This is a genomic window from Microbulbifer sp. (assembly GCF_051659245.1).
Classification (GTDB): domain Bacteria; phylum Pseudomonadota; class Gammaproteobacteria; order Pseudomonadales; family Cellvibrionaceae; genus Microbulbifer.
Window position 1 is genome coordinate 1 of record NZ_JBOFOC010000093.1, and the last position, 43,760, is coordinate 43,760.

Here is a 43,760-nt window from a genome sequence, read left to right on the forward strand (position 1 = left end):
CGGCCCATGGCCGCGATCGGACTGCGCTTCGTAGCTCAGATCGATCGCGGCCATGGGCCGCTCCTACAGGGTGCCGGTTCCTATTTCAGTGCTAAAATCACGGCGTATAGCGGTATTTCAATACATAGCCATCGGCCAACTGCACCCGCTGCATCGCAGGGCTGCCCCTCTCCAGTTCAATTTCCACCAGTGACTTCACCTGCTGCGGTTCGGTATCGATGCGGTGCACGCTCATTGCGGCGATGGCCCGGTCCTCGCTGATTACCGAGTGTTCATTCTGTCCCTGTTATTTTCCGGACTTGCAGGTCACCGCAGCTTCCTGCATGGCCGCTTGCTGGCCATCGGTCGATTGGATACCATCGACGCGCTGGCAGTCACTAATTTTTTCGCAATTTAATTGGTACAAACGTACTTGTTTGGAGGCCGTCTCAGAAACGTAGCGAGCGGGTGCCTGGCGGAGCGCAAGAAGCGGCGTGTACAAGTAGTACATGAACATTCCGACCGGGCTGGCGCACCGGCGCCGCCGGACGCCGCCAGGCGCACGCGCAGTAGTTTATGAGGTGGCTTGCACTGCCGGATGGAACAACTCGAATAATTAGCAAGGAAACTATCATGAAAACCGCAGCTTATATCGGTGTGGCCCTGGCGACCGTGCTGGCCGCAGCCTGTTCCAGGGACGCGGACACTCCGAAAACCGAAGAGTCACAACCGTCGGCCTCCGCCGATTTCCAGAAACAGTTGCTCAAGCAGCTGATTTCCGCGCAGCCGGGGGATTTGATCGAAATTCCCGCCGGCCGTTTCCAGCTCAATCGCAGTTTGTCACTGAACGTGGACGGTGTGACCATCCGCGGCGCGGGCATGAATGAGAGCGTTCTCTCCTTCAAAGACCAGATTCAGGGGGCGGAGGGCCTGTTGGTGAATGCCAGCGATTTCACCATCGAGGATCTGGCCATAGAGGACGCCATCGGCGATGGGCTCAAGGTCAACGAGGGTGAGAATATTATTATTCGCAACGTCCGGGTGGAGTGGACCAACGGTCCCTCCACCGATAACGGGGCCTACGGCATTTACCCGGTGCAGACGAAGAACACCCTGGTGGAGGGCTCGGTGGCCATCGGCGCTTCCGATGCGGGTATCTATGTGGGCCAGTCGCGCAACGTGATCGTGCGCAACAACCGCGCCGAGTACAACGTGGCCGGTATTGAAATCGAAAATACCATCGGTGCCGACGTCTACCGCAATTTGGCCACCAACAACACCGGCGGCATCCTGGTGTTCAATATGCCCAACCTGCCCCAGCCGGGCCACAGTACCCGCGTTTACAACAACCGGGTGTTCGAAAACAACACCGATAATTTCGGCCACAAGGGCACACCGGTGGCCGCGGTCCCCGCCGGCTCGGGTGTGGTGATCAATTCCAACGACCTGGTGGAAATCTTCGACAACGAAATTTCCGATAACGACACCGCCAATATAATCGTCAGCAGTTATTACACCTCCGGTTACTACAGCGACAAATCCACCCAGGATGATTTCGACCCCTACCCCGAGGGCATCTATATTTACGGCAACCAATTCAGTGGCGGCGGCCAGTCCCCGGATCACCTGAAACTGAAGGCGCTGAAACTGGCCGAGTTCGGACTGGGCGGCAGCCTGCCGGATATTTTGTGGGACGGCGTGGTGAATCCGGAAAAGTTGGTGGACGGCGAATTGCCCGAGAAACTCCGGGTGTGCGTCGACAACGGAGACGCCGGTATCGTCAATGTGGACGCCGCCAACGACTTCAAAAATATCTCCACCGATATAGCCCCGCACCGCTGCAGCCTGAAAAAACTGCCGCGGATAGTGCTGGATTTCGACAGCCCGGCCGGCGAGGGGGATGAAATCGCACAAGCCGAGGCCGCCGATGCGTAAGCTGTTTGGAGGTGCGATGCTGGCCCTGGCGCTCGCAGGGTGCGAAGCGCCCCGCGAGCAGGTGACCATCCACGGCCGCGATGCGGTGCCGGAGCGGCTGGGCGACTGGCATATCGTGGAAGTGATCGACGGCGAGCTGTCCCTCAACGCCGGCGTCACTCCCTACGACCTGAACACCCAGCTGTTTACCGACTACGCCCACAAGCTGCGCACCGTATGGATGCCCGCGGGCAGCTCCGCCCGCTACGCCGAGGAGGCCTTCGATTACCCGGTGGGCACGGTGCTGAGCAAAACCTTTTATTACCCGAAAGCCGGGGGCGGAGGGATGTTGCGCACCGCGGACCAGAGCGCGGACTTTTCCCGTTCGGGGCTGGACCTGGACAATGTGCAGCTGGTGGAAACCCGCCTGCTGGTGAAACGCGAGGACGGCTGGCAGGCACTGCCCTACGTGTGGAATGCGGAGCAGACGCAAGCCACACTGGAAATCGCCGGCGACGCCATCCCCATGCAACTGGTCGACGGGGAAGGCGGCAGCAATGCCTTTACCTATGTGGTGCCGGATGCCAATCAGTGCGCCGGCTGCCACGCGGACAATCACACCAACAAGGCGATCCGCCCGCTGGGCCCGCGCGCTCGCCACCTGAACAAGGAGTACACCCACAAACTGGGCAGTTACGCCGAGGGTGCGCAGAACCAGTTGTTGCACTGGCAGCAGATCGGCTATCTCAGCGGCCTGCCGGAGTTCGCCGCCATACCGCGCAATGCCAGTTACTCGGATAGCGGGTTCCCGCTCGAGGAGCGCGCCCGCGCCTACCTGGACATCAACTGTGGCCACTGCCACAACCCGGCGGGTCCGGCGGACACCTCCGGGCTGATGCTGCACAGGGCCGAACAGGACCTGCGCCGCCTGGGGCTGTGCAAGCCCCCGGTGGCCGCCGGCACCGGCAGCGGCAACCGCCGCTTTGCCGTAGTGCCCGGCCACCCGGAAGAATCGATCCTGAGTTTCCGCGTGGAGTCCACCGACCCGGGGGCGATGATGCCGGAGTTGGGGCGCAGTCTGGTGCACGAGGAGGGTGTGGCGCTGCTGCGCGAGTGGATTGCGGGTATGCCGGGGGACTGCCTGTAGGAGCGGGCCATGCCCGCGATCGATCTGTGGATTCGACCACCGCCGCTGATTCGCGCCGTCCATGGCGCCACCCTTCGGGCGCCCGCGGCGTCCAAATCGGCTATCCTGCCGATTTGTCGCGGGCATGGCCCGCTCCTACAAGTGCGCTTCCCGGGTTCTGGGTGGGCATCCGGCAAGTTCGTTGGATGGGCAAAGCGCAGCGTGCCCATCAATGCCTGCTCACCCCAACAGTCCCCTCTCCCCCTTGGGGGAGAGGGGAGCCGGTCAGTGCCCCCTCCCCCGCAAGCGAGAGAGGGGAGAGTAGTTACGTTAATTGTTAATTGGTCATTGGCCCTGCGATGGGCATCCAACAGCGCCGCGTAGAAGTGAAAGCGGGCCTCGATCCTGCGCACGTAGTCCACCGGCTCCCGGCCGCGGGCGTAGCCGTAGCGGGCTTTTCGGTAGTATTTGCGCTGCGATAGCAGCAGCATGGCTTTTTCCACATTGCCGAACCACACCTTGCGGTCCCAGCCCATCTCCTCCGCCAGGTCTTTGGCGTCGTACACATGGCCGGGCCCGGCGCTGTAGGCGGCGAGGGTGAACCACATGGTATTTTCCGGGCCGGTGGCATCCCGGCCTTTGAATTTGTCGTGCAGCCATTTCAGGTATTTCAAACCCGCGCGCACCCCGGTCTCCGGATCGTACAGGTTTTCCCCCACCTGCCTGCCGGGGGGCGGCATTACCTGCAACAGCCCGCGGGTGCCAACCCAGGATTTGGCCCTGGGGTTGAAACCGCTCTCCTGGAATATCTGCGCCACCACCAGCCGCCAGTCGAAGCCGTAGTCCCCGGCATATTTCCGCACCAACCGGTCGTAGGGGGAAATATGTCCCTCTGCGGTCAGCTCGGTAATTTCCGGGCGCGTGTGTCTGGGGGAATCGAAATATTTTTTGCTCAGCTCTTTAGCGGCCGCGGTTTCTCTGTGGCCAAAAAATTCGTTTACCGCGGCCAGCAGTTCGGGATTCTTCCCGCGCATCAGCCAGGCGTAGTCGTCGGTCGCCAGTTTCAGGGCGAAGTGAATGTCGTCGCGCCAGCGGCGCTCCAGTTTCACTGTGACCTCGTCGACCAGGGCCAGGTCGTAGTCGCCCTTGGCCACCTTGTCGATAATCTGCCGGCTGCTCATGGTTTCCGGTGCCAGTTCCATTTCGATTCCGGGGACCTTTCGTCGCAGCTTCTTCAAAGCGTCATGCTGGCTACTGGACTGACGCACATACACGGTGCGGCCAGAGAGAGCTTCCGGGCTTTTGATACCGTCGCCCTTGCGCGCCACGATGCCGCTCCCGCCGCTCAGGTAGGAATCGGAAAAAGCGATTCCCTTTTGTTTCCCGCGACCGGCCACCGGGAACAGGCCGGCGGCGACGTCCGCCCTGCCGGTATTGAGATATTCGATGAAGTCGTCGCGCTCCGCTGCGACGATAATCTCCAGCCGCAGGCCCAGGCTCCCGGTGAACTCTTTCAACATTTCATATTCGTAGCCGAGCAGCCGGCCCTTCCACATAAAATAAGAGCCGGGTGAGTTGCGGGTTACCGCGCGCAGGACCCCGCGCTCCCGGATCTTATCCAGGTCGCCGGTTTCCCGGTCGCGCTCGCAGCCGGTGGCGATGCATAGCAGGGCGGTGAGCAGGGTGCAGAGGATTCGCGGGGCGGGGGACATTGAGAGACCCGTACGGCTTTCGCTAATGACCCCGTAAGCGTAGTAGGAGCGGGCCATGTCCGCGATCGGTTGTGGATTCAACCACCGTGGATCGCGGGCATGGCCCGCTCCTACAAGGGGGGGAGGCTCAGGCCCGGACGGCCTCCGCCACCGGGAGGGTGGCGGGGATCAGGCCGCGGATCATCATGGTGACCGAGCGTTCCAGCAGCGGCGAGTCGATGGTGATGGCGCCGCTGAGGATCTGGTATTCCAGGTTGAGGATGGTCCCGTGTACGATCTGCGCCGCCGCCAGGGGATCGGCGAGTTCGAACAGCTCGAAAAAATCCTGGATCAGCGCCTCATTGGCCGAGTTGGCCATGCGGATGACGCGGGTCAGTTGCTCGTTGCGCAGGGCCTCGTTGCGAAATGCCAGTTCGATCAGGCGGTAGTCGCGGTTGCCGGCCTGGGCGCGGATATGGGAGAGAATAAAGCGGGTCAGCTGCTGGGTAAGCAGCTTGCGCCCGGCGCTCGTGGCGCGCTCTTCCGGAGTGAGGCGGCGGGCGGCGGTGAAGCTGCTTTCCTGCAACTGGCGGGTGTGCTCCAGCCCCTGTTCCACAAAGTAAGTGAAGGCGTCGCTGATCAGGTCGTTCAGGTCTTTGAAATAGTAGGTGGTGGCAGCCAGTGGTACCGATGCCTCGCGGGCCACGGCGCGGTGGCGGATACCGCGAATGCCCTCCCTGACGATCAGCCGCAGGGCAGCCTCGAGGATGGCTTTGCGGCGTTGGCGGCTGTCCGAGCGCTGGGCCCGGCGTCCATGATAAACCAGTTCAGACTTTCCATTGTCCACTCTCATAGCGTTATTCCCTGCTTTTATTTTCGGTCGCCGATCAAACTTCGGAACGGAAGCCCCATTCTAGCGAAATAGTTGTAAATGGCCACCGCTGCGGCAAGGAACGCTGTGCCAAAAAGTTTTTACAGCGGAGGAGTTCGGCACGGACCTTGTAGGAGCGGCGGGGCGGCCGTCCGCCCATGGCCGCGATCGATCTCTCTACGTAGCCGATACCGATCGCGGGCATGGCCCGCTCCTACAGGGAACGGTGCGCGCGGCGCACCTTACCAGTCCGGGTCCAGGGATCAGGTGATCTTGCCGGTGGTGCGCACCCGCTTGGCGCCGGGCACGATTCTGACCTGCTGGCTGCGGCGGCGTTCGATGTGGTTGTCGATGGCGTTTTTGGCCGCGATCAACAGGCCCGCCACCAGGAAGGCGCCGGGGGGCAGCACCGCGGCCAGGAAGCCCGGGTAGTCGGCGCCCAGCACCGGGATCACCCACTCCTTGGCGGAGGGCCAGAGCAGCAGGTCCATATCCGCAAACAGCGTGCCCTGGCCGAGCACCTCGCGGATGGCGCCGATCACAATCAGCACCGCGGTAAATCCCACGCCCATCATAAAACCGTCCACCAGCGAGGGCAGCACCGGGTTTTTGCTGGCGAAGGCGTCCGCGCGGCCGAGGATGGCGCAGTTGGTGACGATCAGCGGAATAAAAATTCCCAGCACCAGGTAGAGCTCATAGGTAAAGGCCTTCATCAGCAGCTCGGCGCAGGTGACGAAGGTGGCGATAATCATCACCGAGGCGGGCAGGCGCACCGCTTCCGGCATCTGCCGGCGCACCAGCGACACCGCCAGGTTGGAACAGGTGAGCACGCCGGTGGTGGCCAGGCCCAGGCCGATGGCGTTCACCACCGAGCCGGTCACCGCCAGCAGCGGGCACAGGCCCAGCAACTGCACCAGCGCCGGATTGTTGCTCCACAGGCCGTTGCGGGTGATCTCTCCGTATTCGGGGTTTGCCATTATTATTCGCCCTCCGTCCCGGGCTCCGTTGCCTGCGATTCCACTTCCACCGCCTGTCCGGACGGCGGCACGCTGAAAATTTCCTCGCGGTGTTCGGCGACAAAGTCCAGCACTGTGCGCACCTGGTTTACCACCGCGCGCGGGGTGATGGTGGCACCGGTAAACTGGTCGAAGGCGCCGCCGTCTTTCTGTACTTTCCACTGGTCCCGCGGCGGGTTCTGCAGCGACTGGCCGTTGAACGACAGTATCCAGTCGCTCTTCTTCAGGTCCACCTTGTCCCCCAGCCCCGGGGTTTCGCTGTGACTGGTGACGCGCACCCCGGCGACGGTGCCGTCGCGGTTTACCCCCACCAGCAGCGCGATGGGGCCGGAGTAGCCGTCCGGCGCCACCGAGGGAATGATCACCGCGAAGACGCCGCCGTCCTCCTCCCGCGCCAGATTGATAGTGCCGCCGTTGGGCAGGTTCAGCATCTCCCAGTAGCGCTTGGGGATCGTATAGGTATCCAGCAGCAGGTCGTTGCTGTGGCGCTCGAGGGGAATAATTTCCAGCAGCGCCTTGGCAGCGGCCTGGCGGACCGCCCGTTCGATGGGCTCGCGGGTGACGATCTGGGTCACCGCCAGGGTGCCGGCGGTGATCAGCGCGAACAGCGTCAGGATCAGGCCGTTGCCGATTACCGATCGCTTCAGCATCACCGCTCCTCCAACTCAGTGGCCCGCCGCGGCGCCTTGTGGCCGTAGGTGCGCGGCACCGTGTAGTTGTCGATGGTGGGCGCGGCGAAATTCATCAGCAGCACCGCGAAAGCCACCGCATCCGGGTAGGTGCCCCAGGCGCGGATCACATAGGTGAGAAGCCCCACCCCGGCGCCGAAAATCAACCGCCCCCAATTACTGGTGGCACCGCTGATCGGGTCGGTAACGATAAAAAACGCCCCGAGCATGGTGGCCCCGGAAAACAGGTGCAGCATCGGCGAGCCCTCGGAGAGGGAACTGCCGCTGTCGTAGAACAGCAGCGACAGCAGCGCCAGAGTGGCGAGCATGGCCACCGGCGCGTGCCAGGTGATGATGCGTCGGAACAGCAGGAAAAGCCCGCCCAGCAGAAAGCCGAAATTCACCGTCTCCCAGCCCAGCCCGGCGATGGTCCCCATGTTGAAGACCGGCTCCATCTCGTACACCTGCGACAGCAGCACCGACTCGTTGAGTCGCACCACTTCCAACGGCGTGGCGCGGGTGAAGCCGTCCACGTTGTAGCCGCCGAAACCGAACACCAGGCCAAGAGCCTCGTCGATACCGGGCGCACCGTAGATGAGTTCCGCGGGCCCCACCCAGCGGGTCATGGCCACCGGGAAACTGATCAGCAGCACCACGTAGCCCACCATCGCCGGATTGAAGGGGTTGTAGCCCATACCGCCGTACAAATGCTTCGCCAGCACGATGGCCACGGCAGTGCCCACCACCGGCAGCCACCAGGCGCAATAGGGCGGCAGCGCAATGCCCAGCAGCAGCGCGGTGACAAAGGCACTGCCGTCCTTGAGATAGAAAGCCACCGGGCGGCTGCGCAGCTTCATCACCGCCGCCTCGCAGGCCAGCGCGGTGGCGGTGCACAGCAGGATATTGATCAGCACGCCGATGCCGAAATAGATCACCAGCGCCAGCACCCCGGGAACCGTGGCCGCGGCCACCTGCAGCATGACCTTGGTGGTGCTCTCGCCGGAGCGGGCATGGGGGGAGGTGGCGCGCATCAGTGCCATCGGCTCACCCCCGCAATCGGAGCTCTTTCCCTTGTAGGAGCCTGCTTGCAGGCGAACGCGAGCGCTTTAGCGCTCGCGAGGAAGTGCTCCCAAGTTGAGGGGGAGCACCATTCGCCTGCAAGCAGGCTCCTACAAAACAAGTGCATTAGTTCTGATCCCCTGCCGACTGCTGCTCGCGCATTTTCTCTTCCAGCTTCTTCTGCATTTTTTCCAGCGCGGTTTCAAAAGCGCCCACATTGCTGTCATCCTCCGCGCGGGCTTTTTCCAGCCGCGCTTCGGCCTTTTTCACACGCGCCTTGAGGGCGTCGATATCCGCCGCCAGTTTGTCCGCATCGCTCATACTGGCGCGGGCCGCGGCGGCGGCCTTGGCTTTTTCGATGGCGTTCTGCGCCTTGCTCTTTTCCGCGCTTTCCGCCGGCGCCGCGCCGGCTTTTTCTTCGGCCTGGGCCAGTTTCTGCCGCGCTTCCCGCAGGCGGATTTCCGCCTCCTTCAGTTGCGCCGCCAATTGGCCGCGCTGGCTCTCCTCCGCGGCCTCGAGTTTTTTCTGCATGCGCTCCACCCGCTGCTCGGCACTGCTGAGCGCGCGCTGGGCGCGGGCCAGCTGTTGTTCCGGAGAGGCCTGTTTGGCTTTCACCCGCGCCAGCGCGGCGGCCACCACATCGGCCTCCTGCTGTGCGGATTTGGCTTCCGGGGAGCCGGCGTTCTCTTCCCGCTGCTTGCGCGCCAGTTCCGCGGCTTTGCGGCGCTCCTCGCGCTTGGCTTCCTTTTCCTTCTCGGCTTTTTCCAGGCGCAGCTTGCGGAACTCGAAGCGCTCGCGGGCGCGATCGGATTTTTCCTTCTCCGCCTCGGCGATGCGGATATCGCCCTTGGCGGCGCGGTAATACTGCACCAGCGGAATGGTGCTGGGGCACACATAGGAACAGGCGCCGCACTCGATACAGTCGAACAGGTTGTAGGCCTGCAGTTTTTCCCGATCGTCCACCCGCGCATACCAGTACAGCTGTTGCGGCAGCAGAGACGCGGGGCACACCTCGGCGCAGAAGCCGCAGCGGATACACGCCTGGGCCGGCGGCGCCGGCGGCAGTTCCTCATCCGTGGGCACCAGGATGCAGTTGGTGGTCTTGATCACCGGCGTACTGTCGTCGTCGATGGTGTAGCCCATCATGGGGCCGCCGATCACGATGCGCTGCATCAGACCCCTGTGGGCGCCGTGGTGTTTGAGAATATGGCGGATGGGGGTGCCCAGGGGCACTTCGATATTGCGCTGCCGCTCCAGCGCCCGGCCCACCACCGTGGTCACCCGGCTGATCAGCGGTTCGCCGAAACGGATCGCCCGGTACACCGCGCGCGCGGTGCCCACGTTCTGGCAGATAACCCCGATATTGGCGGGCAGCCCCCGGTTGGGCACCTCGCGCCCGGTGAGTATCTGGATCAGCTGTTTCTCGCCGCCGGAGGGGTATTTGGTGGGCAGCACCACAATATCGATGCGGCTGTCTTCGGCGGCCGCGCGCATCGCCATGATGGCCTCGGGCTTGTTGTCCTCGATGCCGATCAGCACCCGCTCCGGCTCGTCGAGTATATAGGCGAGGATCTTCACCCCGGCGATGATTTCCTCCGCGCGCTCGCGCATCAGCATATCGTCGGCGGTGATGTAGGGCTCGCACTCGGCGCCGTTGATCAGCAGCGTATCGATCTCGGCGCCGCCGTGGGGGTCCAGCTTGACCTCGGTGGGGAAGCCGGAACCGCCCATACCGGCGATACCGCATTCGCGGATCTTTTCCAACAGATCCACCGGCTCCTCACCGCGGAAATCCTCGCAGGGGATCAGATCGCACCAGCGCTCCTCGCCATCGGTGCGGATCACGATACTGTCCGCCGGCATACCGGAGGGGTGGGGCACCGCGCAGGGCTCTATCGCCATTACCTTGCCGGAGCTGGGGGCGTGCACCGGGCAGCTGATCAGGCCGTCCGCCTCGGCGATCTTCTGGCCCTTCATCACGTATTCGCCCAGCTTCACCAGCGGCATCGCGGTGCCGCCCACATGCTGGTTCAGCGGTACAACTAAATCCTCCGCCAGCGGAATGCTGCCGATGGGCTCGCCGGTGGACTGGTGCTTGTTCTCCGGCGGGTGAACCCCGCCGGGAAAATCGTAAAGCTTCAGCGCGCGTGCCTTCTCCCGCGCCTGGTCGCTGGCGATCAACTGCGCCTCGCGGGCCGCGCGGCGCTCGCGGGCGGACTCTGTTTCCTGCTCCGGGCTCAAGCTGCGTCCCTCTTGTTTCCGGACTGCGGGCGGTCGCTGGCGATCAGGTCGATTCCCTCCTCGGGTTTCTCCGGGTGCCAGTCGGCGAGGGAAGCCTCCCGCGGCACCATATCGATACAGTCCACCGGGCAGGGGTCCACGCACAGGTCGCAGCCGGTGCACTCGTCCACAATCACCGTGTGCATATATTTGGCCGCGCCGGCAATGGCGTCCACCGGGCAGGCCTGGATGCACTTGGTGCAGCCGATGCACTCCGCCTCGCGGATAAACGCCACCATCTCCACGGCTTTTTCCGTGCCGTGCTCCGCGTCCAGGGGCACGGGCTCCATATCCAGCAGGTTGGCCAGATCGTTGATGGTGGCCTGGCCGCCGGGGGGGCATTTATTGATGGCATCGCCGTGCACTATCGCCTCGGCGTAGGGCCGGCAGCCGGGGTAGCCGCACTGGCCGCACTGGGTCTGCGGCAGCAACTCGTCCACCTGGTCCACCAGCGGGTCCCCCTCCACCTTGAAGCGCACCGCGGCAAAGCCCAGCAGTGCGCCGAAGGCCAGCGACATGCCGCCGAGCACCAGCAGGGGGGTGGAAATTTCAGAGAGCCACTGCCACATCAGACCAACCCGCTAAAGCCCATAAACGCCAGTGACATCAGCCCGGCGGTGACCATGCCGATGGCCGCGCCCTTGAACGGCAGCGGCACATCCGCGGCGGCCAGCCGCTCGCGCATGGAGGAAAACAGGATCAGCACCAGGGAAAAGCCCACCGCCGCGCCGAAGCCGTAGAGAGTGGACTGCACAAAGGTGTGCGCCTTGATGGTGTTCTGCAGCGCGACCCCGAGAACCGCGCAATTGGTGGTGATCAGCGGCAGGAAGACCCCCAGCACCCGATACATCAGCGGGCTGGTCTTCTCGATAAACATGCGTGCGAACTGCACCACCACCGCGATCACCAATATAAAGGAGATGGTGCGCAGGTATTCGATGCCGAAGGGCTCCAGCAGGTAGGTGTTCACCAGGTAGGAGCAGATGGACGCCAGCGTCAGCACAAAAGTGGTCGCCCCCGCCATCCCCACGGCCGTCTCCAGCTTGTTGGAGACCCCCATAAAAGGACACAGGCCCAGGAACTGCACCAACACATAGTTGTTGACCAGAATGGTACTGAGCAGGATGACGGCGAATTCGCTCATGGTTCTCCGGGGGTTGGGGCGGCACTGGCAAAGCCTAGCAGGCACCCCCTGCCCCCCTCCCCCGCTTGCGGGGGAGGGGGTGGGGGGAGGGGGCGCCGCGCAGGGTCGCTATTATGGGTGAGCCCTCTGGTGCCTTCAAGCTATCAACCTTGCAAATCTGGAATTTCATGCCAGAATCGCAAGGATGATACCTCGCCACAAACAACAGCTCCTTACCCAACGCCTGGACCAGTTTCCCGCCGTGGCCCTGCTCGGGCCTCGCCAGGCGGGCAAGACCACACTCGCGGAGCAGATCGCGGAAGGGCGCCCGAGCCTCTATCTCGACCTGGAGTCTCCCCGGGACCGGGACAAGCTGACCGACCCGGAACTCTACCTCTCCGCCCATGAAGACAAGCTGGTGATCCTGGACGAAGTCCAGCGGATGCCGGAACTGTTCCAGGCATTGCGCGGGCTGATCGACCGCGGGCGCCGGCGCGGCCTGCGCAGCGGCCGCTTCCTGCTGCTGGGCTCCGCCTCCATGAACCTGCTGCGTCAGTCCGGGGAAAGCCTGGCCGGCCGCATCGCCTATGTCGAACTGGAGCCCCTGAGCCTGCGGGAGGTGCCCGCCGAGTCCGTGGGAAAGCTGTGGCTGCGGGGCGGTTTCCCGGATAGCTTTCTCGCCCGGGATGACGACGCCAGCGCCATCTGGAGGGAGAATTTTATCCGCACTTACCTGGAGCGGGACATCCCCATGTTGGGGCCGCGCATTCCAGCGGAGACGCTGCGCCGTTTCTGGACCATGCTGGCGCACGGCCAGGGAGGGTTGTTCAATGCCGCACAGCTGGCGCGGGGGCTGGGGGTGGACGGCAAGACAGCGGCGCGCTACCTGGATTTACTGGTGGACCTGCTGCTGGTGCGCCGGCTTCAGCCGATGCATGCCAACGTAAGCAAACGCCTGATCAAATCCCCGAAAGTCTACGTGCGCGATAGCGGCCTGGTGCACGCCCTACTCGGGCTGGACAGCCGGGAAGCGGTGCTCGGGCACCCGGTTGCCGGCGGCAGTTGGGAGGGATTCGTGCTGGAGAACCTGCTGACAGCCGCTCCCGAACGCAGTGAAGCCTATTTCTACCGCACCGCGGCCGGTGCCGAGATAGACCTGTTGCTCAAACTACCGGGCGGGCATCTGTGGGCAGTGGAAATAAAACGCGGGCTCTCGCCCAGGCCGGAAAGAGGTTTTCACCAGGCGCGGGCGGACCTGCAACCCCAGCGCAGTTTCGTGGCCTACTCCGGAGAAGAGCGCTATCCGCTGGCCCCGGATGTGGAGGCAATAGGTGTGCGGGAACTGGCCGGATTGTTGGCCGGGCTTGAGAGTCATCCGCAAGAGATTTGATACTTGCGACCGTAGGGTGCGCCGTGCGCACCGGGATGCCTGAAACCTGCACGGGTCCTGATCGGTGTGCGCGCACCCTCCGAGGTTGATGCCCACGCTGATCGGGCGAGGAAGGAGCGTCGCTTCGAAGATCTGGCAGACATGCCTGTGGCCGTGCAGTGAGCACGCCTCCATTCAATGCATTGACTTATAGCTAAATAGCGATGTATTTTTGTCTGCATGACCGACCGACTTGAACAATCCAAAGCGCTGGCGAACGAAGCGCGGCTCTCGATCCTGGAATGGCTGTCTGATCCCGACGCACATTTTTCGGACCAGGTTACCGGCAAGCCGTCTGAAATAGGTGTCTGCGTCACTCTTCTGACGGACAAGCTGGGAATGGCGCAACCTACAGTGAGCCGGCATCTTGAGTTGCTGCGTCGCGCCGGTTTTTTGACCGTGAACAAGATCGGCCGCTGGTCCTTTTTCCAGCGCGACGAAGCAGCTGTTGTCGAATACAAGGAGTGGATCAATGAACATCTTTGAAGAAGCCGATGCGCAGCTGTTGCCGGGTTTCGAACGGAGGTTCATTGATGTTGACGGCAATCTTGTTCTTGCGCTGACCGCCGGCGACGGGCCGCCGCTGCTCTTACTGCACGGCGACCCACAAACCCATTTGTGTTGGCACCATCTGGCCCCAAAGCTGACCGACAGATTTACCGTTGTCCTGACCGACCTGCGAGGGCGCGGAGAGAGCCACAAACCCGGCCATAACAAACTCCGGAACGCCTATACCAATCGGGACATGGCACAGGAGCAACTCGCTGTCATGCGCGCCCTGGGCTATGACAGGTTCTCACTTGTCGCTCATGACAGGGGCGCGCGGGTCGCGCGACGATTGACGCTGGATTACCCCGACGCTGTTTCGCAGCTCGTGGTAATGGATATCATTCCAGCATTGGACTTCTACGAGAATTCCAATGCGGAGATTGCCCAGGACTACTTCTACTTTTCGTTCCTCACCCAGGATTATCCCGTGCCGGAACGGCTGATTGCCGGCGACCCCGACGGATTTCTGAGGCTTATTCTGATGGGGCTTTCGGATCGGGCCGTTCGCTATGACCAACTCGCCCTCAAAGCCTATTTGACGGCCAACACCACGCCGGAAGCCATTACCGCGATGTGTGAATCTTTTCGGGCCGGATACCACATCGACCGGGGGATCGACCGGGAAGATCGAACGAGCGGGAAGAAGATCACATGTCCCACACTTGTCATGTGGGGAGAGCGTGGAGTGGTGGGAAAACACTTTGACGTGCAGCGCATATGGCGAGCCTGGTGCTCGCAACCTCAATTCACGCCCATATCGAGCGGACACTTCATAGCGGAAGAGGCGCCGGACGACACCCTGTCTGCGTTGAACGCATTCTTGACTCTCGGGGGAGGTAGGGTGCGCCGTGCGCACCAGGGAGGCTGAAGCCCGCACCAGCTCCCATCCGGTGCGCATGGCGCACCCTACACCGGTATGCAGACAGTGTCCGAACTCCGAAACTTGAGTTGGCTATGCCTGAACGATGAGTCCGATGTGCCGAAAACTTTCATCACCTGTGCGATCACAGGGGCCGGAGGCGGCCACAAGCGCACGTGAAACAGCGCCTCCGCACTCGGGGGGCAGGGAACTGATGAGCGCGCGGTCGCGATGTGCCAGCCGGATGACCGGGAGGAAAAGACACCGGGCCGCCCGGGCGGGGGCACAAACCGCTAGCGCGGCTCCGGACCGGCGGCGTTCGGCTCGGTGGTGAGAATAGTCATGAGCGTCTGGGCGTGCTCGGCGGCGTCGTGGCCCAGACCGGTGAGATAGCCGCCGTCGGCCTGGGTGACCAGGCCCTTGTCGTGCAGGCGCCGGGTCGCCGCGATGGCACCGGACGCGGCGGTGGAATGCACCTTGATACCTTCCTGGGTGGTGTTGAGGTTGAACAAGGTAAGGACTTCCAGTTCTTCGATCAGCTCCGGGGTCAATTTCATGTTCGGAATCCTGCTGCGTGGCGGCGACCTATCGTTTGTACCGCCACTGTTCCCGGCTGTCCAGCCTTCTTGGCAGCTGAAGCGCTACAGCTAAGGGCTGTGGAGCCACGCGGCCAGTTCCCTCACACTTCTTCCTAATGTGCTACATCTGGCTCCCCTCTCCCCTCCGGGGAGAGGGGTTGGGGGAGAGGGGGTACCCGTTGAGCGCCGGGTGCCTTCAACACGGCTCGGTGTTGCGAATGCCGCTTTCAGATGCTTGCCCGCTCGATTCAAAGTCCATACGGCCTCTCGTTCGGCTGCCGGCAGACTATCAATTGCATCACGGGCAATGAAGCAAATTTTGACTTGACACTGGTTTGGTTGTGAGTAGATCATCAGTGCATCATTGATAATGAAGAGAATAAAGTTGCAGCTCAAGCAAGTCGCAACCATCAGCGCCGGCTACCCGTTTCGGGGCAGGATCTCCGAAGTGGCGGGCTCCGGCGTGGTTGCGGTACAGATGAAGGACGTATCCGAAGCCGGGGGGGTCAATTGGGTCGGCTGCACCGAAACCGAACTGGCCGGCAGGCGTGAGCCGGATTGGCTGCGCCCCGGCGATATCCTGTTCGCCGCCCGCGGCAGCCGCAACTATGCGGCACAGGTGTGCTGGCCTGTGGATATGCCGGAACCCCGTGCCGTTGCCGCTCCCCACTTCTTTGTAATTCGCACACAGGCAAACCGGGTGATGCCGGCCTACCTGGCCTGGCTGCTGAACCAGGCGCCCTGCCAGCGCTATTTCGAGCAGCAGGCCGAGGGCAGCCTTACCAAGAGCATCCGCCGCAGCCTTCTCGAGCAGACCCCTGTGGTTCTGCCTTCAATCGCCCGCCAGCGCGCCATTATCGGTCTGGCCGATGCCTTGCGGCGGGAGCGTCAACTGTTGGAGCAGCGGCTGCGCACCGGCGAGCGCCTTTCCCGCGCCATTGCCAGCGACTTGTTTCGCGACCAGGGAGATGAGCCATGAGCCCCAACGAACCGCTCAAGACTTCACAAGGAGGCTGAAATGTCAGAGATTAATGTGCTGGAGAGGAAAGTAAGAATCCAGAGCGTTGCACAGGAGGATTACCTGTCCCTGACCGACATTGCGAAGTACAAGAACGAGCAGCACACCGACGACCTGATTCGCAACTGGCTGCGCAACCGCAATACCCTGGAATTCCTCGGGATATGGGAGCAGCTCTACAACCCGGATTTCAATCCCGTGGAATTCGACGGGATTAAAATGCAGGCCGGGCTCAATAGCTTTACCCTGACCCCCAAACAGTGGATCGGCGCTACCGGGGCCATAGGCATTACCTCCAGGGCCGGCCGCTACGGCGGCACCTACGCACACAAGGATATCGCCTTCGAATTCGCCGCATGGATATCCGTTGAATTCAAGCTTTATCTCATCAAGGAGTTCCAGCGCCTCAAGGAGCAGGAGCGCGAAACCCTGGGCTGGGACATCCGCCGCAATCTGGCCAAGCTGAACTATCGCATCCACACCGATGCTATCAAGACCCACCTGGTCCCGAGCGTGCTCAGCAAGCAACAGATCTCGCGGGTGTACGCTTCCGAGGCCGACGTGCTGAACCTCGCTCTGTTCGGCCAGACCGCCGCCGAGTGGCGCGCCGCCAATCCGGGCGAAAAGGGCAACATCCGCGACCAGGCCAGTGCGCCGCAACTGCTCTGCCTGGCCAATTTGGAAAACCTCAACGCCCTGTTCATCAGCGAAGGGAAATCCCAAAGCGAGCGGCTGAAACAACTAAACGCCATCGCGATACAGCAAATGACCCTGCTGGCCGACCAGGCCGCACGGCTGGAAGGCAAGAGCCGGCTATCAAAAACAGAATCTTCCGGAGAAAAACAATGACCGAGAAAGTCAACCAGGACAGCGTCAATAAGGCTTTATGGGCCGCCTGCGACACCTTCCGCGGCACCATCAGCGCCGACACCTACAAGGATTTCATCCTCACCATGCTGTTCCTCAAATACATCTCCGATGTATGGCAGGACCACTACGAAACCTATGTGGAAGAGCACGGCGACGAGCCGGAACTCATCGAGGAGCTGATGAAGAACGAGCGCTTTGTGCTGCCCCGGGATGCCAGCTTCTACACACTGTGGGAGCACCGCCACGAACCCGGCAACGGCGAGCGCATCGACCAGGCGCTGCAAGCAATCGAAGAGGCCAACGGCAGCAAGCTCAGGGACGCCGGCAAAAGCGTATTCCAGGATATCTCTTTCAATACCGACCGCCTGGGCGAGGAAAAGCAGAAGAACACCATACTGCGCCACCTGCTGGAAGACTTCGCCAAGTCCGAAATGAATCTGCGCCCCAGCCGCGTGGGTTCACTGGACGTGATCGGCAACGCCTACGAATACCTGATCAAGAACTTCGCCGCCAGCGGCGGCCAGAAGGCCGGCGAATTCTACACCCCGCCCGAAGTGAGCGATCTGATCGCCGAACTGCTGGACCCACAACCGAACGACACCATCTGCGACCCCGCCTGCGGCTCCGCCTCGCTGTTGATGAAGTGCGGGGCCAAGGTGCGCAAGAATCACAATTCCAGGCAGTACGCCCTCTACGGCCAGGAAGCCATCGGCTCCACCTGGAGCCTGGCGAAAATGAATATGTTCCTGCACGGCGAGGACAACCACAAAATTGAGTGGGGCGACACCATCCGCAACCCCAAGCTGCTAGACAAACACGGCGACTTGATGCTGTTCGACATAGTGACCGCCAACCCGCCCTTCAGCCTGGACAAGTGGGGCCACGACGAAGCCGAGCACGACAAATACGGCCGCTTCCGCCGCGGCGTACCGCCAAAAACCAAGGGCGACTACGCCTTTATCCTGCATATGATCGAAACTCTGAAGCCGAAGACTGGGCGCATGGGCGTGGTGGTGCCCCACGGCGTACTCTTCCGCAGCTCCAGCGAGGGCAAGATTCGCCAGAAGCTGATCGAGGAAAATCTGCTGGACGCGGTGATCGGCCTGCCGGAAAAACTCTTCTACGGCACCGGCATCCCCGCGGCCATCCTGATCTTCAGCCGCAACAAGGCCGACGATTCGATCATGTTTATCGACGCCAGCCGCGAGTTTAAGGCCGGCAAGAACCAGAACCTGCTGACCGAGGAGAATATCCGCAAGATAGTCGCCACCTACGAGGCCGGCGCCGATGTGGACAAGTACGCCTATGTTGCCGATCTCGACGAAGTTCGCGAGAACGACTACAACCTCAACATCCCCCGCTATGTGGATACTTTCGAAGAGGAAGAGGAAATCGACCTGATGGCGGTGCGCAAAGAGCGGGAGCAGCTCAAGGCGCAACTGGCCGATCTGGAAGTGGAGATGGAAGGCTACCTCAAGGAGCTGGGATACACCTGACAGATGGCCGGCGAAGCGCGAGCGCCCGGTAGGAGCCTACTTGCGACTGCCACTGATGGCGGGAATGCAGATCAATCAACAAGGTTGAGAATTAATGGTTAAAAAATCAGCGTACCCGGCAACGGTTCAGTCGGGAAAACCACTATTAGGTGAGTTGCCTTCTGGGTGGCGAAGGATTCCACTCGGTGAGCACCTTGTCGAAATGAAGAGATCTGTAAAGCTTGAGGCGGATGTGGAATACGATCTTGTGACTGTAAAGCGTGCTCGTGGAGGCGTCGCCAGACGTGAGCATCTACTTGGCAAGAATATCGCTGTACAGAGTCAATTCAAGATCGAAGCCGGCGATTTCCTTATATCCAAACGACAGATCGTGCATGGAGCCTGTGGAATTGTCCCGCCTGAATTGGACGGATCAATAGTATCAAATGAATATTCAGTACTTTGCTCAGATGGGCATATTTGCTTAGAGTTTTTAAAATACCTCTCCCATTCTATTTACTTTCAACAAACATGCTTTCATTCAAGTATAGGCGTTCATGTTGAAAAAATGATCTTTAAGATCGATCAATGGTTAAAATTCCCGTTCAATATTCCTCCGCTGCCAGAACAAAAGAAAATCGCCCAAATCCTCTCCACCTGGGATAAGGCCATCACCACCACCGAACAACTGCTCGCCAATAGCCGGCAGCAGAAAAAGGCGCTGATGCAGCAGTTGCTTACCGGTAAGAATCGGTATCCTGGGTTTAGTGGTGAATGGAATGATCATTATCTAACAGATGTTGCCAAAGTAATTGTCAGCCCGGTAGACAAAAAGACTGTAGATGGCGAAATCTCAGTCAGGCTCTGTAACTACACCGATGTGTATTACAACACACATATCACCCGAAATCTTAAGTTCATGGAAGCAACCGCTAAGCAAGCGGAAATTGATAGGTTTGCACTGAAGATTGGTGATGTGGTTATTACTAAGGATTCGGAAACGCCAGGCGATATCGCGGTCCCTGCACTGATATCTGAGGACCTTGGAGGTGTCGTATGTGGCTATCATCTAGCGATTGTGCGCCCGAAAAGAAGCGTCTTAGATAGCGCTTTCTTGAACTATTTGTTCTCAATGCAGAAAACACGATACTACTTTTTCACTCTTGCTACCGGAGCTACTCGCTTCGGCCTATCAATTGGTGGGATAAACAAGGCGCACTTCAAATTACCACCGATCAAGGAGCAACGAAGAATTGCCTCGGCGCTGTCCATTTCAGACCAAGAAGTCGAAGTGTTGAAACAAAAGCTCGATTTCCTGAAGCGGGAGAAAAAATCCCTTATACAACAGTTGCTGACCGGCAAGCGCAGGGTTAATGTGGAACGTGAGGCGCGGAATGGCTGATATTTTGACATTTCAGGACGCAATCACAGACTCATCTAAATACTCAAAGCGGCATCTCTTGCTGGGAAATGGGTTCAGTATTGCCTGTCGAGCGGATATTTTTCATTATGAATCTCTGTTTGGGCAGGCTGATTTCTCCGCTATTCCGGAGGCAAGGAGGGTTTTCGAAGCGCTAGGTACCCAAGATTTTGAAGAAGCTATAAGGGCTTTAGAAAGTGGTGCTAAGATTTTACCGTGTTATATACCTGAATATTCTTCAGCTGTTGATCAAATGAGTACCCATGCTGAGACGTTAAAGGATTTGCTGGTGTCTACCATAGCTGGCAGTCACCCAGTAAACCCTAGTTCAGTGGATGAAGCAAGATTTTGGGCGTGCCGTAAATTTCTCAGTTATTTTATTGGCAACAATTTTAATAACGGCGGTCATGTCTTCACGCTGAACTATGACCTTCTTTTGTACTGGACGTTGATGAATGAGGGGAATCCATTTGCAGAAAATCCGGTTGATCTGAAGAAGAATGATAGCTTCGGAAACGATGAAGACAATCCATTTGCCGATTATGTCGTTTGGCAGGGAGAGACTGCCGCGCACAGTGCCAATATCTATTTTCTGCACGGAGCCTTGCATTTATTTGATTCTGGTTCAGAGCTGCAAAAATATACATGGGCTCGGAGTGGTGAGCGTCTGGTCGATCAGGCGCGCTCAGCTATAGAGCAAGGTAAGTTTCCGCTGTTCGTTGCAGAGGGAACAAGCACGCAAAAGAAGAATAAAATTCGCCACAATGCATATTTATACCAGGGATACAAGGTGCTCACTTCCAATGCTCAAACCGGCAGTCACTGCTTCTTTATATTTGGACATTCCTTAGCTCAGAACGATGATCACATTTTGACCAGGCTGGCTCGTGGCAAGTTCAAGAAGCTTTATGTGAGTATATACGGGAATCCAGATAGTGATACAAACAAAACGATAATACAGCGTGCCAATGAATTGGCCGGCCAACGTCATGAAAGGTATCCGCTTTCGATAGCCTTCTATGATGCTGCCACCGCAAAAGTATGGGGCGAAAATGACGGGCGATAATGGGCCAACCATGCCTGGAGCTTTGGAAGCTCTCAAGGCAATGGTAAAGGGACGATCAGGTGGCTAAAAGATCAGTGCTGACCGAACAAACATCGGTGAAAATCTATGTTCGATAAACTAGACCAACTAAAAACCAAGCTGGACGCCTATCGCCCCCTGCCGCCGGCCGCGGTCAGAAACCTGCACGACGATCTGGTGCTGCGCTGGACGTATCATTCCAATGCCATAGAGGGTAATACGCTCACTTTGATGGAAACCAAGGTGGTACTGGAAGGTGTCACCGTTGGCGGAAAATCCATGCGGGAGCATTTCGAGGCCATCAATCATCGCGATGCCATTTTGTATGTGGAAGATATTATCCAGAAAAACGAACCACTTTCCGAGTGGCAGATCCGCAATATTCACCAGCTAATCCTGAAAAATATCGACGACGAAAATGCCGGGCGCTACCGCAATATCAACGTCACCATCGCCGGTGCCAGCCATATTCCGCCGGACCACACATTGGTTCCGGAGCAGATGCGCGATTTCGTCAGATGGTATCAGGAGCAGGCCGCGTCTCTGCATCCGGTCGAGCGTGCTGCGTGGGTGCATGCGGATTTTGTCGGCATACATCCGTTCGTGGACGGCAACGGCAGGACATCGAGGTTACTAATGAACCTGGAACTGATGAAAGCGGGTTTTCCACCCTGCGTGATCACCGTTGAGCAACGGCTGCGCTACTATCAGGCGCTGGACAAGCTGCACACCACCGGAGATCGCGCGGATTTCACCGCGCTGATCGCGGAGGCGGTGGAAGCGAGTTTTGCTCCCTACTGGCATGCGCTCGGCATCCGGGATTGAGCGGAATGATGGTACAGACTGGAGTGATGCATTGAGTTCAGAGCAACCCCTCACCGTAGTGATTTCTGCAACCAAAGCCCTGGAGAAGTGGCTGGGCCGGGAAATTCCGCGTATGCCCAGCCCGGATGGCAAGCGTATCGGCACCCAGCCGCTGGTGACCGATAGCAGGACGGTAAGCTGGCAGTGCCATGTGATCGAAAACAAACCCGGCTCCGGTCTCTACACCGCCATCGCGGTGGAAGCCCACAGCCGCTATACGATTCTGCTGCCTTTTGAGGGGCGCGCCTCGCTAAAGGAGTTCTGGGCCGCACTGGAAAAGAATTGGTCGGAACAACTGGTACATCATATGCGCGAGGGCGGTTTTATCGAAAAGGCGCAGGCACGTAAGGTATTCGAGAAGTTTCTGCACAGCCCGCTGAAAGTGCACTGCTATCGGAATACGGATCTCAGTGTCAACGGCCATGTGACCGATGCGGAGCAGTGGGTGAAAGAGTCCTTTGAGGAGTACGGTATCGACCGGTTCGAACGGGAGGAGGCTTGTGGCGTGGGGATGCATATCAACCAGATGTTCAAGCGCGCGAAAAACCCCGAAGGCGTTCAGGAAACCTTTTATCCGGTTCCGCGCTTTCTGGCGGATGGCCTTTACCGCTTCACCCGCGGTCTGGCCACGGCGGACTTTCCCGGTACGCCCAGGGGCGATTACCCCAACCCCTACGGTGAAGTCGAGGGTGAAGCTGAGGGCGAAGCGGCCACGTTGAATCCCGCCCGAGAGCCCGCCGTCGCGGCATCCAAGGTGGGCCGCAATGATCCCTGCCCGTGCGGCAGTGGCAGGAAGTACAAAAAGTGCTGTTTACACTGAGCGGCGTTACGGGGAAGAACCAATGAATAAAATCAATAAGTTCCTACTTTTACTCAGCGCGGGCTTGCTCCCGATATTGGCACTTGGCTACAGTGCAGACAACACAACCGCCACGCTTAGTGCCCGCAAGGGTAACGCGCAACCTTGGCGGTTTTTCTATTTGTGGCACTGGGAGAGTGCGGTATTGGTGGTTGGGAGAAGATTGGGATCAAGAGAGCACAAATGACACAATTTGCCCCCAGATTTGAGGAAGAATATAGCGCCAAGCTTCCGGCCCTGACATTACTGACCAACCTGGGCTGGTCCTTCCTCTCTCCCGCCGAGGCCCTGGCCGCACGCGGCGGCAGGCAGGACGAGGTGGTGTTGCGCGCGGAGCTGCGCCGGCAGTTGCAGAAGCGCCGCTTTACCTTTGCCGGTCGCGAACATGCCTTGTCCGACAAGACCATCGACAACCTGGTCGCCGAACTGTGCAGCCCGGCGCTGAACGAGGGGCTGAATACCGCCAATGAGCGGCTGTACAACCATCTACTGTACGGCATTTCCGTCACCGAGTTTGTGGATGGCAAGAAGGCCAACCCCACTATTGCGCTGATCGACTGGCAGAATCCGGCCAATAACAGCTTTCTGTTTACCGAGGAGTTCAGCGTGACCCGCAGCGGCGGTGTGGAGAGCCGCCGGCCGGATATCGTGTGTTTTGTCAACGGCCTGCCGCTGGTGGTGATCGAGGCCAAGCGGCCGGATGGCCGCGCCAACAAGGGGCCGACCATCGACGAGGGCGTTTCCCAGTGCTTGCGCAACCAGCGCCACGATGAAATCCCGCTGCTGTTTGCCTACAGCCAGTTGCTGCTGTCCATCAACGGCGCCGAGGGCCGCTACGGCACCTGCGGCACCCCGGAGAAATTCTGGGCGGCCTGGCGCGAAGAGGATATCGGCCATGCCGAGATGTGCGGGATCAAGAACCACAAGTTAACGGATACACAGCTCGCCAATGTGTTCGGCCATCGCCCGGCGCGGGACCTGGACTGGTACCAGACCTTGATAGCCGGTGGCGAACTCGCCCTGACCGGGCAGGACCAGATTCTGATCAGCCTGCTCTCGCCGGCGCGCCTGCTGGAGATGACCCGCTACTTCACCCTGTTCGACAAGAAGGCGGGAAAAATTATCGCCCGCTATCAGCAGGTGTTCGGTATCAAGCGGCTGATCGAGCGTATCAATACCTTTGACTCTCCGCTTCCTACCCAATCCTCTCCCGGAGGGAGAGGGAGCAGAAAGGGCGGGGTGATCTGGCACACCACTGGTTCCGGCAAGTCGTTCACCATGGTGTTTTTGAGCAAGGCATTGATTCTGCACGATTCGTTGAAGCAGTGCCGCATTCTGGTGGTCACCGATCGGGTGGATTTGGAAACCCAGCTAAGCCGCACCTTCGCCTCCGGCGGCGAGCTGGCCGGCAGGAAGGACCGCGAGGCGGCCATGGCCACCTCCGGCACCCGCCTGGCGGAGCAGATTGGCAAGGGTTCAGAGCGGATTATCTTTTCACTGATCCAGAAATTTAATACCGCCACCAAACTGCCGGAGTGCGTGAACACCAGCGCTGACATTATTGTGCTGATCGACGAGGGCCACCGGAGCCAGGGCGGTGAGAACCATATCCGCATGAAACAGGCGCTGCCCAACGCCGCCTTTGTGGCCTTCACCGGCACTCCGCTGCTGAAGGACGACAAGACCACCAACAAGTTCGGCCCCATAGTGCACGCCTACACCATGCAGCGCGCCGTCGAAGATCGCGCGGTAACGCCGCTGTTGTACGAGGAGCGCATCCCCGACCTGGATGTGAATGAGCGCGCTATCGACAGCTGGTTCGAGCGTATTACCGAGGGGCTGAGCGACGAGCAGCGCACGGACCTGAAAAAGAAATTCGCCAGGAAAGGTCGGGTTTACGGCGCCGACGACCGCATCCGCTTGATCGCGCTGGATATCGCCAACCACTTCGTAAAGAGCATCGACGAGGGCCTGAAGGGCCAGCTGGCCTGCGAGAGCAAGCTGGCCGCCATCAAGTACAAGCAGTACCTGGACGAGGCGGGCCTGTTTGAATCCGCGGTGGTGATGAGCCCACCGGACAGCCGCGAGGGCAACAGCGAGGTGGACGAGTCCACCATGCCGGAAGTGCAGAAGTGGTGGAAGGAAAATGTGGGTTCCCGGGAGGAGCAGGCCTACACCAAAGACCTGATCGAGCGCTTTGAAAAAGACGAATCGCTCAAGCTACTGATCGTGGTGGACAAGCTGCTCACCGGTTTCGACGAGCCGAAAAACACCGTGCTCTATATCGACAAGCCGCTGAAGGAACACAACCTGATCCAGGCTATCGCGCGGGTCAACCGCCTGCACCCGCAGAAAAGGTTCGGCCTGCTGATCGACTACCGCGGCATTCTCTCCGAGCTGGACACCACCATCGCCAAATACCAGGATCTCGCCTCCCGTACCCAGGGCGGCTACGACATCAACGATATCGCCAGTCTCTACAATCAGATGAGCACCGAGTACAAGCGATTGCCGCAGTTGTACAAAACCCTGTGGGCCATCTTCAGCGAGGTGAAGAACAAGAATGATATCGAGCAGTTGCGCCAGGTGCTGGTGCCTAAAGTTGAAGAGCGCAACGGTGAGCTGGTGGATGTGCACCTGAAGGTGCGCGAGGATTTCTATGAGGCCCTGACCGAATTTGCCAGCTGCCTGAAAGTCGCATTGCAATCGGCCACCTTCTTTGAAGACAAGAGCTTCAGCGATGAAGACCGCCGCCACTACAAGGAGACGGTGAAACAGTTCTCCAGTCTACGTCAGCTGGTAAAACAGGATGCCGGCGAGACCGTCAGCTACGACCAGTACGTCGAGCAGGTGAAGAAGCTGCTGGACAAGCATGTGGTGGGTGTGGAGGTGAAGGAGCCCGGTGGCGCCTACGAAGTGGGCAGGATGGGCCAGCAGCAGAAGCCGGAGGACTGGTCCGACGACAAGACTCGCAACGAAACCGATATCATCAAGACCCGCGTAGCCAAAACCATAGAGCAGGAACTGCGCGACGATCCCTACGCTCAGGAAGCCTTCTCGAAACTGCTGCGCCAGGCCATCGAGGAGGCGGCCAGCCTGTTCGACCACCCGCTGAAACAGTACCTGTTGTTCTGCGAGTTCGAGCAGCAGGTGCAGGAGCGCCGCCTGGATGATATCCCGGACGCCTTCGCCGGCAACCGCCACGCCCAGTCCTACTTCGGTGTGTTCAAAAAGACCCTGCCGGAAGTCTTCGCGGTGTCCGATCCCCAGGTGCAGGACAAGTGGATCAAGCTGGCGTTTGAGATTGACCAGAATGTTGAGACCTCGGTTGCCGAGCACTCCATCAACCCGCAGAACATCGAGGCGGATATCCGCAAAAAACTGCTGCCGATGCTGTTTAGGGAATGCAAGGCCGTCGGCGGCGGCATGAACCAGGCCAAGGCGATTGTGGAGTGGGTGGTGCAGATCACCCGTGTTGGGCTTTCCGGGGCTTAGCGATGATAACGTTTCGGATGTCAGGAGGCCGGCTCCTACAGGGGCAATATGCAGGATGGGCAAAGCGCTGTGTGCCCATCAAAACCCGGTTGATGGGCACACAGCGCTTTGCCCATCCTACGGCGCTGCCCGACTGCAGGCAGGCTATTCACTCCGAATTCAGTGCAATCCGAGCCTGGAGGTAATTATGGGCGTTGCGATAGCCGGATCAATTCAAGCCGAAGATGGAAGCCCGCTGTGGTTCAACTACGGCGATCAGCGCATCTGTTTCGAGCGCATCCTGCGCAGTAGCCATGTGCCGCGAGTGCTAATCAAGGTTCACCCGGATTGCCGGGTGCAGGTATCCGCGCCGGAAACTGCCAGTGATGAAGAGGTGCGCGCAGCGGTACAGAAGCGGGGCCGCTGGATCTACCGGCAACTGCGCGAGTTTCGCGCGCAATTGCAGCATGTAACACCCCGGCAGTACATCAGCGGAGAGAGCCACTACTACCTGGGCAGGCAGTATATGCTCAAGGTGATGGAAGATTCTCGGGAGAAACAGCAGGTCAAATTGCTGCGCGGCAGGCTGGAAGTATCAGCGCGCGAGAAGAGCCGGGAGCGCGTGCGCGAGCTGCTGAGCGACTGGTATCGGGCCAGGGCCCGAGAAATTTTTGCCCGGCGCTTGGCGGTCATACTAGAGCAGACCCTCTGGGTTGGTGAGCCGCCGCCACTGCGCATCCTGGCCATGCAGACCCAGTGGGGCAGCTGTTCACCCAATGGCCGGCTTACGTTAAATCCCCACCTGGTCAAGGCGCCGCGGGATTGCATCGACTATGTGATCCTGCACGAGCTCTGCCATATTGCCGAACACAATCACAGCGAACGCTTCTACCGGTTGATGAAACAGGTGATGCCCAACTGGGAGCAGGTGAAAGCCCGGCTGGACGGAATGGCGAGCAGGTTGTTGAATGGCGCCTTTTAGCGGCCAAAGGAGTGCTTGGCTATTTCGATAGTAGTAGGTCCATCCGCGTAGCTCTTTCTCGGCTGCATAAAGCCCCGGCCTCTCCCCTTAGCTTAGTGCCATTGAGGGCTGAATGCTGCGCTGGCGCACAATTGATCCCGCCAGCTGCTTCAGGTAAAAACTGTATCTCTAACGCTTTTTCCGGATACGCTGCATCGCCGCTTTCTCCCGTTCCAGCTCGGTGCGCGTATTCTCGTAGGTCTCCACCAGTGAGTGGAGGTGTTCTGGCTGCCATCAGATCACACCCCTCTCCCGCTTGCGGGGGAGGGGGCAAATGGCGCCACTATTCAGGCCGCTGCAAGGTTCTCTTCCCTGCCCGCTTGTCCTGCACCTGAGAGCACCGTCGCGGGCTGCCCTTCGCCTGTTTGCACGATGGATTGTTTGGTCTGGGCGAAGCCTTCCTCACTGATCTGGAAACGGGCTACCAGGCTTTGCAACTGCCGCGCCTGCTCCTCCAGCGACCGGGAGGCATTGCTGGATTCCTGCACCAACGAGGCATTTTGCTGGGTTACCGCATCGATCTGGGTGACCGCGGCCGTGACCTGGTTGATGCCGTTGATTTGCTCTCCGGTTGCCGTGGATACCTCGAGCATCAACGCGGCCAGGTTGTTGATGGCCGATACCGCCTGGTCGATGGTCGCGCCGCTGCGCTCGGCCTGGGTAGCGCAGCGGCTGATCATCTCCTGGGTTTCGTCCAGCATGGAGCGGATCTTGCCGGCGGATTCGGTGGCGCCGCTGGCCAGGCTGCGCACCTCTTCCGCCACCACGGCAAAACCCCGTCCCTGCTCCCCGGCCCTGGCCGCCTCCACGGAGGCGTTGAGGGCGAGGATGTTGGTCTGGAAAGCGATGCCGTCAATCACCTCGATGATGCTGTTCATCTCGTTGGAGCGCTGGGCGATTTCCTGCATCAGGGACACGCTGGTCTTCACCTCCTCTCCCCCGGCGCGGGCGCTGTCGGAAGCGGTGCTGGCCAGGTCGCTGGCTTTCCGGGTGGTCTGGGAATTTTGCTGCACGGTAGCGGAAAACTCCTCCATGCTCGCCGCTGTCTCCTGCAGAGCCGCCGCCTGCTGCTCGGTGCGCGTGGAGAGTTCCTGCGCCCCCGCGGCCACCTCGTTGGCCCCGGTGTACACCGAATCGCTGGCGCCGCGCAGGCCGGAAACCAGCCCTGTGAGGGAAGCGCTCATCCGGCGCATCGCCGCTAACAGCATGGCCGCCTCGTCGCGACCGCTGACCGATATTTCCTGGCGCAGGTCGCCCTGGCTGATCCCTTCGGCGGCATCCACGGCGCGCCGCAGCGGGATGGTGATGCTGCGGGTGATGGCGACGGAGAGCAGCGCCGCCAGTGCCAGCGCCACCAGTGCCACTGCCAGCAGCCAGCGCACCGCGCGCTCGAAGGATCGCGCCATGGCCGGCATCACCTCGGCCATACCCGCGGTGGTCAGTTCGTTGATGGCTCCGGCGTGGGTTTCGAGTCCGTAGATATTCGCCTTGTGCTCGGAGAAGGCCGCGTTGGCCGACTGGGCACTTCTCAGTTTGCCGGAAACGATGCGCTCATGGACACCGGCGAAGTCCGCCCGGTAGGCGGCCAGCGCCCGCTGCGCCTGCTCGTAACGCTGCAACAGGGTTTCATCAGAAGTCAGCGAGAGACCCGCCTGCAGGGTCCCGGCGAGCCGTTCGCCGGTTTCCCGCCAGCGCTGGAAATAGGACTGCACCTTCTCCTTCGATCTGATATTGATGAATACGTCTTTCTCGTAGCGGCGCTCCTCCAGCGCCAGGATCTGTACCCGCTGCGCATTCAGCGCCAGGGCGGCACTGACGTTGAGCGCCTCGTCAGAGGTGTCCTTGAATTTTGACAGGGAGTAGAGGCCCACTCCCGTGGCCAGTGCCAGCAGCCCCGAGACAACGGCGAAGGCGAGCGCGAGCCGCGCCCCTATCCTGATGCGGTTTAACATTGTTCCTCTCTTGAATATGTGTTGTATGGAAGCCGGTCTTATCGGCCGGGGCGGCAGACCCTTGAAATTCCGCAAAGTCCATCGTAGTAAAAGCAATAGAAATGAATAGCAATATGAAGATGGCAAATGCCGATGATACGATTGCCTCTATCGAACTCATTGTGTGGAAGCCTCGTAAATAACTTCACCCATCTTCTCACCTCCCCGCTGCACGAACAGGGCCTTGCGCTGCGCGAAAAAGTGGTCGGTACGGAATGGCGCTGACTTAAGCGCAAATGGCCTTATCTGTAGGGTGGATAAGCGAAGCGCATCCACCAGTTACAATGCCTGGGGCGGCGGATGCGCTTCGCTTACCCGCCCTGCGGGAGCCGGAAACCGCTTAAGTAAGTGCCATTCTGGTCGGTACGCAGGTGACCGTGTTTGCTGTATGTGGAGATATAGAGGCGGTCGATCTGCTGGAGTATCTGCGCAACTTCTGGCGCTCCTGCTCAGGCATCTGTGCCAGCTCAATAAGCCGTCATGGGAATACCCCAGGATTCAGGGGTTACTGGGCCAGCCGCTGTGTGGCGATTAATGGACCGGGCGAGTGCCATCCACCGCCAGACTCGGTCAACCGGAAAAGAGCGGGAATGCGGGACTGGCGCACAATTGACCACAGCAGCTATTTCAGGTAAAAACTGTGTCTCAGTTCGCAAAACAATAATGCAGTCAGAGCTGCGCCGCATGGAGCTACCGTCGAGCCATGGAAGAGATCCAACAGCGCCGCTTCTGGCTGATCGAACTCATCGCCTACTGGGAAGGGCGGCTCACTACCACCCATCTGCGGGAATTCTTCGGCATCAGCCGCCAGCAGGCGAGCGCGGACATCGGGCGCTACCGGGAAACCCACCCCGGCAACCTTCCGGACTACCAACACAGCGACAGGGCCTACCTGCCCAGCCCGGAATTCGAGCGCCACTACATCAGTGCCGACGTGGCCGAATACCTCAACTGGATGGCCGGCCTCAGCGCCCGCTCGCTGCCCACCCGCCCCTCCTGCCAACTGCCCAACCTGGTGCTCAGGCACCCCGCCCGCAACGTCACCCCGCAACTGACCCGCCCACTGGTCAGAGCCATCCGCGAACAGCGACGGGTGGAAGTGGACTACGGCTCCATCGCCAATCCGGACCGGGAAGGCCGCATCATAGCCCCCCACACCTTCGTCAACACCGGCCTGCGCTGGCACCTGCGCGCCTGGTGTGAAAAGAACCAGCAATATCGGGATTTCGTCCTCAGCCGGTTCCACGGCGAGCCGGAAGTGCTCGACAAATCCCCCCGCAGCGCCAAAGGCGACACCGCCTGGAACACCGAGATCACCCTCATCCTGCAACCGGACCTGCGCCTCTCTGCCGAACAGAAGGCCGTACTGGAACACGACTACAGCATGGAGGGCGGCCAGCTCCGCCTGCAAACCCGCGCCGCCCTGGCCAGCTACCTGCTCAAGGAAATGCAGGTAAATACCAAGATGCTGGACGGGAGGCCGGAGGCGCAGCAGTTGGTGCTTGTAAACTATGAGGACGTTAAGGGGTGGCTTTTTTAGCGGCAGCTGCTCCACCGGGCTTGGGAGTGTCAACTGGGATGACCTGGGGATTTGTGCAGTGTTGGTCGTACTGAGTATGTATGGCATACCTGTTGGCCGGAAGCGAGAGGATTTACAAGGAATATTGATATGCCCGCTTGGAAAGAGAAAACCTTCGCAGGGAGCCACAAGTAGTGAGAGGGCCAGATAAATATATGGAGCGGTTTTCAGATCTCCCAGATGCCGCTCGTAGAGTCTGGGCCAAGAGTGGCGAAGGCTATGGGCACGGGCTCTTGGCACACCTGCTGGATGTAGCGGCGGTGGCTGAAGCTATTCTAATGCGCGAATCGGAGAGCAGTCGCTGGTGGGCGGCGCAAGCTTTGGGGTTGCCGCTGCCCAATCTAGTGCGTTGGGTCGCCTTTCTTGCCGGTTTACACGACTTTGGCAAAGCTATTCCGGGTTTTCAGGGCAAATGGCAAGAGGGACGTCAAGCTGACGAAGCTGTGGGACTGTCGTTTCCACAGCGTTCACTCGTTGTTACGGACCATGCCTGTGCCAGTGCGGCCTTGCTTGGCGAGCATCTGAACCTGCAAGGCGTTGAGCAGCGATACTGGGTTCTTCACGTATTGCAAGCCATCAGTGCTCATCACGGTTACAACTTTTCGCAGATCGAAATCAAACATGCCAAGCCGCTCCGCGAACCGGAGGCGTGGGGCGCGGCGCGGAATACGATTTTCGATGTTTTTCTGGCTGTGCTGGCACCGCAGAGAGTGCCAGAGGTTGAGGCTCTGTCACAGCCCGCCGTGCAGTGGTTGGCGGGGCTCACCAGTGTAGCTGACTGGATAGGCTCCAACCCCGAATGGTTTCCACCGGGCGAGCGTTGTGACCTGTTCGCCGACTACCACGTCGATGCCCTCCGGCGCGCCGATGAGGCTCTGTCAGCCATTGGCTGGATTGTGAATAAGCCCCTGTTGAGCGATTTGGCCGATGCCGACCAATTGATCGGGCGCATTATCCAGAAGCCCGAGTTTGGTGCTCGTCCGCTGCAGCGTGAGGCGGATAGCCTGCTTGACGGCGTACAGGGCCCTTCTCTGCTGTTGGTTGAGGCTCCTATGGGAGAGGGCAAAACGGAGTTGGCTTTTCTTGCGCACTTGCGCTTGCAGGCCGCCAACCAGCACCGGGGTTTATACCTGGCACTGCCGACTCAGGCCACGGGCAATGCCCTGTTTCAGAGGGCAGTCAATTTTCTGAGCGCCTTTGCCGGTGACGCCGCTTTGGATATGCAGCTGGTACATGGTGGTGCAGCGCTGCATGAACAGGTACTGCATCTGCGTGGTATTCACGGTACGCCTGGAGAAAGCATCACCTCTTCTGCCTGGTTCTCCCAGCGCCGGCGCCCACTGCTCTCGCGCTACGGTGTTGGCACTGTGGATCAGGCGCTGTTCGCGGCGCTCAATGTCAAGCACCACTTTGTTCGCCTGTGGGGACTCGGCAACCGGGTGGTGGTGCTCGACGAAGTGCATGCCTATGACACCTACACATCTGGATTGATCGCCACTTTACTGCGTTGGCTCAAGGCCATGGGCAGCTCGGTGGTGCTGATGAGTGCGACCCTACCGGCAAAACGCCGCGCAGATTTGCTGCGCGCCTGGGGCGTGGATGCCAATGAAATTCCCGAGCTGCCTTATCCTCGCCTGCTGCTGGCCGACAACCGCGGCCTGCGCGGCACAACTTGCGATGCCAGGCTGCTGCCGCCGATCAACTTGCAGGCGGTAAGGGAGGACTTGGATAGCCTGTCCGCCTGTGCGATCGAATGCCTGCAACTCGGTGGTTGCGGCGCCCTGATCGTCAATACAGTTGACCGGGCCCAGGAGATTTACCTCAAGTTGAAAGATCAACTGGGGGGTGGCGTTAAGCTCATGCTATTCCACGCGCGCTTCCCCGCTGATCAGCGCGGTGAGCTGGAGCGCGAAGTACTGGCCTGCTTCGGTGCCGACGGCGAGCGGCCGCAGCGGGCCTTACTGATTGCCACCCAAGTGGCAGAGCAGAGCCTCGACATCGACTTCGACTTCATGCTCACCGACTTGGCACCTATGGACCTGATTCTGCAGCGCGCGGGTCGGCTGCATCGCCACCGGCGCCCGCGGCCCGATGCCCATCAGCAGGCTCGCCTGTTTGTGGCCGGACTTTCCGCGGAAAGTCTGCCCGACCTCAAAACGACCGCCTGGAGATACGTTTACGACCCCTATATTCTGGGCCGTACCTGGGCGCTGCTTTCGCGCGAATCCATATTGCATTTGCCACAGGATATTGATCGGCTGGTGCAGTCGGTATACGGCGATACGGAATTGCCGGTGGGTCTGAGCGAAATAGATAGAGATTTTATCGAGACAGAGGCCTACGGCGATTATATTGGGAAATGCCGGGCAGAGCAGATGATGGCTGTCAATGTGGCCATAGACCCGGATGCCGAACCTCAGTTGGCCTATTCACAGAAGCTCCGCGGTTACGAACAGGGAGAGGAGGGGCTGGGCCTGCCCAACAGTACCCGCTTGGGTGATGACTCGATAACACTGGTTCCTGTTTATGAAAGCGCCGACGGTTGGAGCCTAACGCCGGGCGGCAGTACTTTCGGTCCCGACGAATGTCCGTCCGATGCATTGGCCAAGGCGCTCTATGCCCGCCAGATCAGGGTGTCCCGCAAAGCACTGGTCAAGCATTTTCAGGCCGCAAGTATTCCACAGGCTTTTTCCGAGCATCCTCTATTGCGTCACTTGGTGCCCATGCCGCTAAAAGACGGGTGTGTGCAGTTGGGGCAGCTGAGGGTGTACTTAGATGTCGAGTTGGGGCTTTCGTACAAAAATTGGGGGAGGGTGACTCCCCCTAAGAATCAAGCATCCCTACAAGAGTAGGGAGAGAGGTATTGACTAGGAAGCATCAAGCATCTAGCCGGTTCATCCCTTCGCGAGTTGAGGGGAATTGGGCGGGATGATAGCAAACTGCATGATTTAGTAAATGGATTAAGCATCTAGCCTTTGCGGGAGAATTTTATTTTGGTATTGTGCGCCGATCATAGGTGATATCGGAGCGTCGTCGTGGATGAACAGGATTGGTTGTTGGGCCTACTGGGGTTGCTGCTTGAGCATGGAAGTTCCTGGGAGGTCTGGGTAGGACTTCTGGTATGTGTGCTGGTCTTGGTGGTTTGGAAGGCCAAAAAGTTTCGCTTTCTAATTGAGCTGAGTACAGATGATGACAGGACAAGAGACGGATGAATCCTTCAGCCTGCTAGACGAACCCTGGCTGCCGGTGCGTTTGCAGAACGGTAAGGTATGCGACCTGGGGTTGTTAGAGGTTTTCCAGCGCGCCGGAGAAATCAGCGCATTGGCGGAAACGGCCCCGCCCAGCCTGATTGCCCAATACCGGTTGCTGCTGGCTATTACGCACAGAGCGCTTAGCCGCAGCCAGGGCAATTGGGCAGACGCAGATCGGACGCGTTGGTACCAAAGTGGCCTGCCGACTGAGGCGATGCTCGACTACCTGGAGCGCTGGCGTGATCGTTTCTGGCTGTTTCATCCAGAACAGCCATTTATGCAAGTAGCGGCGCTGGCCGAAGCGGAGGAAACCCGGGAAAAGCAGAAACCCTGGACACAGATATCCCTGGCCAGCGCCAACGGCAATACACCAGTCGTGTTCGACCATTCCTGCGATCTGACACCACAACCCACATCGGCGGCCAATGTGTTGCGAACCCTATTGGGGTTCCTTCAATTTACTCCCGGTGGCCTGGTCAAAACCCTGCGCTCTTCGGATAAGGCTGGGGCGCTGGCCAATACCGCCGCCGTCTTGCCCCTTGGTTCATCGCTGGCGGAAACCCTTTGTATGGCCCTGCACGCGCCTACTCCCTCTGGGCACGAGGATTTGCCGTGTTGGGAACACGAGTCGCCAAGCGTTGCGCAGTTGCAGGCCGCGCCGAGGCCGGCCAGCGGCCCCAATGACCGCTACACACGGCAGACTCGCGCAGTACTATTCCTGCCGGATGAACAGGGACAAGTGCAATGGTTGCGTTTTGCCGCCGGTATTGCCCTGGCCGACGATGTGCAGGCGCCCGACCCGATGGCCAGTTATCGCGTGAGCAAGCAAAACCTGGTGCGATTGAGTTTCACGGAGGGACGAGCCTTTTGGCGTGATTTGCCGACACTGTTGCCCGATGTCAAAGGCAAGGCCTCGCAGCCCGCACCGGTGTTGCACTGGGCTGCCAGCCTGTTGGCCAACCTCGCCACTAGCGAGCAGTCATTGTTGGTGGCGGGTTTGGCGAGCGATCAAGCCAAGCTTCTGCGTTGGCGCTCTGAGCGTTTCAATTTGCCGACTGCTCTATTGCTTTCTCCGGAAGGTGCCGAAGAGCTGCGCGTCTATGTGCGCCAGGCAGAAGAGGTCTTCAACGATATCAGAAGCGTCGCCGCGAGGGCCCTCGCGGAAAGCATGCCCGAATCGGAACACCCAGATACGAAAACACGTGCGCGCAAGCTGTTCGACACCGGTTCGGCGGCGCCGCTTTATTTCTCCGCAGCCGAGCGCTCACTGGGCCGGGTAATGGCCCTGCTGGGTAGCGGTAATTCCAGCGATCTGGATAAGGCCGACGCGATCTGGCAGCAGGCCCTGCTGGCGGCAGCCGATACGGTGTGGCAGTCGGTATGCGATGCGCTCGGTGATTCCCCGAAGGCGCTGCGCGCCGAGGCCAGGGGTTATATGAACCTGATGAAAAAGTTGAAGCCACTGAGGCCCGTCCAAACCAACCACGCCGTCGCCGAGGAGGAGACTCAAGTATGAGTGACATCAAGCAGGATTTTATCGCGCACCTGGAGCGTTTGCGGGAGCGCGACCGCGGGGCGATGGCCGTACTGCGCCGTAGCCTGGGCTTTTCCCCGGGGGCCTATCCACCGGCTTATCCCCATGTGGAGCGCTTTGCCGCCGAAAGACATGCGAATGACTCCTGGCGACTGGCCCTCTATGTGGTTGCGGGTCTATACGCCAGTCACCCTAGGCAGGCCAGCAAGACCCTGGCCGCCAGCCTGGGTGAGCTGGTGCGCAAACGGGAGAGCGGCAGCATTGAGCAGCGTTTTATCGCCCTGTTGGGTGCCGATGCAGAAAACTTGCCAGTATATCTTCGCCAGGTGATCACCTTGCTGGCCGCCGATGATAAGCCGCTGGACTATGCCGCCTTGTTAAAAGACCTGGCTACGTGGCTCAACCCGAAGGCCGATACCGAGTGGCGAGATGGCATTCGCCAACGCTGGGCCAGGGGTTTTTACCGAGCCCTGGAAGCCCCCACCCCCGAAACAGAATCCACACCTGCCAATAACTGAGAGGGACATCATGAGCCTTTTTATCGAATTCCACCTGATCCAGAATTTCGCACCATCCAACCTCAACCGCGATGACACCGGTGCACCCAAAGACGCGATCTTCGGCGGCCATCGCCGTGCCCGTGTAAGCAGCCAGTGCTTCAAACGCGCTATTCGTTTGGCCTCACAGGAACACGACCTGATTGCGCCGGAGTTTCGCGGTGTGCGCACCAAAAAACTCAAGTCATTATTGCTGGAGCGTCTGGGCGGTCGCGAGCAGACTGAAGCGGAGGGCAAGATTGAAGCCGCCCTGGCAGCCGCCGGCCTTAAACTCAAGGAGGACAAAACCGAATATCTTCTGTTTCTCGGCGAGGCTGAAATTACCGGTTTTGCCGACTTGATTGAGCAACACTGGGATGAATTAGTCGGTGCACCTGTAGGTGCGGAAAAGAAAGGCAAGAAGGAGGCCAAGGCCAGTGCACCGCCGGAAGTAGTGAAAAAAGCCAAGGCTCTACTGGATGGCGGCAAGGCTGTGGATGTTGCCCTGTTTGGCCGCATGCTGGCAGATATGCCTGGGGTCAACCAGGATGCCGCCTGCCAGGTAGCCCACGCCATCAGTACGCATCGAGTCGAGCGGGAATTTGATTACTTTACCGCCGTGGACGACAAGGGCGGTCCCGATGAGACCGGCGCGGGTATGATCGGTCAGGTGGAATTTAACTCCGCAACTTTCTACCGTTACGCCGCGGTCGATACCGGTAAATTGCAGAGCAATCTGCAGGGAGATGGCGAATTGACCCTTTCCGCGCTGTCGGCATTTACCCAGGCCATAGTGCGCGCTATTCCCACTGGCAAGCAGAATACCTTCGCCGCCCACAACCCGCCCAGTTTTGTCGGTGTCTGCTTGCGCCACAGCAGTCCGCTCAACCTGGCGAATGCGTTTGAAAAGCCTATTTCCGCTCGAGTGGACCAATCATTGACGGGCCAATCGGTAGCGGCGCTCGCAGCGCATGAAAAACAACTGGCTGTCGTTTACGGCGATTCGCGGGATCAGTGGGCTTATCTGGATCTGAGCGATGCTTGGCCGGAGAGCAACGGCAATCGCGTAGCCAATCTGGAGGATTTGACGGCGTGGGTGCGCATGCAGATAGCCGACCAGTTGGAGGCTTGAATATGGCCACCCTGTTGATGCGCCTGCAGGGGCCGCTGCAATCCTGGGGAACCAGTAGCCGTTTTGATGAGCGCGATACGCAATTGGAGCCGTCCAAGTCCGGAGTACTGGGATTGGTCTGCGCCGCTCTGGGGCGAGATCGCAGTGAGCCGGTGGAAGACTTGGCGGGCCTGCGAATGGGTGTGCGTGTCGATCGCGAAGGTGTTCCCATGCGCGACTTCCAGACAGCTACAGGAGTACTGATTGCCACCGGCAAGCCCAACTTGGGGCGCACCGTGGTCAGCCCGCGCTTTTTTCTGTCCGATGCCGCCTTTCTGGTTGGGCTGGAAGGCGACGACGAAAGCCTGCTGGCGCAGATTCAAGCTGCGCTGCGCGCACCAGTTTGGCCGCTGGCATTGGGGCGCAAGAGTTTCGTACCGGGTTGTCCGGTGTGGTTGCCGGATGGCCTGTCGGCACTGCCATTGCTGGAAGTTCTAAAATCCTATCCACGTCTGGCACAGGCTCAGAGGGCTGACAAAGACAAACCGTTGCGCTGCTTGCTGGAAGATCCGGCCGAAGGCGCCGTTCGCCTGGATCAACCGGTAGCCCCTTTCGCCGAGCGGCGTTTTGGCCCACGTTTCGTGAAATCGGAGGTGATGTATGCACCTGACCAGACTGACGCTTGACCCGAGCAGCGCCCAGGCCAGGCGCGATTTGGGTGATGCCTATGAAATGCACCGCACGCTGGCGCGGGCGTTTGCGGTCGACGAGCACAGCGCGCCGCCGCGCTTTCTCTGGCGGATGGAAATGGGCGGTAATGCCTGGGCAATGCCGGCGGTGTTGATTCAGTCTGCGGCGGAGGCTGATTGGTCGGTTCTGGCGGATCAGCCTAATTACCTGCAGAAACCAGTTGAATCTAAGCAGATAGCACTGGTACAACTGGTTGAAAGCGGCAATTCCTATCGTTTCCGATTGCAGGCTAATCCGACAGTCACCCGCTGCGGTAAACGTTATGGGCTGGTTGGCGAAGCCGATCAACTGGCCTGGTTGCAACGGCAGGGCGAACGACACGGATTTGATCTCAGTACGGTACTGGTCGCTGCCAGCGATGTACTGTCCAGTCGTAAGGGCAGTGCGCGGATCAGTGTGCGGCGCACCTGTTTTGAAGGTGTCTTGCAGGTGAAAAACACTGAGACCTTCAGTCGCGCGTTAATGGCCGGTATCGGCCCGGCGAAGGCCTTCGGTTGTGGACTGCTGAGTGTAGCGCCTTGTTGATGGGAGCGAGAAATCATGGCTTTCCTCCCCCTGAAACCCATAGCGATTAAGGACCGCAGCTCGATGATCTTTCTTCAGTACGGCCAGGTCGACGTGATCGACGGTGCTTTTGTGCTGGTGGACAAGGGGGGAATTCGAACCCATGTTCCCGTTGGCTCCGTTGCCTGTATCATGCTGGAACCGGGCACACGGGTATCCCATGCCGCAGTTAAGCTGGCCGCGCAGGTGGGGACTCTGCTTGTCTGGGTCGGCGAAGCTGGAGTGCGTATGTACGCATCTGGCCAGCCCGGTGGCGCGCGCTCGGATCGATTGCTCTACCAGGCAAAGTTGGCTCTGGATGAAAACCTGCGCCTGAAAGTGGTGCGCAAAATGTTCGGGTTGCGCTTTGGTGAGCCCGCGCCAGAGCGCCGCAGTGTGGACCAGTTGCGCGGCATTGAAGGCGCACGGGTGCGCAAGATGTATGGGGTGTTTGCCAAGCAGTATGGAGTTGAATGGCACGGTCGCCGCTACGACCCAAAAAACTGGAAAGCTGGCGACAAGGCGAATCAGTGCATCAGCGCCGCTACCTCCTGCCTGTATGGCATCACTGAGGCCGCGATACTGGCGGCTGGCTATGCCCCGGCAGTCGGCTTTTTGCACAGCGGCAAGCCTCTGTCGTTTGTGTACGATATTGCCGATATCCTCAAGTTTGAAACGGTTGTGCCCGCCGCGTTCAAAGTGGCTGCCACCAACCCGACACAACCAGACAGGGAAGTGCGTATCGTTTGCCGGGATATGTTTCGCCAGACAAAGACGTTGAAACGGCTGATTCCGCTAATCGAGGAAGTGCTGTCGGCCGGGGGAATAGAGCCGCCTGGAACTCCAAAAGACGCCGTACCTCCGGCAATTCCCGAACCAGAATCCATTGGTGACCAGGGGCATCGGAGCGGCTGAGTATGAGTATGATCACCGTTGTAACCGAAAATGTTCCCGCCCGTTTACGGGGGCGGCTGGCTGTCTGGTTACTGGAGGTTCGTGCTGGGGTTTACGTGGGAGATGTTTCCAGACGAGTAAGGGAGATGATCTGGGAGCAGATTACCGAACTCTCGGAAGATGGTAATGCGGTGATGGCCTGGGCCACGAACACGGAGTCGGGCTTTGATTTCCAGACGTATGGAACCAACAGGCGTGTTCCTATCGATTATGAGGGACTGCGTTTGGTTTCTTTCCTGCCAATAGATGCTCTCCAGACTTGATCTGCTTTCTGGAGGGCGGTCAGATTAAATCAGGAAGAGCTTCCTGAGTTTACCTCTTTTTCGGTTAAAAAATAACCAGTTTGGCTGGTGGAATTTCGTAGGCTGAATTTCTCCTTTTAAATCAAACAGATATGTTTGGTGTGTTCCCCACAGGCGTGGGGATGAACCGAGGGCCCGTTATTTTCTCAACCGCCGTTTTTAGTGTTCCCCACAGGCGTGGGGATGAACCGATATTATTCTCGTTGGGATTTTGTGTTTTGCGGTGTTCCCCACAGGCGTGGGGATGAACCGTGCCAACATTTGTCGCGGATTTTTCGGATTACGTGTTCCCCACAGGCGTGGGGATGAACCGTGGTAAAAAACCGCTCTCCCGTATTCCTTATGGTGTTCCCCACAGGCGTGGGGATGAACCGCCAAAACCCCTTCGTTCTTGCGAGCGACTTTCGTGTTCCCCACAGGCGTGGGGATGAACCGTGTTATGTGAACTATGGTGCTCGAGGGATTTCTGTGTTCCCCACAGGCGTGGGGATGAACCGTCTGTGAGCGCTTGTGAATCATCATCGGTTATGTGTTCCCCACAGGCGTGGGGATGAACCGCCAGCATCCGTTAGCCTGCTCAACCAAAATAGGTGTTCCCCACAGGCGTGGGGATGAACCGGCCGCTGGTGGTGGACTGGCTGGCGCATTCATGTGTTCCCCACAGGCGTGGGGATGAACCGGCATGGCGGGCGGAGACAAGGCGAAGGAAGGAGTGTTCCCCACAGGCGTGGGGATGAACCGCGCGAGCTTGCTAAGTCGATTGCCATGGCTCTGTGTTCCCCACAGGCGTGGGGATGAACCGTTTTGGAAATGCTTAACGCCGAGGAACCGGAGGTGTTCCCCACAGGCGTGGGGATGAACCGAGTCCGTAACTGGGGAGATACGCCAGAGATAAGTGTTCCCCACAGGCGTGGGGATGAACCGATGTCCAACACTTCTGCGAACATGCCTGGGAGGTGTTCCCCACAGGCGTGGGGATGAACCGGAATCGCATTAGCTGAGCTGTCCAAACATTATGTGTTCCCCACAGGCGTGGGGATGAACCGTGGTGGTGTGCAAATGCCCCGGTTGAGGCGTTGTGTTCCCCACAGGCGTGGGGATGAACCGGTTATTGTGTAGGCGAGCGCGCCAGTACGAGCGTGTTCCCCACAGGCGTGGGGATGAACCGAGCGGTCAGAGGGCATGGAAGAGGCCCTGATCGTGTTCCCCACAGGCGTGGGGATGAACCGACGCCCCTCTCCTGGGACGGGCCAACATCAAGGTGTTCCCCACAGGCGTGGGGATGAACCGCAGCATGAAGAGCGCAAAAAGGCTAAAAAGTGGTGTTCCCCACAGGCGTGGGGATGAACCGCGTCAAGCGGAACGGGGTTATCCTGCAAATTGGTGTTCCCCACAGGCGTGGGGATGAACCGTGTCAATGGAAATATGGTCGGTTATGTGGTCAGTGTTCCCCACAGGCGTGGGGATGAACCGTCAGTGACTACGACTTCACCGCGCTTCCAAGTGTGTTCCCCACAGGCGTGGGGATGAACCGGGGTTACACAAAGGCTGTAGGAGGACACGACGGTGTTCCCCACAGGCGTGGGGATGAACCGCACCGAGGCGAGTGCCGCGCATAGGAAAAACAGTGTTCCCCACAGGCGTGGGGATGAACCGAGAGTCCAGAAAAAAATCGAGTACGTGAAAGAGTGTTCCCCACAGGCGTGGGGATGAACCGGAATGCACGCGCCGGGAGCTGGAGCGCGCAACGTGTTCCCCACAGGCGTGGGGATGAACCGCTGGGCACAACTCACCGGCAGGGCACGTTTGAGTGTTCCCCACAGGCGTGGGGATGAACCGTGATCTGGTCGTTGCCGGTAGTGGTCTGGTGGGTGTTCCCCACAGGCGTGGGGATGAACCTAGTTCCTGCTGTTCCCCCGGCGTCAGCCCCCGGTGTTCCCCACAGGCGTGGGGATGAACCGTACCAGGCTGCCGGAGCACAGCAAGCTGCGCCGTGTTCCCCACAGGCGTGGGGATGAACCGCGACTCGCAAGCTCGCAGAGTTGTCGGATTTTGTGTTCCCCACAGGCGTGGGGATGAACCGGATCTGGTCGGCCCGGCTTTGGCAATATCAACGTGTTCCCCACAGGCGTGGGGATGAACCGTGTTTGGTGTACTGGGGGCTGGCAAAGTAGAGGTGTTCCCCACAGGCGTGGGGATGAACCGTAACCGGACGCTATCATTGCATCAACGGTGTCGTGTTCCCCACAGGCGTGGGGATGAACCGATTCCGAAGAGGCATGCAATGGGTACGCAGATGTGTTCCCCACAGGCGTGGGGATGAACCGTGTTCAATCTGTCGGGCCATCCCGATGCTGGGGTGTTCCCCACAGGCGTGGGGATGAACCGGTCATGGACAGTCAGACACGCGCACAGAAGGCGTGTTCCCCACAGGCGTGGGGATGAACCGTCGCGAGAATCCCTCTATTACATTACTGGCCTGTGTTCCCCACAGGCGTGGGGATGAACCGGGGTTAAAGCGCCGTCGCCGATCTCTCACGCGGTGTTCCCCACAGGCGTGGGGATGAACCGCAGTATTTGTTTGGCCATCCCCAAGTCGGCACGTGTTCCCCACAGGCGTGGGGATGAACCGCCAATATTGCAATATTTTTCGCCGGATGAGTTGTGTTCCCCACAGGCGTGGGGATGAACCGCAAGAGATGCAGAACGAGTATGTAATCCAATCGTGTTCCCCACAGGCGTGGGGATGAACCGCAGGCGCAGGAGGCATGGGACCAGCTCTACTAGTGTTCCCCACAGGCGTGGGGATGAACCGTTTACAAAATCGACAATGACTATATCGTTTTGGTGTTCCCCACAGGCGTGGGGATGAACCGCCGATAATCAAACTCTCGTTTCCGGACAGCAGGTGTTCCCCACAGGCGTGGGGATGAACCGCCCCGATAAATCGGGGCGAAGGGTGCGCCCTGGTGTTCCCCACAGGCGTGGGGATGAACCGGGTGAGCGGCCATGTCCACTAAAATCAAACCAGTGTTCCCCACAGGCGTGGGGATGAACCGGAGGCCATCAGGGCGAACGCCTGCTTCGCGTAGTGTTCCCCACAGGCGTGGGGATGAACCGGCGCTAAATAAATATTACGCGTTTTCGTTTCCGTGTTCCCCACAGGCGTGGGGATGAACCGCGTTCAAAGAGCCGTTCGAGTTCGCCGCTGGCGTGTTCCCCACAGGCGTGGGGATGAACCGCTTGGGTGCGCGAGACCTTCGTGGGGACAAAGGTGTTCCCCACAGGCGTGGGGATGAACCGGATGCGCTTGGCAATGCCGGCGATATCTGGGCGTGTTCCCCACAGGCGTGGGGATGAACCGCACATAGAGCATCAAACGATCGACGCTGAAACGTGTTCCCCACAGGCGTGGGGATGAACCGCTACGGGATAAATTCGACCAACTTGAAATTAAGTGTTCCCCACAGGCGTGGGGATGAACCGCTTGATGAATTTCTTCTGCTCTTTAACCAGCTGTGTTCCCCACAGGCGTGGGGATGAACCGTACGGATTTATTCCGAACCCAGAATCAGCAATGTGTTCCCCACAGGCGTGGGGATGAACCGATGTTCCGCAGCCTTGCGGTATATTCTCTTGAGTGTTCCCCACAGGCGTGGGGATGAACCGATCATGCATTAAGGCGGAAAATTCATGGTGGGGTGTTCCCCACAGGCGTGGGGATGAACCGGTGCACCACGGCGGCGCCTGGCAGCAGGCCAAGTGTTCCCCACAGGCGTGGGGATGAACCCGGCGCAGCACCGCAACCGGGCGCTTTTGGACAGTGTTCCCCACAGGCGTGGGGATGAACCGCGGAGGCTTTGTTGATACTGGTAGTGGGTCCCGTGGTCTCCACAGGCGTGGGGATGAACCGAGCGTTGGCGCCCATCCTGAACTGAGATTTTAGTGTTCCCCACAGGCGTGGGGATGAACCGGACTGGAA

Annotated in this window: 34 protein-coding genes, 1 pseudogene and 1 CRISPR repeat array; of the genes and pseudogenes, 23 read left to right on the plus strand and 12 right to left on the minus strand. The window is 59.6% G+C overall.

The features are described 5' to 3' along the window. Window positions 1-97: 97 nt before the first annotated feature. The gene (locus ACRC0P_RS10190) at window positions 98-235 is read right to left on the minus strand and encodes a hypothetical protein (RefSeq protein ID WP_438630499.1); all 138 of its coding nucleotides are present in this window, start codon (window positions 233-235) and stop codon (window positions 98-100) included. A 51-nt stretch (window positions 236-286) separates the two neighbouring features. Next, window positions 287-490 (minus strand): hypothetical protein, encoded by a 204-nt coding sequence (locus ACRC0P_RS10195; RefSeq protein ID WP_438630501.1) that lies wholly within the window; start codon window positions 488-490, stop codon window positions 287-289. A gap of 122 nt (window positions 491-612) precedes the next feature. On the opposite strand from ACRC0P_RS10195, the gene ACRC0P_RS10200 reads away from it, so the two are divergent. Together ACRC0P_RS10200 and ACRC0P_RS10205 are read left to right on the plus strand one after the other, a co-directional pair. Further along, on the plus strand, window positions 613-1,914 hold the full coding sequence (locus ACRC0P_RS10200; protein WP_438630503.1) for a parallel beta-helix domain-containing protein: 1,302 nt from the start codon (window positions 613-615) through the stop codon (window positions 1,912-1,914). Next, complete coding sequence (locus ACRC0P_RS10205; protein ID WP_438630505.1) at window positions 1,907-3,040, plus strand: SO2930 family diheme c-type cytochrome; 1,134 nt, start codon at window positions 1,907-1,909, stop codon at window positions 3,038-3,040. Before ACRC0P_RS10200 ends, ACRC0P_RS10205 begins: the two co-directional genes overlap by 8 nt. Before the next feature lie 533 nt (window positions 3,041-3,573). On the opposite strand, the pseudogene ACRC0P_RS10210 reads toward ACRC0P_RS10205, so the two are convergent. From ACRC0P_RS10210 to rsxA, 8 genes and pseudogenes are all read right to left on the minus strand, one after another. Continuing rightward, window positions 3,574-4,788 (minus strand): annotated as a pseudogene (locus tag ACRC0P_RS10210) (transglycosylase SLT domain-containing protein); the annotation flags it as partial. 70 nt (window positions 4,789-4,858) lie between these two features. Next, a complete protein-coding gene (locus ACRC0P_RS10215; protein ID WP_438630507.1) occupies window positions 4,859-5,563 on the minus strand; it encodes a TetR/AcrR family transcriptional regulator in 705 nt (234 codons plus the stop codon). Between the two features lie 281 nt (window positions 5,564-5,844). After that, window positions 5,845-6,558: an electron transport complex subunit E gene (locus ACRC0P_RS10220; protein ID WP_438630509.1), complete on the minus strand. Its 714-nt coding sequence runs from the start codon at window positions 6,556-6,558 to the stop codon at window positions 5,845-5,847. A gap of 2 nt (window positions 6,559-6,560) precedes the next feature. Further along, complete coding sequence (gene rsxG, locus ACRC0P_RS10225) at window positions 6,561-7,247, minus strand: electron transport complex subunit RsxG (RefSeq protein ID WP_438630511.1); 687 nt, start codon at window positions 7,245-7,247, stop codon at window positions 6,561-6,563. Further along, window positions 7,247-8,305, minus strand: a complete 1,059-nt coding sequence (rsxD, locus tag ACRC0P_RS10230; RefSeq protein ID WP_438630513.1) for an electron transport complex subunit RsxD — start codon at window positions 8,303-8,305, stop codon at window positions 7,247-7,249. Before rsxD ends, rsxG begins: the two co-directional genes overlap by 1 nt. 145 nt (window positions 8,306-8,450) lie before the next feature. Next, on the minus strand, window positions 8,451-10,565 hold the full coding sequence (gene rsxC / locus ACRC0P_RS10235) for an electron transport complex subunit RsxC (RefSeq protein ID WP_438630515.1): 2,115 nt from the start codon (window positions 10,563-10,565) through the stop codon (window positions 8,451-8,453). Continuing rightward, window positions 10,562-11,173 (minus strand): electron transport complex subunit RsxB, encoded by a 612-nt coding sequence (rsxB, locus tag ACRC0P_RS10240; RefSeq protein ID WP_438630517.1) that lies wholly within the window; start codon window positions 11,171-11,173, stop codon window positions 10,562-10,564. Before rsxB ends, rsxC begins: the two co-directional genes overlap by 4 nt. Beyond that, on the minus strand, window positions 11,173-11,748 hold the full coding sequence (gene rsxA, locus ACRC0P_RS10245; protein ID WP_438630519.1) for an electron transport complex subunit RsxA: 576 nt from the start codon (window positions 11,746-11,748) through the stop codon (window positions 11,173-11,175). Before rsxA ends, rsxB begins: the two co-directional genes overlap by 1 nt. Before the next feature lie 184 nt (window positions 11,749-11,932). Between rsxA and ACRC0P_RS10250 the strand changes: the two genes are divergently transcribed. From ACRC0P_RS10250 to ACRC0P_RS10260, 3 genes are all read left to right on the plus strand, one after another. Then, window positions 11,933-13,117 (plus strand): ATP-binding protein, encoded by a 1,185-nt coding sequence (locus ACRC0P_RS10250; RefSeq protein ID WP_438630521.1) that lies wholly within the window; start codon window positions 11,933-11,935, stop codon window positions 13,115-13,117. Between the two features lie 219 nt (window positions 13,118-13,336). Further along, window positions 13,337-13,642, plus strand: coding sequence for an ArsR/SmtB family transcription factor (locus tag ACRC0P_RS10255; RefSeq protein WP_438630523.1), 306 nt, complete (start codon window positions 13,337-13,339; stop codon window positions 13,640-13,642). Further along, on the plus strand, window positions 13,629-14,573 hold the full coding sequence (locus tag ACRC0P_RS10260) for an alpha/beta fold hydrolase (protein WP_438630525.1): 945 nt from the start codon (window positions 13,629-13,631) through the stop codon (window positions 14,571-14,573). The genes ACRC0P_RS10255 and ACRC0P_RS10260 overlap by 14 nt, the downstream gene beginning before the upstream one ends. Before the next feature lie 284 nt (window positions 14,574-14,857). On the opposite strand, the gene ACRC0P_RS10265 is transcribed toward ACRC0P_RS10260, so the two are convergent. Beyond that, on the minus strand, window positions 14,858-15,121 hold the full coding sequence (locus ACRC0P_RS10265) for a TIGR02647 family protein (protein WP_438630527.1): 264 nt from the start codon (window positions 15,119-15,121) through the stop codon (window positions 14,858-14,860). A 406-nt stretch (window positions 15,122-15,527) separates the two neighbouring features. On the opposite strand from ACRC0P_RS10265, the gene ACRC0P_RS10270 reads away from it, so the two are divergent. From ACRC0P_RS10270 to ACRC0P_RS10310, 9 genes are all read left to right on the plus strand, one after another. Further along, window positions 15,528-16,121 (plus strand): hypothetical protein, encoded by a 594-nt coding sequence (locus tag ACRC0P_RS10270; protein ID WP_438630529.1) that lies wholly within the window; start codon window positions 15,528-15,530, stop codon window positions 16,119-16,121. 39 nt (window positions 16,122-16,160) lie between these two features. Beyond that, entirely contained in the window at window positions 16,161-17,009 is an 849-nt protein-coding gene (locus ACRC0P_RS10275) for a KilA-N domain-containing protein (RefSeq protein ID WP_438630531.1), read from the plus strand. Continuing rightward, a complete protein-coding gene (locus ACRC0P_RS10280; RefSeq protein ID WP_438630533.1) occupies window positions 17,006-18,526 on the plus strand; it encodes a type I restriction-modification system subunit M in 1,521 nt (506 codons plus the stop codon). The genes ACRC0P_RS10275 and ACRC0P_RS10280 overlap by 4 nt, the downstream gene beginning before the upstream one ends. 94 nt (window positions 18,527-18,620) lie before the next feature. Further along, complete coding sequence (locus ACRC0P_RS10285; protein WP_438630535.1) at window positions 18,621-19,907, plus strand: restriction endonuclease subunit S; 1,287 nt, start codon at window positions 18,621-18,623, stop codon at window positions 19,905-19,907. Further along, window positions 19,900-20,991: a DUF4917 family protein gene (locus tag ACRC0P_RS10290; RefSeq protein WP_438630537.1), complete on the plus strand. Its 1,092-nt coding sequence runs from the start codon at window positions 19,900-19,902 to the stop codon at window positions 20,989-20,991. Before ACRC0P_RS10285 ends, ACRC0P_RS10290 begins: the two co-directional genes overlap by 8 nt. A 105-nt stretch (window positions 20,992-21,096) precedes the next feature. Continuing rightward, window positions 21,097-21,834 carry a Fic family protein gene (locus ACRC0P_RS10295; RefSeq protein ID WP_438630539.1) on the plus strand — a complete coding sequence of 246 codons (738 nt, stop codon included), beginning with the start codon at window positions 21,097-21,099 and terminating at the stop codon, window positions 21,832-21,834. Between the two features lie 31 nt (window positions 21,835-21,865). Continuing rightward, the gene (locus ACRC0P_RS10300; RefSeq protein WP_438630541.1) at window positions 21,866-22,693 is read left to right on the plus strand and encodes an SEC-C metal-binding domain-containing protein; all 828 of its coding nucleotides are present in this window, start codon (window positions 21,866-21,868) and stop codon (window positions 22,691-22,693) included. Between the two features lie 222 nt (window positions 22,694-22,915). Beyond that, on the plus strand, window positions 22,916-26,227 hold the full coding sequence (locus ACRC0P_RS10305) for a type I restriction endonuclease subunit R (protein WP_438630543.1): 3,312 nt from the start codon (window positions 22,916-22,918) through the stop codon (window positions 26,225-26,227). Between the two features lie 187 nt (window positions 26,228-26,414). Continuing rightward, window positions 26,415-27,188: a M48 family metallopeptidase gene (locus ACRC0P_RS10310; protein ID WP_438630545.1), complete on the plus strand. Its 774-nt coding sequence runs from the start codon at window positions 26,415-26,417 to the stop codon at window positions 27,186-27,188. Window positions 27,189-27,514: 326 nt separating this feature from the next. Here the strand turns inward: ACRC0P_RS10310 and ACRC0P_RS10315 are convergent, their stop codons facing one another. Next, window positions 27,515-29,179 (minus strand): methyl-accepting chemotaxis protein, encoded by a 1,665-nt coding sequence (locus ACRC0P_RS10315; protein ID WP_438630547.1) that lies wholly within the window; start codon window positions 29,177-29,179, stop codon window positions 27,515-27,517. 742 nt (window positions 29,180-29,921) lie between these two features. Between ACRC0P_RS10315 and ACRC0P_RS10320 the strand changes: the two genes are divergently transcribed. From ACRC0P_RS10320 to cas2e, 9 genes are all read left to right on the plus strand, one after another. Further along, entirely contained in the window at window positions 29,922-30,758 is an 837-nt protein-coding gene (locus ACRC0P_RS10320) for a helix-turn-helix transcriptional regulator (protein ID WP_438630549.1), read from the plus strand. A gap of 194 nt (window positions 30,759-30,952) precedes the next feature. Next, window positions 30,953-33,649 (plus strand): CRISPR-associated helicase Cas3', encoded by a 2,697-nt coding sequence (gene cas3, locus ACRC0P_RS10325; RefSeq protein WP_438630551.1) that lies wholly within the window; start codon window positions 30,953-30,955, stop codon window positions 33,647-33,649. Window positions 33,650-33,983: 334 nt separating this feature from the next. Next, window positions 33,984-35,564: a type I-E CRISPR-associated protein Cse1/CasA gene (gene casA, locus ACRC0P_RS10330; protein ID WP_438630553.1), complete on the plus strand. Its 1,581-nt coding sequence runs from the start codon at window positions 33,984-33,986 to the stop codon at window positions 35,562-35,564. Continuing rightward, the gene (casB, locus tag ACRC0P_RS10335) at window positions 35,561-36,100 is read left to right on the plus strand and encodes a type I-E CRISPR-associated protein Cse2/CasB (RefSeq protein WP_438630555.1); all 540 of its coding nucleotides are present in this window, start codon (window positions 35,561-35,563) and stop codon (window positions 36,098-36,100) included. The genes casA and casB overlap by 4 nt, the downstream gene beginning before the upstream one ends. Window positions 36,101-36,110: 10 nt before the next feature. Next, window positions 36,111-37,250 (plus strand): type I-E CRISPR-associated protein Cas7/Cse4/CasC, encoded by a 1,140-nt coding sequence (gene cas7e, locus ACRC0P_RS10340; protein ID WP_438630557.1) that lies wholly within the window; start codon window positions 36,111-36,113, stop codon window positions 37,248-37,250. Window positions 37,251-37,252: 2 nt separating this feature from the next. Continuing rightward, window positions 37,253-37,915: a type I-E CRISPR-associated protein Cas5/CasD gene (cas5e, locus tag ACRC0P_RS10345; RefSeq protein ID WP_438630559.1), complete on the plus strand. Its 663-nt coding sequence runs from the start codon at window positions 37,253-37,255 to the stop codon at window positions 37,913-37,915. Further along, window positions 37,890-38,504 carry a type I-E CRISPR-associated protein Cas6/Cse3/CasE gene (gene cas6e, locus ACRC0P_RS10350; protein WP_438630561.1) on the plus strand — a complete coding sequence of 205 codons (615 nt, stop codon included), beginning with the start codon at window positions 37,890-37,892 and terminating at the stop codon, window positions 38,502-38,504. The genes cas5e and cas6e overlap by 26 nt, the downstream gene beginning before the upstream one ends. 15 nt (window positions 38,505-38,519) lie before the next feature. Beyond that, on the plus strand, window positions 38,520-39,437 hold the full coding sequence (gene cas1e / locus ACRC0P_RS10355) for a type I-E CRISPR-associated endonuclease Cas1e (protein WP_438630563.1): 918 nt from the start codon (window positions 38,520-38,522) through the stop codon (window positions 39,435-39,437). A gap of 2 nt (window positions 39,438-39,439) precedes the next feature. Next, entirely contained in the window at window positions 39,440-39,739 is a 300-nt protein-coding gene (gene cas2e, locus ACRC0P_RS10360) for a type I-E CRISPR-associated endoribonuclease Cas2e (RefSeq protein WP_438630565.1), read from the plus strand. A 140-nt stretch (window positions 39,740-39,879) separates the two neighbouring features. Further along, a CRISPR array of direct repeats spans window positions 39,880-43,752; the repeat unit is 29 nt; unit sequence GTGTTCCCCACAGGCGTGGGGATGAACCG. Window positions 43,753-43,760 lie beyond the last annotated feature (8 nt).

What these genes read in the sequence shown, in the direction of transcription:
- ACRC0P_RS10190 (WP_438630499.1), bottom strand. Translation starts at nt 235, where the DNA reads ATGAGCGTGCACCGCATCGATACCGAACCGCAGCAGGTGAAGTCACTG.
- ACRC0P_RS10195 (WP_438630501.1), bottom strand. Translation starts at nt 490, where the DNA reads ATGTACTACTTGTACACGCCGCTTCTTGCGCTCCGCCAGGCACCCGCT.
- ACRC0P_RS10200 (WP_438630503.1), top strand. Translation starts at nt 613, where the DNA reads ATGAAAACCGCAGCTTATATCGGTGTGGCCCTGGCGACCGTGCTGGCC.
- ACRC0P_RS10205 (WP_438630505.1), top strand. Translation starts at nt 1,907, where the DNA reads ATGCGTAAGCTGTTTGGAGGTGCGATGCTGGCCCTGGCGCTCGCAGGG.
- ACRC0P_RS10215 (WP_438630507.1), bottom strand. Translation starts at nt 5,563, where the DNA reads ATGAGAGTGGACAATGGAAAGTCTGAACTGGTTTATCATGGACGCCGG.
- ACRC0P_RS10220 (WP_438630509.1), bottom strand. Translation starts at nt 6,558, where the DNA reads ATGGCAAACCCCGAATACGGAGAGATCACCCGCAACGGCCTGTGGAGC.
- rsxG (WP_438630511.1), bottom strand. Translation starts at nt 7,247, where the DNA reads ATGCTGAAGCGATCGGTAATCGGCAACGGCCTGATCCTGACGCTGTTC.
- rsxD (WP_438630513.1), bottom strand. Translation starts at nt 8,305, where the DNA reads ATGGCACTGATGCGCGCCACCTCCCCCCATGCCCGCTCCGGCGAGAGC.
- rsxB (WP_438630517.1), bottom strand. Translation starts at nt 11,173, where the DNA reads ATGTGGCAGTGGCTCTCTGAAATTTCCACCCCCCTGCTGGTGCTCGGC.
- rsxA (WP_438630519.1), bottom strand. Translation starts at nt 11,748, where the DNA reads ATGAGCGAATTCGCCGTCATCCTGCTCAGTACCATTCTGGTCAACAAC.
- ACRC0P_RS10250 (WP_438630521.1), top strand. Translation starts at nt 11,933, where the DNA reads ATGATACCTCGCCACAAACAACAGCTCCTTACCCAACGCCTGGACCAG.
- ACRC0P_RS10255 (WP_438630523.1), top strand. Translation starts at nt 13,337, where the DNA reads ATGACCGACCGACTTGAACAATCCAAAGCGCTGGCGAACGAAGCGCGG.
- ACRC0P_RS10260 (WP_438630525.1), top strand. Translation starts at nt 13,629, where the DNA reads ATGAACATCTTTGAAGAAGCCGATGCGCAGCTGTTGCCGGGTTTCGAA.
- ACRC0P_RS10265 (WP_438630527.1), bottom strand. Translation starts at nt 15,121, where the DNA reads ATGAAATTGACCCCGGAGCTGATCGAAGAACTGGAAGTCCTTACCTTG.
- ACRC0P_RS10275 (WP_438630531.1), top strand. Translation starts at nt 16,161, where the DNA reads ATGTCAGAGATTAATGTGCTGGAGAGGAAAGTAAGAATCCAGAGCGTT.
- ACRC0P_RS10280 (WP_438630533.1), top strand. Translation starts at nt 17,006, where the DNA reads ATGACCGAGAAAGTCAACCAGGACAGCGTCAATAAGGCTTTATGGGCC.
- ACRC0P_RS10285 (WP_438630535.1), top strand. Translation starts at nt 18,621, where the DNA reads ATGGTTAAAAAATCAGCGTACCCGGCAACGGTTCAGTCGGGAAAACCA.
- ACRC0P_RS10290 (WP_438630537.1), top strand. Translation starts at nt 19,900, where the DNA reads ATGGCTGATATTTTGACATTTCAGGACGCAATCACAGACTCATCTAAA.
- ACRC0P_RS10295 (WP_438630539.1), top strand. Translation starts at nt 21,097, where the DNA reads ATGTTCGATAAACTAGACCAACTAAAAACCAAGCTGGACGCCTATCGC.
- ACRC0P_RS10305 (WP_438630543.1), top strand. Translation starts at nt 22,916, where the DNA reads ATGACACAATTTGCCCCCAGATTTGAGGAAGAATATAGCGCCAAGCTT.
- ACRC0P_RS10310 (WP_438630545.1), top strand. Translation starts at nt 26,415, where the DNA reads ATGGGCGTTGCGATAGCCGGATCAATTCAAGCCGAAGATGGAAGCCCG.
- ACRC0P_RS10315 (WP_438630547.1), bottom strand. Translation starts at nt 29,179, where the DNA reads ATGTTAAACCGCATCAGGATAGGGGCGCGGCTCGCGCTCGCCTTCGCC.
- ACRC0P_RS10320 (WP_438630549.1), top strand. Translation starts at nt 29,922, where the DNA reads ATGGAAGAGATCCAACAGCGCCGCTTCTGGCTGATCGAACTCATCGCC.
- cas3 (WP_438630551.1), top strand. Translation starts at nt 30,953, where the DNA reads ATGGAGCGGTTTTCAGATCTCCCAGATGCCGCTCGTAGAGTCTGGGCC.
- casA (WP_438630553.1), top strand. Translation starts at nt 33,984, where the DNA reads ATGATGACAGGACAAGAGACGGATGAATCCTTCAGCCTGCTAGACGAA.
- casB (WP_438630555.1), top strand. Translation starts at nt 35,561, where the DNA reads ATGAGTGACATCAAGCAGGATTTTATCGCGCACCTGGAGCGTTTGCGG.
- cas7e (WP_438630557.1), top strand. Translation starts at nt 36,111, where the DNA reads ATGAGCCTTTTTATCGAATTCCACCTGATCCAGAATTTCGCACCATCC.
- cas5e (WP_438630559.1), top strand. Translation starts at nt 37,253, where the DNA reads ATGGCCACCCTGTTGATGCGCCTGCAGGGGCCGCTGCAATCCTGGGGA.
- cas6e (WP_438630561.1), top strand. Translation starts at nt 37,890, where the DNA reads ATGCACCTGACCAGACTGACGCTTGACCCGAGCAGCGCCCAGGCCAGG.
- cas1e (WP_438630563.1), top strand. Translation starts at nt 38,520, where the DNA reads ATGGCTTTCCTCCCCCTGAAACCCATAGCGATTAAGGACCGCAGCTCG.
- cas2e (WP_438630565.1), top strand. Translation starts at nt 39,440, where the DNA reads ATGAGTATGATCACCGTTGTAACCGAAAATGTTCCCGCCCGTTTACGG.